The sequence below is a fragment of the Aurantiacibacter xanthus genome (assembly GCF_003584015.1).
In the GTDB taxonomy this organism is placed as follows: domain Bacteria; phylum Pseudomonadota; class Alphaproteobacteria; order Sphingomonadales; family Sphingomonadaceae; genus Alteraurantiacibacter; species Alteraurantiacibacter xanthus.
This window is the reverse complement of the sequence record NZ_QXFM01000007.1, coordinates 1-55,871: the sequence shown is the minus strand read 5'-3', so window position 1 is coordinate 55,871 and position 55,871 is coordinate 1. Positions and strand designations below refer to the sequence as shown.

General features: G+C 62.1%; 54 protein-coding genes, 1 tRNA gene and 3 pseudogenes (1 of these 58 running past the window's edge). 34 read left to right on the top strand and 24 right to left on the bottom strand.

The window, feature by feature from the left end; translation table 11 throughout:
* The 3 genes in view from D2V17_RS01340 to D2V17_RS01330 are tightly spaced (at most 59 nt apart) and all read right to left on the bottom strand, a layout consistent with a single transcriptional unit that may run on beyond the window.
* On the bottom strand, window positions 1-700 hold the 5' portion of the coding sequence (locus tag D2V17_RS01340; RefSeq protein WP_119591347.1) for a MiaB/RimO family radical SAM methylthiotransferase. 479 nt of this gene lie to the left of the window's left edge; 700 of the gene's 1,179 nt are visible here — the first part of the coding sequence; it begins with the start codon at window positions 698-700; its stop codon lies off the left edge, out of view.
* Complete coding sequence (gene dapF / locus D2V17_RS01335) at window positions 697-1,506, bottom strand: diaminopimelate epimerase (protein WP_119591346.1); 810 nt, start codon at window positions 1,504-1,506, stop codon at window positions 697-699. The genes D2V17_RS01340 and dapF overlap by 4 nt, the downstream gene beginning before the upstream one ends.
* 59 nt (window positions 1,507-1,565) lie before the next feature.
* Window positions 1,566-3,095: a putative bifunctional diguanylate cyclase/phosphodiesterase gene (locus D2V17_RS01330; protein WP_191229015.1), complete on the bottom strand. Its 1,530-nt coding sequence runs from the start codon at window positions 3,093-3,095 to the stop codon at window positions 1,566-1,568.
* A 127-nt stretch (window positions 3,096-3,222) separates the two neighbouring features.
* Between D2V17_RS01330 and D2V17_RS01325 the strand changes: the two genes are divergently transcribed.
* On the top strand, window positions 3,223-3,636 hold the full coding sequence (locus tag D2V17_RS01325) for an EVE domain-containing protein (RefSeq protein ID WP_119591344.1): 414 nt from the start codon (window positions 3,223-3,225) through the stop codon (window positions 3,634-3,636).
* Here D2V17_RS01325 and D2V17_RS01320 read toward each other — a convergent pair.
* The gene (locus tag D2V17_RS01320; RefSeq protein ID WP_119591343.1) at window positions 3,633-5,306 is read right to left on the bottom strand and encodes a thiamine pyrophosphate-dependent enzyme; all 1,674 of its coding nucleotides are present in this window, start codon (window positions 5,304-5,306) and stop codon (window positions 3,633-3,635) included. The two genes, D2V17_RS01325 and D2V17_RS01320, sit on opposite strands and share 4 nt — an antisense overlap.
* Before the next feature lie 124 nt (window positions 5,307-5,430).
* On the opposite strand from D2V17_RS01320, the gene D2V17_RS01315 reads away from it, so the two are divergent.
* A complete protein-coding gene (locus D2V17_RS01315; protein WP_119591342.1) occupies window positions 5,431-5,634 on the top strand; it encodes a hypothetical protein in 204 nt (67 codons plus the stop codon).
* 10 nt (window positions 5,635-5,644) lie between these two features.
* Here D2V17_RS01315 and D2V17_RS01310 read toward each other — a convergent pair whose 3' ends face one another.
* Entirely contained in the window at window positions 5,645-6,958 is a 1,314-nt protein-coding gene (locus D2V17_RS01310) for an MFS transporter (RefSeq protein ID WP_119591341.1), read from the bottom strand.
* Window positions 6,959-7,081: 123 nt separating this feature from the next.
* On the opposite strand from D2V17_RS01310, the gene pgsA reads away from it, so the two are divergent.
* The gene (pgsA, locus tag D2V17_RS01305) at window positions 7,082-7,675 is read left to right on the top strand and encodes a CDP-diacylglycerol--glycerol-3-phosphate 3-phosphatidyltransferase (protein WP_119591340.1); all 594 of its coding nucleotides are present in this window, start codon (window positions 7,082-7,084) and stop codon (window positions 7,673-7,675) included.
* 13 nt (window positions 7,676-7,688) lie between these two features.
* Here the strand turns inward: pgsA and D2V17_RS01300 are convergent, their stop codons facing one another.
* The 3 genes from D2V17_RS01300 to rnd all read right to left on the bottom strand — a co-directional run bounded on the left by D2V17_RS01300 (window position 7,689) and on the right by rnd (window position 10,305).
* The gene (locus D2V17_RS01300; protein WP_119591339.1) at window positions 7,689-8,585 is read right to left on the bottom strand and encodes a hydrogen peroxide-inducible genes activator; all 897 of its coding nucleotides are present in this window, start codon (window positions 8,583-8,585) and stop codon (window positions 7,689-7,691) included.
* Window positions 8,586-8,754: 169 nt separating this feature from the next.
* On the bottom strand, window positions 8,755-9,021 hold the full coding sequence (locus D2V17_RS01295; RefSeq protein WP_119591381.1) for a GIY-YIG nuclease family protein: 267 nt from the start codon (window positions 9,019-9,021) through the stop codon (window positions 8,755-8,757).
* Window positions 9,022-9,102: 81 nt separating this feature from the next.
* A complete protein-coding gene (gene rnd, locus D2V17_RS01290; RefSeq protein ID WP_119591338.1) occupies window positions 9,103-10,305 on the bottom strand; it encodes a ribonuclease D in 1,203 nt (400 codons plus the stop codon).
* 189 nt (window positions 10,306-10,494) lie between these two features.
* On the opposite strand from rnd, the gene aspS reads away from it, so the two are divergent.
* The 8 genes from aspS (at window position 10,495) to D2V17_RS01250 (ending at window position 18,111) form a co-directional block, all read left to right on the top strand.
* On the top strand, window positions 10,495-12,276 hold the full coding sequence (gene aspS / locus D2V17_RS01285) for an aspartate--tRNA ligase (RefSeq protein ID WP_119591337.1): 1,782 nt from the start codon (window positions 10,495-10,497) through the stop codon (window positions 12,274-12,276).
* 83 nt (window positions 12,277-12,359) lie between these two features.
* Window positions 12,360-13,277 carry a tetratricopeptide repeat protein gene (locus tag D2V17_RS01280; RefSeq protein WP_119591336.1) on the top strand — a complete coding sequence of 306 codons (918 nt, stop codon included), beginning with the start codon at window positions 12,360-12,362 and terminating at the stop codon, window positions 13,275-13,277.
* Window positions 13,278-13,394: 117 nt separating this feature from the next.
* The gene (locus tag D2V17_RS01275; RefSeq protein WP_119591335.1) at window positions 13,395-13,631 is read left to right on the top strand and encodes an acyl carrier protein; all 237 of its coding nucleotides are present in this window, start codon (window positions 13,395-13,397) and stop codon (window positions 13,629-13,631) included.
* 100 nt (window positions 13,632-13,731) lie between these two features.
* Entirely contained in the window at window positions 13,732-14,991 is a 1,260-nt protein-coding gene (gene fabF, locus D2V17_RS01270) for a beta-ketoacyl-ACP synthase II (protein WP_119591334.1), read from the top strand.
* Window position 14,992: 1 nt separating this feature from the next.
* The gene (gene mltG, locus D2V17_RS01265; protein ID WP_119591333.1) at window positions 14,993-15,961 is read left to right on the top strand and encodes an endolytic transglycosylase MltG; all 969 of its coding nucleotides are present in this window, start codon (window positions 14,993-14,995) and stop codon (window positions 15,959-15,961) included.
* On the top strand, window positions 15,958-16,509 hold the full coding sequence (locus D2V17_RS01260; RefSeq protein WP_245978415.1) for a 2'-5' RNA ligase family protein: 552 nt from the start codon (window positions 15,958-15,960) through the stop codon (window positions 16,507-16,509). The genes mltG and D2V17_RS01260 overlap by 4 nt, the downstream gene beginning before the upstream one ends.
* A gap of 105 nt (window positions 16,510-16,614) precedes the next feature.
* A tRNA-Met gene (locus D2V17_RS01255) sits at window positions 16,615-16,691 on the top strand.
* Window positions 16,692-16,881: 190 nt separating this feature from the next.
* Window positions 16,882-18,111, top strand: coding sequence for a tyrosine-type recombinase/integrase (locus D2V17_RS01250; RefSeq protein ID WP_147367160.1), 1,230 nt, complete (start codon window positions 16,882-16,884; stop codon window positions 18,109-18,111).
* Between the two features lie 430 nt (window positions 18,112-18,541).
* Here D2V17_RS01250 and fumC read toward each other — a convergent pair.
* The 5 genes and pseudogenes from fumC to D2V17_RS01230 form a co-directional block, all read right to left on the bottom strand.
* Window positions 18,542-19,924 (bottom strand): annotated as a pseudogene (gene fumC / locus D2V17_RS01245) (class II fumarate hydratase).
* Between the two features lie 37 nt (window positions 19,925-19,961).
* On the bottom strand, window positions 19,962-20,570 hold the full coding sequence (locus D2V17_RS01240; protein WP_119591331.1) for a flavodoxin family protein: 609 nt from the start codon (window positions 20,568-20,570) through the stop codon (window positions 19,962-19,964).
* Between the two features lie 71 nt (window positions 20,571-20,641).
* Entirely contained in the window at window positions 20,642-21,148 is a 507-nt protein-coding gene (locus D2V17_RS01235) for a DUF421 domain-containing protein (RefSeq protein ID WP_119591330.1), read from the bottom strand.
* Between the two features lie 79 nt (window positions 21,149-21,227).
* Window positions 21,228-21,374, bottom strand: a complete 147-nt coding sequence (locus tag D2V17_RS21125) for a hypothetical protein (RefSeq protein ID WP_191229014.1) — start codon at window positions 21,372-21,374, stop codon at window positions 21,228-21,230.
* A gap of 99 nt (window positions 21,375-21,473) precedes the next feature.
* Window positions 21,474-21,668, bottom strand: a complete 195-nt coding sequence (locus D2V17_RS01230) for a hypothetical protein (protein WP_119591329.1) — start codon at window positions 21,666-21,668, stop codon at window positions 21,474-21,476.
* Window positions 21,669-21,766: 98 nt separating this feature from the next.
* Between D2V17_RS01230 and ku the strand changes: the two genes are divergently transcribed.
* The 9 genes from ku to D2V17_RS01185 all read left to right on the top strand — a co-directional run bounded on the left by ku (window position 21,767) and on the right by D2V17_RS01185 (window position 29,648).
* A complete protein-coding gene (gene ku, locus D2V17_RS01225) occupies window positions 21,767-22,609 on the top strand; it encodes a non-homologous end joining protein Ku (RefSeq protein WP_119591328.1) in 843 nt (280 codons plus the stop codon).
* 3 nt (window positions 22,610-22,612) lie between these two features.
* Window positions 22,613-23,089: an MgtC/SapB family protein gene (locus D2V17_RS01220; protein ID WP_119591327.1), complete on the top strand. Its 477-nt coding sequence runs from the start codon at window positions 22,613-22,615 to the stop codon at window positions 23,087-23,089.
* Complete coding sequence (gene ligD, locus D2V17_RS01215) at window positions 23,086-25,605, top strand: DNA ligase D (RefSeq protein WP_119591326.1); 2,520 nt, start codon at window positions 23,086-23,088, stop codon at window positions 25,603-25,605. Before D2V17_RS01220 ends, ligD begins: the two co-directional genes overlap by 4 nt.
* A gap of 138 nt (window positions 25,606-25,743) precedes the next feature.
* The gene (locus D2V17_RS01210) at window positions 25,744-26,607 is read left to right on the top strand and encodes a glucose 1-dehydrogenase (RefSeq protein WP_119591325.1); all 864 of its coding nucleotides are present in this window, start codon (window positions 25,744-25,746) and stop codon (window positions 26,605-26,607) included.
* A gap of 42 nt (window positions 26,608-26,649) precedes the next feature.
* Window positions 26,650-26,835: a DUF3008 family protein gene (locus D2V17_RS01205; protein WP_119591324.1), complete on the top strand. Its 186-nt coding sequence runs from the start codon at window positions 26,650-26,652 to the stop codon at window positions 26,833-26,835.
* Between the two features lie 72 nt (window positions 26,836-26,907).
* Window positions 26,908-27,267: a hypothetical protein gene (locus D2V17_RS01200; RefSeq protein WP_147367158.1), complete on the top strand. Its 360-nt coding sequence runs from the start codon at window positions 26,908-26,910 to the stop codon at window positions 27,265-27,267.
* 303 nt (window positions 27,268-27,570) lie between these two features.
* Window positions 27,571-28,197 (top strand): guanitoxin biosynthesis heme-dependent pre-guanitoxin N-hydroxylase GntA, encoded by a 627-nt coding sequence (gntA, locus tag D2V17_RS01195; RefSeq protein ID WP_245978412.1) that lies wholly within the window; start codon window positions 27,571-27,573, stop codon window positions 28,195-28,197.
* The gene (locus D2V17_RS01190; RefSeq protein ID WP_119591321.1) at window positions 28,194-28,778 is read left to right on the top strand and encodes a DUF1989 domain-containing protein; all 585 of its coding nucleotides are present in this window, start codon (window positions 28,194-28,196) and stop codon (window positions 28,776-28,778) included. The genes gntA and D2V17_RS01190 overlap by 4 nt, the downstream gene beginning before the upstream one ends.
* A gap of 112 nt (window positions 28,779-28,890) precedes the next feature.
* A protein-coding gene (locus D2V17_RS01185) for an IS5 family transposase (RefSeq protein ID WP_119591320.1) occupies window positions 28,891-29,648 on the top strand; the annotation gives its coding sequence in 2 pieces (ribosomal slippage) (window positions 28,891-29,224 and window positions 29,224-29,648; 759 coding nt in all).
* Here the strand turns inward: D2V17_RS01185 and D2V17_RS01180 are convergent.
* The 4 genes from D2V17_RS01180 to D2V17_RS20880 all read right to left on the bottom strand — a co-directional run bounded on the left by D2V17_RS01180 (window position 29,649) and on the right by D2V17_RS20880 (window position 34,076).
* A complete protein-coding gene (locus D2V17_RS01180) occupies window positions 29,649-30,950 on the bottom strand; it encodes a PepSY-associated TM helix domain-containing protein (RefSeq protein ID WP_119591319.1) in 1,302 nt (433 codons plus the stop codon). It lies immediately after the preceding gene.
* A 4-nt stretch (window positions 30,951-30,954) separates the two neighbouring features.
* Window positions 30,955-31,524 (bottom strand): hypothetical protein, encoded by a 570-nt coding sequence (locus D2V17_RS01175; protein WP_119591318.1) that lies wholly within the window; start codon window positions 31,522-31,524, stop codon window positions 30,955-30,957.
* Complete coding sequence (locus D2V17_RS01170; RefSeq protein WP_119591317.1) at window positions 31,524-33,629, bottom strand: TonB-dependent siderophore receptor; 2,106 nt, start codon at window positions 33,627-33,629, stop codon at window positions 31,524-31,526. The genes D2V17_RS01175 and D2V17_RS01170 overlap by 1 nt, the downstream gene beginning before the upstream one ends.
* A gap of 195 nt (window positions 33,630-33,824) precedes the next feature.
* The gene (locus D2V17_RS20880; protein ID WP_147367156.1) at window positions 33,825-34,076 is read right to left on the bottom strand and encodes a hypothetical protein; all 252 of its coding nucleotides are present in this window, start codon (window positions 34,074-34,076) and stop codon (window positions 33,825-33,827) included.
* A 67-nt stretch (window positions 34,077-34,143) separates the two neighbouring features.
* Between D2V17_RS20880 and D2V17_RS01165 the strand changes: the two genes are divergently transcribed.
* The 5 genes and pseudogenes from D2V17_RS01165 to D2V17_RS21645 all read left to right on the top strand — a co-directional run.
* Window positions 34,144-34,647 (top strand): 2Fe-2S iron-sulfur cluster-binding protein, encoded by a 504-nt coding sequence (locus D2V17_RS01165; protein WP_245978410.1) that lies wholly within the window; start codon window positions 34,144-34,146, stop codon window positions 34,645-34,647.
* Window positions 34,644-35,627, top strand: coding sequence for an FAD binding domain-containing protein (locus D2V17_RS01160; protein ID WP_119591315.1), 984 nt, complete (start codon window positions 34,644-34,646; stop codon window positions 35,625-35,627). The genes D2V17_RS01165 and D2V17_RS01160 overlap by 4 nt, the downstream gene beginning before the upstream one ends.
* Window positions 35,624-37,813 (top strand): xanthine dehydrogenase family protein molybdopterin-binding subunit, encoded by a 2,190-nt coding sequence (locus tag D2V17_RS01155; protein ID WP_119591314.1) that lies wholly within the window; start codon window positions 35,624-35,626, stop codon window positions 37,811-37,813. Before D2V17_RS01160 ends, D2V17_RS01155 begins: the two co-directional genes overlap by 4 nt.
* Before the next feature lie 267 nt (window positions 37,814-38,080).
* A pseudogene (locus D2V17_RS01150) lies at window positions 38,081-39,117 on the top strand (IS3 family transposase); the annotation flags it as partial.
* A gap of 29 nt (window positions 39,118-39,146) precedes the next feature.
* Window positions 39,147-39,324: pseudogene (locus D2V17_RS21645) on the top strand (IS5/IS1182 family transposase); the annotation flags it as partial.
* On the opposite strand, the gene D2V17_RS21640 reads toward D2V17_RS21645, so the two are convergent.
* Together D2V17_RS21640 and D2V17_RS21990 are read right to left on the bottom strand one after the other, a co-directional pair.
* Entirely contained in the window at window positions 39,299-39,652 is a 354-nt protein-coding gene (locus tag D2V17_RS21640) for a DNA -binding domain-containing protein (RefSeq protein ID WP_281270526.1), read from the bottom strand. The pseudogene D2V17_RS21645 and the gene D2V17_RS21640 sit on opposite strands and share 26 nt — an antisense overlap.
* Window positions 39,653-39,893: 241 nt before the next feature.
* Window positions 39,894-40,136, bottom strand: coding sequence for a transcriptional regulator domain-containing protein (locus D2V17_RS21990; protein ID WP_425453603.1), 243 nt, complete (start codon window positions 40,134-40,136; stop codon window positions 39,894-39,896).
* Between the two features lie 343 nt (window positions 40,137-40,479).
* Between D2V17_RS21990 and D2V17_RS01140 the strand changes: the two genes are divergently transcribed.
* From D2V17_RS01140 to D2V17_RS01110, 7 genes are all read left to right on the top strand, one after another.
* Window positions 40,480-41,211 (top strand): helix-turn-helix transcriptional regulator, encoded by a 732-nt coding sequence (locus D2V17_RS01140; protein ID WP_245978409.1) that lies wholly within the window; start codon window positions 40,480-40,482, stop codon window positions 41,209-41,211.
* Between the two features lie 85 nt (window positions 41,212-41,296).
* Window positions 41,297-41,917 carry an acyl-homoserine-lactone synthase gene (locus tag D2V17_RS01135; protein WP_119591312.1) on the top strand — a complete coding sequence of 207 codons (621 nt, stop codon included), beginning with the start codon at window positions 41,297-41,299 and terminating at the stop codon, window positions 41,915-41,917.
* A 10-nt stretch (window positions 41,918-41,927) separates the two neighbouring features.
* Window positions 41,928-42,821, top strand: coding sequence for a phytanoyl-CoA dioxygenase family protein (locus D2V17_RS01130; RefSeq protein ID WP_119591311.1), 894 nt, complete (start codon window positions 41,928-41,930; stop codon window positions 42,819-42,821).
* Between the two features lie 10 nt (window positions 42,822-42,831).
* Window positions 42,832-43,419: a GntR family transcriptional regulator gene (locus D2V17_RS01125; protein ID WP_191229012.1), complete on the top strand. Its 588-nt coding sequence runs from the start codon at window positions 42,832-42,834 to the stop codon at window positions 43,417-43,419.
* A gap of 113 nt (window positions 43,420-43,532) precedes the next feature.
* On the top strand, window positions 43,533-43,661 hold the full coding sequence (locus D2V17_RS01120) for a benenodin family lasso peptide (protein ID WP_245978407.1): 129 nt from the start codon (window positions 43,533-43,535) through the stop codon (window positions 43,659-43,661).
* 57 nt (window positions 43,662-43,718) lie between these two features.
* The gene (locus tag D2V17_RS01115; protein WP_119591308.1) at window positions 43,719-44,399 is read left to right on the top strand and encodes a lasso peptide biosynthesis B2 protein; all 681 of its coding nucleotides are present in this window, start codon (window positions 43,719-43,721) and stop codon (window positions 44,397-44,399) included.
* Window positions 44,375-46,087: an asparagine synthase-related protein gene (locus D2V17_RS01110; RefSeq protein ID WP_119591307.1), complete on the top strand. Its 1,713-nt coding sequence runs from the start codon at window positions 44,375-44,377 to the stop codon at window positions 46,085-46,087. The genes D2V17_RS01115 and D2V17_RS01110 overlap by 25 nt, the downstream gene beginning before the upstream one ends.
* Here D2V17_RS01110 and D2V17_RS01105 read toward each other — a convergent pair.
* The 5 genes from D2V17_RS01105 to D2V17_RS01085 all read right to left on the bottom strand — a co-directional run bounded on the left by D2V17_RS01105 (window position 46,073) and on the right by D2V17_RS01085 (window position 54,131).
* Window positions 46,073-48,073: an Atxe2 family lasso peptide isopeptidase gene (locus D2V17_RS01105; protein ID WP_220474043.1), complete on the bottom strand. Its 2,001-nt coding sequence runs from the start codon at window positions 48,071-48,073 to the stop codon at window positions 46,073-46,075. The two genes, D2V17_RS01110 and D2V17_RS01105, sit on opposite strands and share 15 nt — an antisense overlap.
* Window positions 48,074-48,156: 83 nt before the next feature.
* Window positions 48,157-51,042, bottom strand: coding sequence for a TonB-dependent receptor (locus D2V17_RS01100; protein ID WP_191229011.1), 2,886 nt, complete (start codon window positions 51,040-51,042; stop codon window positions 48,157-48,159).
* A 170-nt stretch (window positions 51,043-51,212) separates the two neighbouring features.
* Window positions 51,213-52,226, bottom strand: a complete 1,014-nt coding sequence (locus D2V17_RS01095) for a FecR family protein (protein ID WP_119591304.1) — start codon at window positions 52,224-52,226, stop codon at window positions 51,213-51,215.
* Entirely contained in the window at window positions 52,226-52,789 is a 564-nt protein-coding gene (locus D2V17_RS01090; protein WP_245978405.1) for an RNA polymerase sigma factor, read from the bottom strand. Before D2V17_RS01090 ends, D2V17_RS01095 begins: the two co-directional genes overlap by 1 nt.
* A 424-nt stretch (window positions 52,790-53,213) precedes the next feature.
* Window positions 53,214-54,131 (bottom strand): HEPN domain-containing protein, encoded by a 918-nt coding sequence (locus tag D2V17_RS01085; protein WP_119591303.1) that lies wholly within the window; start codon window positions 54,129-54,131, stop codon window positions 53,214-53,216.
* Between the two features lie 571 nt (window positions 54,132-54,702).
* Here D2V17_RS01085 and D2V17_RS01080 point away from each other — a divergent pair.
* Entirely contained in the window at window positions 54,703-55,089 is a 387-nt protein-coding gene (locus D2V17_RS01080; RefSeq protein ID WP_119591302.1) for an MbcA/ParS/Xre antitoxin family protein, read from the top strand.
* Window positions 55,090-55,091: 2 nt separating this feature from the next.
* The gene (locus tag D2V17_RS01075) at window positions 55,092-55,772 is read left to right on the top strand and encodes an RES family NAD+ phosphorylase (protein WP_119591377.1); all 681 of its coding nucleotides are present in this window, start codon (window positions 55,092-55,094) and stop codon (window positions 55,770-55,772) included.
* Window positions 55,773-55,871 lie beyond the last annotated feature (99 nt).

Here is a 55,871-nt window from a genome sequence, read left to right as displayed (position 1 = left end):
CGTGCTGCAAGGAGAGGTGGACATGCGGCATCACCCGGTGCTCGTGGGCGATAAGATCGAACAGCTCGCCGTCGATCTCGATCCCGTCGAGCGAGGACAGGCGCAGGCGTTGGAGCTGCGGGAAGGCATCGAGCAGCGCGCGGACCAATGTGCCGAGCGATGGCGCTCCGGGCAGGTCATGACCCCAGCTGGTGAGGTCGACCCCGGTCAGTACCACCTCGGGCGCACCCTGAGTGAGGTGTTCCTCGACCTCGCGCAGAACCTCGGCCACGCTCAGCGAGCGGCTCGCGCCGCGCCCTTGTGGGATGACGCAGAAGGTGCAGGCGTGGTCGCAGCCGTTCTGCACCGCGATAAAGGCGCGGGTGTGCAGCGGCGGAGGGGTGCGCTCGGGCTCGGGCACGTTCCAGGCGCGCGCGTCGAGCTTGTCGGCATTGGCGATCAGGCCGTCGACCTCGGGCATGGCGGCGAGCTGCTGGCGCTCGATATCGGCGGCGCAGCCGGTGACGAGCAGGCGCGCATCGGGATGGGCGCGGCGCGCGCGGCGGATCGCCTGCCGGGTCTGGCGCACGGCCTCCGAGGTGACAGCGCAGGAATTGACCACCACCAGATTGCCTTCGCCCGCCACCAGCGCGCGGATACGCTCGCTTTCGGCGATGTTCAGGCGGCAACCCAGCGAGATAACTTCAGGCGCTGCGTTCAAGCGAAGTCGTCCCAGGCGAAGCTGCCGCGAAAGCTGACCGTGGCGGGGCCGGTCATGGTGATGCGGTTGTCTGCGCCCCAGCCGATCCGCAGCGGACCGCCGGGGAGGATCACCGTTACTTCACGTTCCGTCAGCCCGCGCCGCATGGCCGCAACGGCGGTGGCGCAGGCGCCAGTGCCGCAGGCGCGGGTGAGGCCGACACCGCGCTCCCACACGCGCAGGCGGATCGTCTCGCGGCCCACCACGGTGGCGACGTTGACGTTTACCCGCTCGGGGAACACGGCGTCGTGCTCGATCTGCGGGCCAAGCTGCTCGAGCGGCACCGCGTCGCAGTCGGGCACGAAGAAAATCGCATGGGGATTGCCGACATTCACCGCGACGGGCTGCTCCAGCTCGTCCCAGCCGAGCGGCATGGCCAGCGTGTCCATCGCATAGGCGAGCGGGATTTCGTCCCAGCCCAGGCGCGGCTCGCCCATATCGACGCTGATCCCGGCGCTGTCGGGGCGGGTGGCAATCGTGCCGCCGAGGGTTTGGAGCGTGGCCGGTTCTCCCAGCAACAGGCCGACCGCGCGGCTGGCATTGCCGCAGGCCTCGACCTCGCCGCCATCGGCATTGTGGATGACCATGCGGCAGGTGGCATCGGCGCTCGGCTTCAGCAGGATGAACTGGTCGCAGCCGATCCCGACATGGCGGTCGGCCAGCATCCGCACCCGTTCGGGCGTGAAGGCGGGCAGGCGATCGGCGCGGTCGTCGATGACCACGAAATCGTTGCCTAACCCATGCATCTTGGTGAATTCTACGCGCATCTCCGCGCAAGTAGGGCGCGCGCCGCCCGGTGGCAATGGCTGTGCTGCCGGTAAACCGGTCAGCTGGCGAGGCGCCCAGCGATGGGAGCCTCATTGGCCGCTGATGCCGGTTGGGCCAGCCCGGCCTCGGCCAGCCGTTCGCGCGTTGTGGCGGCGTCCTCGGGGCGACCGTAGAGAGAGCCCTGACCGTTGAGCTTGCCAAAGCACTTCAGCGCTTCGAGCGCTTCGGGGGCTTCGATGCCTTCGGCGGTAATCGGCAGGTTGCGCAATTGGGCGAGGCTCGCATAGCCGGTGCCGAAATCGTCGAGGCTGATCCTGATGCCTTGATTCTTGAGGCTGGTGGTCATCATGCGCACCGCCGCGATATTCTCGTGCAGCGAGCTTTCGGTGATCTCGATTCCGAGCCGCGAGGGCGGAAAGCCGGTTTCGACCAGCATGTGCAGCAGCTTCTGCGCAAACCACGGATCGCGCAGCTGTACAGGCGAAATGCTGACCGACAGCGTCAGGTGCGGAGCCCAGTCCTTCGCGTCGATCAGCGCCTGGTGGATCAGCGATTCGGAAAGATCGGCAATCAGTTCGCTTTCCTCGGCGACGGGAATGAACACGTCCGGGCTTACGAGGCCGTAGTCGGGCGATTTCCAGCGCGCCAGCATTTCGAAGCCGACCAGTTCGCCGGTCGCGATGTCGATCTGCTGCTCGTAGTAGGGGACGAACTCGCCAAGCGTGATCCCACGGCGGATCGCACCTTCCAGCTCGTTGCGGAGGCGGAATTCGGTTTCCATAGCCGGCGTGAACCAGCAGTGGCGGTTGCGCCCGCGCTTTTTGGCCTGATACATCGCGATGTCGGCGCGGTGGAGCAGCGCTTCGGCGTTCAGAGCGGCCGTGTCTGCCTTGCTGTCGGCGGTCGTGGCAATGCCGAGCGAAGTGCTGACGGTGGCTTCGACGCCTTCGTGCACGATCGGCTTCCTGACCTCGTCGATGAGCTTGGTGGCAATGGCTTCAACGCGCGATTCCGCCTCTGCGGCATAGTTCATCGCGCAGGCGAACTCGTCGCCGCCCATGCGGATCGCAATGCTTCCGGCAGGTATGACCGAGCTGACGCGCCAGGCCACGCCTTCGAGCACGCGGTCGCCAAACTGATGCCCGTTGAAATCGTTGACCTGCTTGAAGTTGTCGAGATCGAGCACCATCACCGCCACCGTGTCGCCGCTTTCGGCAGCTTCCGAGAGCATCCGGTCGATGGCGGGCAAACCGGCGCGACGGTTAAAGCACCCGGTGAGCGGGTCGATCTTGGCCAGTTCCTGCGCCTGCTGTTCGGCCCACCGCCGTTCGCAGACTTCCTTGTTGAGGTCGTTGTAGCGGCGCCAGCCGAAAATCAGCAGCGCGATATTGAGCAGCAAGGCATTGGATAGCAGAATGTCGGGCGAATAGGTGCCGGTCATCCACGAGCTGACGATCCTGGGCATCAGGCTGCCGCCGGTGCCCACAAACAGGATGATCGCCGCCGTAGCAATGCCAAGGGCAACGATATCGTAATCTGCCTTGCCACTCTGGCGCTCTGTCCGGCTTTTGTTCTTGTGCTGATGCATAGGCAGCTCTTGTCGACAGGCCCTCAAACGCGATGCCTCTTTCTCGCCCATCACATTCAACATCCGGTTAATTGCGAACACAGAGTCAACCGTCTAGGCCCGGTCCCTTAGAAGGAGGGCTGATTACGTGCATCGCTGGCTGATCAAATCGGAACCGTTCAAATACGCATGGGAAGACCTGCTGCGTGATGGTGAGACGGTCTGGGACGGGGTTCGCAACCACCGTGCCGCCAACAATCTGCGCACCATGGAGGTGGGCGATCTTGCCTTTTTCTACCATTCGAACAAGGGTTTGGAGGTGGTGGGCATTGCCGAGGTGAGCGAGGCAGGGCTGATCGATCCGACAGATCCTGAAGGCAAGTGGCCAACGGTGAAGTTCAAGCCGGTCGAGCCGGTGCCGAGCCCGGTTACGCTGAAGGCGATCAAGGCCAATCCCGCGCTGGAGGGAATCGAGCTGGTGCGGCTGGGACGCCTCTCGGTGGCCGAGCTGACCGTAAAGGAATGGGACGAGATTCTGCGTATGTCGCGCGAGGCCGCCTAGGCCCCGCGCAACCCGCTGATCGTTGCGCCGCCGGCGCTGAGCTGCTCGATGTCGGTCAGGCAGTGGATCAGGCGCAGGCCGTCGTGCTGCATGGCCTCTCTCAGCGCTTCGTCGAACTCGGCGTTGGTGCTGACCGTGGCGGCCCAGGCGCCGTAGCTGCGACCCATCATCGCAAAGTCCGGGTTGGCGAGACGAGTCGCGGAGACGCGGCCCGGATATTCGCGCTCCTGATGCATGCGGATCGTGCCATAGGCCGAGTTGTCGAACACGATGACCAGCATATGCGCGCCGTGCTGGGCGGCGGTGGCCAGCTCCTGCGCGTTCATCAGGAAGTCGCCGTCGCCGCAGACGGCCACCACGCAGCGCTCGGGAAAGCGCAGCGCGGCGGCGACGGCTGCGGGAATGCCATAGCCCATTGCGCCAGCGGTGGGGGCAAGCTGTGAGGGGAACCCGGCATAGGGCCAGTAACGGTGCCACCAGCCGGAGAAATTGCCCGCGCCGTTGCAGATGATCGAATCGGCCGGAAGCACATCGCGCGCCGTCGCCAGCGCGCGGGCGAGGTCGAGCGGGAACAGCGCCTCCTCGCGCGGGGTGTTCCATGCGCGCCATTCGGCGTGAGCCTCGGCTCCGGCATCGAAGGTGATGATGCTGCCGTCGTCCCACAGTTCGGCGCTTTCGGAGAACTCGGCGGGGTCGGCGCAGATGGCGAGGTCGGTGCGATAGACGCGGCCCAGTTCCTCGGGATCGGGGTGGACGTGGATCAGCACCTGGCCCGGATGATCGGGCGTGATGAGGCTGTAGCCGTCGGTGGTCGCCTCACCCAGCCGCGCGCCCACCACCAGCACCAGATCGGCCTCCTTGATCCGGCTGACCAGCTTCGGATTGGGGCCATAGCCGAGATTGCCCGCATAGACCGGCGATGACGGCCGGAGTGCGTCCTGACGGCGGAAGGCGGTGGCGACGGGCAGGCCGATCCGCTCGGCGAAGGCGGTGAAGTGGGTGCGCGCCTTTGCGTGCCAGCCCGCGCCGCCGACAATCGCCACGGGAGCCGCGGCATCCCCGATCATCGCCATCAGCGCCGATAGCGCATCGGGGCATGGCGGCTGGGCCGGGCGCATCACTGCGGGGCGCGGGGTGGCGGCGATGTCGGGTTCGTGCAGCATGTCCTCGGGCAGGGCGAGCACCACCGGGCCGGGGCGTCCGGCAATGGCGGTCGACCAGGCGCGGGCGACATATTCGGGAATGCGGGCGGGATCGTCGATCCGCGCGGCCCACTTGCAGATGGGGCCGAAGAAGGCGGCGAAGTCCATCTCCTGAAAGCCCTCGCGGTCGCGCATCGTGCGGTCCACATCGCCGATGAACAGGATCATCGGCTGCGAATCCTGCATCGCCACATGCACGCCAATGCTGGCGTTGGTCGCGCCGGGGCCGCGGGTGACGAAGGCCACGCCCGGCTGCATCCGCATCGCCCCATCGGCGCAGGCCATAAAGGCGGCGCCGCCCTCTTGCCTGCAGGTCACCACCTCGATTGCGTCACCCTCAGCCAGCGCATCGAGCACCGGCAGGAAGCTCTCGCCGGGGACGGTGAACACACGGTCGCATCCCTGTTCGGCAAGGCAGGCGACGAGCAACTGGGCGGCGGTGAGCGGGCTGGCGGCAGACGGTTTCATTCGCACCGGGCTAGCGCGGCCTGTCGGGCTCGGCAAGCAGAGGGCATTTGGCCAAGCTGTCCCTTGTCTGGACACAAGGCTAACCGGGCTCGCCAATGGTTAGCGAAACGTTAACTTCCTTCCCATGAGAAGAGCGCTTGTCCTCACCTCCGAATCGGCACGCCACCCGTTCCGGGCGTCGCTGCCGCCGCATGTCTTTGCGCGGATGGGCGAGGTTGAGCCGCAGGTGCCGTGGTATCTCCGGCTCGGCCTGACGCGGGCCGACATCGAAAGTGCGGCGGCGACCTATTGCACCGGCTTCGTCGCCGTGTTCACCTTCTTCGCCTGAACTGGCGGGCTCAACTGCGGCGGGCGACCTTTTCGGCCTGCCACAGCCGCCAGCCCAGCCAGGCCGAGATCACGCACATGCCAGCGCTGAGCAGCAGTTGCTCGGCCAGCGGAACTCCGAAATAGCTCAGCCCCAGCGCGAGGATCGAGCCCACCACCATAGCCCCGGCATTGACGATGTTGTTCGCCGCCACCGTGCGGCTGGCTTCGCTGGTTTCCACCCGCGTGGTGAGGAAGGCATAAAGCGGCACCACGAACATGCCGCCGAACACCGCGATCATCAGCAGCGAGCCGAGCACCAGCCAGGCCATGGGGTGGGCCACGAACTCGGCAATGTCGAGCAGCCTCGTGCTGGCGATGCTGGCGTTCCAGGCGCGGCAGACGAAGTAGAACAGCGCCACCATCACCCCCATCGCGATCACCGATGCGGGCGAGAAGCGCGCCGAGACATCGCCTTTGAGCAGTGCATTGATCGCCACCGAGCCGATCGCAATGCCGATCGAGAACACCACGAGGAACAGGCTGGCCACTTCCTTGCTCGCCATCAGGACGTTCTTGGCCAGAGGCGGGAACTGGATGAACAGCACCGCGCCGATGGTCCAGAAGAAGCTGATCGCGAGAATGGCGAAGAATACCTCGCGGTTGTGCATCGTGCGGGCAACGATGCGGACCGAGGCAGTGAAGGGGTTGTAGTCGATCGGCTCGACCTTGCCGATGGCCGGGGCCGAGGGGATCTTGCGGCTGGAGAAGAAGCCCAGCACGGCGATCACGATCACCAGCCCGGCGGCGATCTCCACCTCGATAAACCCGGCCAGGATCGTGCCCGCCATGATCGCAAGGTAAGTGCCCGCCTCGACGAGGCCCGTGCCCGCCAGCACTTCCTGCGGTTGCAGATGTTGCGGCAGGATCGAATACTTGATCGGCCCGATGAAGGTCGAATGGATGCCCATGGCAAACAGCGCCAGCAGCATCAGCGGCAAGGCCAGCACCTCGGTCATCACGCCCAGCCAGGCGAGCGTCAGCCCGGTCGCCCCGACCGACATGATCGCGATTTCGGCCGCCTTCACGATGCGGATGATCTTCGCCTTGTCGCGCATGTCGGCCAGCTGCCCGGCCAGCGCCGACAGCAGGAAGAACGGCAGGATGAACAGGCCCGAGGCGACGCCCGAAAAGACCGTCTCCGCCGCGGCCGAATTGTAGACCGAATAGACGACGAACAGCACCATGGCGTTCTTGTAGAGGTTGTCGTTGAAGGCGTTGAACAGCTGGGTCACGAACAGCGGGCCGAAACGGTGCTGACGGAGAAGATAGGTCGAGGTGAGCATCTATGCCTTCGCGCTGCCTGCGGACTTTCACGCCCGCGGGCGCTGTCCCATGCCTTAGGGATTTACACGACAATGCGCCAAGGCCTTTTTCCCGGCACCATATCGCACTAGGGGAGGCGAGACATGCTGACGCTGCCCAACATCCTGACGATGAGCCGGATCGCGATGATCCCCCTGCTGGCCGCCCTGCTGTGGTGGCCAGGCTGGTATGCGGGGTATCTCGCCGCTTTCGTGCTCTACTGTGTGATGGGCATCACCGACTATTTCGACGGGATGCTGGCACGCCAGAGCGGGAAGGTGTCGAAGCTCGGCATCTTCCTCGATCCGATTGCCGACAAGATCATGGTCGTCTCGGTGATTCTGGTGCTGGCGGCGATGGGGGTGCTGAACGGTCCCTATGCGGGCGACGTGCATGTGATTGCCGGCATGATCATCGTGATCCGTGAGATCGCCGTGTCGGGCCTGCGCGAGTTTCTCGGGGGCTTGCAGGTCAGCGTGCCGGTGTCGAAGCTCGCCAAGTGGAAGACGACCTTTCAGCTGATTTCGCTCGGCGCGCTGATTCTGGGGCAGGGCCTGCCCGACTGGACCATTGTGGAGGGCGGGATCGTCCACAACGTGCCGCACATCGTGGGCCTTATCACCCTGTGGGCGGCAGCGGTGCTGACCGTGATTACCGGCTGGGACTACCTGCGCGTCGGCCTGAAACACATGGATTGAGAGGCAGGCGAGGCTAGCCCGCACACAGCTCCTCGGCCAGCATGCGAAACTCCTCCTCACGCGGGGAATTGGCCCGCCAGACGAGCGCGATTTCACGGCTGGTCTTGGGGCCCTTGAGCGGGCGTGCGACCACGTTGGTTTCGTGTAGAATGCCTGCATCAATCGCCATCTTGGGCAGCATCGTCAGGCCGAGGCCGTTGTCGACCATCTGCACCAACGTGTGCAGCGATGTACCGATCATCGTCGCGCTGGCGCGCAGTTCGGGCCGGTTGCAGGCGGCGAGGGCGTGCTCTTTCAGACAGTGCCCGTCTTCGAGCAGCATCAGGCGCGCTTCGTCGATCATCGCGGGCGGAATCTCGGCGGGCGGATCGCGCGGATCGTCCTTGGGGAAGGCGACGTAGAGTTCGTCGTCGCAGATTTTTGCCTTGGCCACCTCGCCGGTAGCGAAGGGGAGGGCGAGCAGCACACAATCGGCGCGGCCATGGTGCAGCGATTCGATGGCGTGGTCGCTCGTCTCCTCGCGCAGGAACAGCTTTAGCTGCGGGCGCTCTTTGCGCAGGCGCGGGAGAATGCGCGGAAGCAGGAACGGGGCGATGGTGGGGATCACGCTCATGCGCAGCTCGCCCGACAGCGGCTGGCCGGCGGCCTGCACCAGTTCGCTCAGCTCCTCGGCCTCGCGCAGCAGGCGGTGCGCCTTGGCCACCACCTGATTGCCGAGCGGCGTGAACCGCACGACCCGGCGGCTGCGCTCGACCAGCGTCACTCCGAGCAGGCTTTCGAGTTCGCGAATGCCCGCCGAAAGCGTCGACTGCGAGACGAAGCTGGCGTCAGCGGCGCGGCCGAAGTGGCCCGCCTCGTGCAGCGCGACGAGATATTGCAGCTGCTTGATGGTGGGGAGGTAGGTGCTCATGCTCCTCGTCTCCTTAGCCTAATATTCCGTCATTGCGAGCGTAGCGAAGCAATCCATCGTCAGACCTCGCCTCACCTGGCCACACATTTTCCAGGCTGGGAACTGGATTGCTTCGCTGCGCTCGCAATGACAAGAGGCGCGGCTTGCGAGTTCGACGCCCATTTCGCTCCTAGCTTCGCATCTTGTGCCAGAGGTCGAACCAATCGGGGTTATCCTCCTCGATCAGCGCCACCTTCTTCTTCCGCGAGCCGCCTTTGATCTGCTGCTCGCGCAAGATGGCCAGTTCCATGGTGGCATGCAATTCGAACCAGACCAGCAGCTTGCAGCCGTACTTCCTCGTGAAGCCGTCAACCATGCCCTCGCGGTGTTGCCATACGCGCCGCTGCAAATCCGAGGTCACGCCGGTGTAGATCGCGCCGTGCTTGCGGTTGGCCATCAAGTAGGCTGCGGGTTGGAAGTGGGCGCGCACCGGAGCTGGATTGCTTCGCTACGCTCGCAATGACGAGTGTGGCGGCATCTACTCCGCCGCCGCCTGTGCGGCCCCATCGGCTTCGACATCGTCGATGTGCGTCATCTTCAGCCGCCCTTTCTCGACCGCGAAGGCCAGCCTGCCCTCGACCAGTTCCAGCGCATCGCGGCCGAACACCTCGTAGCGCCAGCCTTCGAGCACCGGCAGCTTGCGGATCCCGGCCGCCAGCGACTCCATCTCGTCCGAACGGGTGAGCAGGCGTGAGGCCACGTCGATCTCGCGGCAACGGATTTTCAGCAGCAGCTTGAGCAGGTCAGCCACCAAAGCGCCTTCCTTGCCAAGCGGCGCGCCGCGGCCCGAACGTTCGGGCAGTTCGTCGGAGGGCAGAGGCTCGGCACCCGCGATCACTTTCATCAGCCGCTTGCCGATGTCGTTCTCGGCCCAGGCCTGCGACAGGCCGCGCACCTTGGCGAGGTCAGCCTGCTTTTTCGGCGGGTGGCTGGCGATGTCGGCCAGCGTCTCGTCGCGGATGATGCGGCCGCGCGGGATGTCCTTGCCCTGCGCCTCTGTCTCGCGCCATGCCGCGAGCGCCTTCAGCCGCCCGAGCACCGCCGGATTGCGCCCCGGGGCACGGATGCGCCGCCAGGCCAGCTCAAGATCGTTGGCATAGTTCGCCGGATCGGCCAGCTTCTCCATCTCGGCGTCGAGCCAGTGGCCGCGGTCGGTCTTGATCAGCTTTTTCAGGATGCGCGGGAAGATGTCCGCCAGATAGGTCACGTCGCCGATGGCATATTCGATCTGCCGCTCGGTCAGCGGGCGGCGGCTCCAGTCGGTGAAGCGGGCGCCCTTGTCGATCGTCTTGCCGAGCCAGCTTTCCACGAGATTGGCATAGCCGATCTGCTCCGACTGGCTGATCGCCATCATCGCGATCTGGGTGTCGAAAATCGGGTGCGGGGTTTTCCCGGTGAAATTGTAGACGATCTCCACGTCCTGCCCGCCCGCGTGGAAGACCTTGAGCACGTCCTCGTTCTCGCACAGCAGGTTCCACAGCGGCGTGAGGTCGATGCCCTTGGCCAGCGGATCGACGGCTGCGGCCTCCTCGTTGTTGCCGATCTGGATCAGGCACAGCAGCGGATAATAGGTGTTCTCGCGCATGAACTCGGTGTCGACACAGACGAAATCGTGTTCTGCGAGCCGCTCGCACAGGTCGGCGAGTTCGGCGGACTTGGTAATCAGGGGATGGATCTTCATGTCTTTCCCATACAAGGTTTGGACGGTGCACCGTCCGTCGGCCTACCATTCGCCACAGTCCCCGGCAGAGGTGCCGACCTTGACAAAGCGACTGGCTTGCCCTGTTAGCGCGCGCGTAAAGCAATGGCTTGGAGCGACGCTGCGTTGCGCGCCCTTAGCCCTTTAGCCCGCCTTTTGGAAAGAGTCCCCATGCACGCCTATCGTACCCACACTTGTGCCGCATTGAACCAGAGTGCCGTCGGCCAGAGCGTCCGCCTGTCGGGCTGGGTGCACAACAAGCGAGATCATGGCGGCGTGCTGTTCGTCGATCTGCGCGATCACTATGGCATCACCCAGATCGTGGCCGACAGCGATTCCCCCGCGCAGCCGATGCTCGAAAAGCTGAAGCTGGAATCGGTCGTCACCATCGATGGCGATGTGAAGGCCCGTGCGCCCGAAGCGGTCAACCCGAACCTGCCGACCGGCGGGATCGAGGTCTTCGCCCGCGAGGTGACGATCCAGAGCCGCGCCGAGGAACTGCCGCTGATCGTCAACTCGGCGGAGGACTACCCCGAGGAAACGCGCCTCAAGTATCGCTTTGTCGATCTGCGCCGTGAGCGGGTGCACAACAACATCATCCTGCGTTCGAAGGTGATTTCGAGCCTGCGCCAGCGGATGATCGCGCAAGGCTTCAACGAGTTCCAGACCCCGATCCTCGGCGCCTCCAGCCCCGAGGGCGCGCGCGACTATCTGGTGCCGAGCCGCCTGCATCCGGGCCGGTTCTATGCGCTGCCGCAAGCGCCGCAGATGTTTAAGCAGCTGCTTATGGTGGCCGGCTTCGACCGCTATTTCCAGATCGCCCCCTGCTTCCGCGACGAAGACCTGCGCGCCGACCGTTCGCCCGAATTCTACCAGCTCGACTTCGAGATGAGCTTCGTCACGCAGGAAGATGTGTTCCAGGCCATCGAGCCGGTGCTGGCGGGCGTGTTCGAGGAGTTCTCGGGCGGCAAGTCGGTCACTCCGGCGGGCGAGTTTCCGCGCATTCCTTACCGCGAGGCGATGCTCAAGTACGGCAGCGACAAGCCCGACCTGCGCAACCCGATCCTGATCTCGGACGTATCGCACCACTTCACCAGCTCGGGCTTCGGCATCTTCGAGAAGATCGTCGGCACCGGCGGCGTGGTCCGCGCGATCCCCGCGCCGAACACGGCGGACAAGAGCCGCAAGTTCTTCGACGAGATGAACGACTGGTCGAAGAAAGAGGGCTTTGCCGGGCTCGGCTATGTCACCCGCAAGGGCGGCGAATTCGGCGGCCCCATCGCCAAGAACCATGGCCCGGAAGAGATGGCCAAGCTCTATGAGGAGCTGGGGCTGGGCGACGACGACGGTCTGTTCTTCGCCGCGGGCAAGGAAAAGGACGCGGCCAAGCTGGCGGGCGCTGCGCGCACCCGCACCGGCGAAATCCTCGGCCTGATCGAGGAGAACTGCTTCAAGTTCTGCTGGATCGTCGACTTCCCGATGTACGAGTACGACGAGGACGCCAAGAAGGTCGACTTCAGCCACAACCCGTTCTCGATGCCGCAGGGCGAGATGGAGGCGCTGGAAACGCAGGATCCGCTCGATATCCTCGCCTGGCAGTACGACATCGTCTGCAATGGCTACGAGCTCAGCTCGGGCGCGATCCGGAACCACCGCCCGGACATCATGTACAAGGCCTTCGAGGTCGCCGGCTACAGCAAGGCCGATGTGGACGAGAACTTCTCCGGCATGATCGAGGCGTTCAAGCTTGGCGCGCCGCCGCACGGTGGCTCGGCTCCGGGGATCGACCGCATCGTGATGCTGCTCGCCGACGAGCCGAACATCCGCGAGGTAATCGCCTTCCCGCTGAACCAGCGCGCGCAGGATCTGATGATGGGCGCGCCCTCGCAGGTCTCGCCCCGCCAGCTGCGCGATGTGCATATCCGCACGGTCGAAGCGCCCAAGGAAGGCTGATTGTTGTAGGCCAGTATCTTCGTGCTGTGTTCAGGTTTCTTGCCCTAAACATTACAAAGGTGATGAGGCGAAGGAACGGGAACATGATACGAAGAGCGGCCCTTGCGGCCCTTGCCGCGCTGGCTCTGGCAACTCCGGCAGCAGCAGAAACGCTGACCGTCGAGACCTACAGTCCGGCGCTCAGCGCGGCGGCGCTCGGGGTGCAGACCATCACGGTCGACCACTTTGCTGGCCGCGAAGGCACGCGCTTCTCGTTCATGGTGGCAGACGCGTTGCAACAGGCGTCGATCCGCGGACAGCCGTGGTTTACCGTGCTGGTGGACGATGGGCCTGGAGCGGACGCGGTGCTTGAGGGCCGCGTGACCCCGCACATTGCCGAGCACCGTTTTCGCCGCAAGCGCGAGGTCTGCTGGACCTACGACGAAGACGGCGCCTGCAGCGAGAGGCGCAAGGTCGAACTCGACTGCATCCGGTTGCAGGTCAATGTCCGCCCGGATGTGCGCCTGGTGCGGCGCGACGGGGCCCTGCTGTGGACCTTTACCTCGGCGCGGGGCGATCAGGAAGAGTTCTGCCCCGACGTGGACGACCATCCCGACGTGCGTGCCATGATCATGGACGTCCTGCCCGATCTCGCCCATGATATCCGGCGCGAACTCGCGCCGACGGGCACGATCCTGCCGGTCCGCATCATGGAGCGGCGCAACGGCCTTTCGGGCGATGACCGCGACCGGTTTCGCGATGCCGTGAGCCGGACCAAAAGCGACGAGTCTGCTGCCTGCGAATCTTTCGAGAGCCTGCATTCCGCGAACCCCGACCAGCCTTCGCTGATGTTCAATGTGGGGCTTTGTGCCGAACGGCGCGGCGATCACTCGCTGGCCCAAGAGCGATATCGCGCGGCGCTGGCCTCGGACCGCTCGGATGGCGCGGCATCCGCGGGATTGCGCCGGATCGACGACACCGCCACGGCCAGTGCACAAATTGCCTTTCATTTTGGACAATAGCCCCGCAATCCCCATATTGCTGGTCGCAAAGCCGTTTTACGGCACTTGCCAGCCTCCGCAGCACTCATTAGGGGCGATTGCGAAACGAATTCAGAACCCTTCGAAAGGCACAGTTTCATGAGCGATATCGCTGACCGCGTTAAAAAGATTGTCGTCGAGAACCTCGGCGTCGAGGAAGAGAAAGTCACCCCGGACGCGAGCTTCATCGACGATCTGGGCGCAGACAGCCTCGACATCGTCGAGCTGGTGATGGCCTTCGAGGAAGAGTTCGGTGTCGAGATCCCCGACGATGCGGCGGAGAAGATCAACACCGTTGGCGATGCCATCAAGTACATCGAAGAACATACCGACTGAGGTCGGACCGCCTCGTTCGCGAAAGGTCCGCCCGATCGCGGACGAGGATTAAAGGCTCAGCCATCTCGGCTGGGCCTTTTGTGATTGTGGAGAGCTACTTATGCGGCGTGTCGTCGTAACCGGATTGGGGCTTGTCACGCCGCTGGGCGCTGACGTCGAAACAACCTGGGCCAACCTGATTGCGGGCAAGAGCGGGATCGGCGCGATCACCCGCTTCGATACCACGGGTCAGAAGTGCCTGATCGCCGGCGAGGTCAAGCCGGCGGATCATGAGTATGGGTTCGATCCGAACAAGCGGGTCGATCACAAGGTGCAGCGTCAGGTCGATCCGTTCATCATCTACGGGATCGACGCCGCCGGACAGGCGATCGAAGATGCGGGCCTCGAAGACATGTCCGAAGAGCTGCGCCTGCGCGCGGGCTGTTCGATCGGCTCGGGCATCGGCGGCTTGCCGGGTATCGAACTCGAATCGGTCAACCTGCACGAACGCGGCCCCGGCCGGGTCAGCCCGCACTTCGTGCATGGCCGTCTGATCAACCTGATCTCGGGCCAGGTCTCGATCAAATACGGGCTGATGGGGCCGAACCATGCGGTCGTCACCGCCTGCTCCACCGGCGCGCATTCGATTGGCGACGCCGCGCGCATGATCCGCGACGACGATGCCGACATCATGCTGGCGGGCGGTGCGGAAGGCACGATCAACCCGCTCGGCGTGGCGGGCTTTGCCCAGGCGCGCGCGCTCAACTGCTCGATGAACGATCGGCCCACCGAAGCCAGCCGTCCCTACGACAAGGACCGCGACGGCTTCGTGATGGGCGAGGGCGCGGGCGTGGTGGTGCTGGAAGAGTACGAGCACGCCAAGGCGCGCGGCGCGAAGATCTATGCCGAGGTGGTCGGCTATGGCCTGTCGGGCGATGCCTATCACGTCACCGCGCCGCACCCCGAGGGCAAGGGCGCGGAGAACTCGATGCGCATGGCGCTGCGCAAGGCCGGAATGGGGCCGGGCGACATCGACTATGTCAACGCCCACGGCACCTCGACCATGGCCGACACCATCGAACTGGCGGCGGTCAAGCGCGTGCTGGGCGACGATCTCGCCGGTGCCTCGATGAGCAGCACCAAGAGCGCGATCGGCCATCTGCTGGGCGGCGCGGGCGCGGTGGAGAGCATCTTCTGCATTCTCGCCATGCGCGACGGCGTGGTTCCGCCTACGCTTAACCTGCACAACCCCGATGAGGGCACCGAAGGCGTCGATCTGGTGCCGCTGGTGGCCAGGAAGCGTGAAGTGCGCGCGGTGCTGAACAACTCGTTCGGCTTCGGCGGCACCAACGCCTCGCTGGTGATGAAGAAGGTCGACTGACATGCGCCTGCTCGGCGGTTTGCTGCTCGCCGCTGTTCTGGTTGCGGTGGCTGTCGTCGGGTGGGGCGCCTGGGGCTGGTATGGCGCCTCGACGGTCGGGAAGGAGACCTCCTTCATCGTGCCGTCGGGGGCCGCGTTATCGTCGGTGGCGGACAAGCTCGAAGACGAAGGCCTGATCGCCTCGGCCGAAACCTTTACCCTGCGCGCCAAGCTGCTCGGCAGCGATGCTCCGATCAAGGCGGGCGAGTTTCTGATTCCGGCAGGTGCAAGCGGGTCGGCAATCCTCGCTAAGCTGCAAAGCAACGACGTGGTGCGCCGCTTCGTGACCATCCCTGAGGGGATGCCTTCGATTCTCGTCCATGAAAAGCTGATGGCCGAGCCACTGCTGACCGGCGAGATCGCGGTGCCCGCAGAGGGCTCGGTGCTGCCCGAAAGCTACGATTTCGAACGCGGAGAAAGCCGGCAGGCGGTACTCGACCGGATGCAGGCCGCGATGACCAGGGCGCTGGCCGAGGAGTGGGAAAAGCGCGGCCCGAACATCGCCGTCAGCACCCCGCGCGAGGCGCTGATTCTCGCTGGCATTGTCGAGAAGGAAACCGGCGTGCCGGAAGAGCGGACCAAGGTCGCCGGGCTCTATTCCAACCGTCTGCGGCAGGGCATCATGCTGCAGGCCGATCCCACGATCATCTACCCCATCACCAAGGGCAAACCGCTGGGTCGGCGCATTCGCCAGTCGGAGATCGCCGCGATCAACGACTACAACACCTATTCGATGCTGGGCCTGCCCAAGGCGCCGATCACCAATCCGGGCCGCGCCAGCATCGCAGCGGTGCTGAACCCGGCGAAGACCAGCGCGCTTTACATGGTGGCCGACGGCAAGGGCGGCCATGCATTCGCCGACACGCTGGCCGAACACAATGCCAACGTCGAGAAGTGGTACGCGCTGCGCCGTGAGCGGGGCGAGATGTGAGCGGGGAGGGGGCCGACAAGTCGTTGCCGGCCCCGTTGATCGTTACGGCGCTGCTGCCCGAAAGCCTGCAATCGCGCGCCGATCAGCTGCGGCAGGCGCATTTCCCACCCGAGCGTAATTTTCTCAAGGCACACGTGACGCTGTTTCACGCGCTGCCGCCGAGCTGCGAGGCGGAGCTGCGCGCGGTGCTGGCGGGGCTGGCGCGCGAACATGCGCCGGTGCCTGCCTGTCTGACCGGTGTGATGAAGCTGGGGCGGGGCACGGCGCTGGGAATCGAGAGCGAGGCCATGCTGGCGCTGTGGGAGCGATTGGCCGATCATTTCCACGGTCTGCTCACGCCGCAGGACGAGCATCGCCCGCGCCTGCATGTGACGATCCAGAACAAGGTCTCATTGGAGGCGGCCAAGGCGCTTCAGGCGGAGCTTTTGCCGCGTATTCAAGCGCGTGAGTTCGCCTTTCGGGGCTTTGGGCTGCATGCCTATCGCGGCGGTCCATGGGAGCTTGTGCGCGAGTTTGCGTTCCGGGGGCGGGCGCGGGTCGACGATTGATTTGCAAAGAGCGAAAAGGCGGGGTTGACCGCCGCCTCAGGGCGACCTAAAGGGCGCGCCTTGCCAGCGTGTTCGCACCGCGAACCGGCATGGCAACCATGGTATGGCGGAGTAGCTCAGCCGGTTAGAGCAGCGGAATCATAATCCGCGTGTCGGGGGTTCGAGTCCCTCCTCCGCTACCATTTCGCGAATCATCTCAAGCCTCGCAAAATGGCGGTTTTCCGCCGCATTGAGGTGTTGGAGATGGTCGCAATCATCCTTATGCATGCGTCCTTGAGTTGGACAGACCTGGTCAGCTTTCGACCGGTTTGGACGTCTGTTGTGCTATGATTTGTGCTATTGTTTTCTCGCCTCGTGTTGATCGAGGTAGGCATGGGAAAAGCCCAGAATTTCAATCCTTCGAGCCTTGATATGCTTCGTTCGGGCAGGCGCTCTGATCCGTTGGTGGCCGGGCTTTGTGTGATTGTCAGCACCGCCGGTAAGAAGACCTGGACGTATCGGAGGCGCATCGCGAAGTCAGGGGTGATCGTGCAGCTCACGCTTGGCACCTATCCAGCTAACACTATTCCGGATGCGCGCGAGTGGGCCACCGGGTTGAATGCCGCTGTAGAGCGAGGGGAAGATCCCCGAGTTGCCATGCGAATCGAGGAGGCAAGGAAGACCCAGACGGTCGCGAAAGCTCATGCGATTTACATGGAAGCGATGAGGCGTGGTGACCGAAAGGTTCTCAAACCCCGCACGCTCTACGACAAGGACGTAATCTTCACGAGGGACATCGATCCACGTCTCGGGAAGAGGTCGCTCATAGAGCTCACCGAGAACGAGTGCTGGGATGCCGTCTACGACAAGGCAAAGGCGTCGAAGGTTCGCGCAAACAAAATGGCCGGAGAATTGAGCTGCTTCCTGCGTTGGTGTTCGGGGCGGGAGGGCCGGATGGCGGGAATCGAGTTGACGGCTCATCCCGCACCGACGTTGAACTCGAATTGGTTTTGCACGGGGCCGAAGGCGAACAAACGCTTTTTGAATGAGGACGAACTAGGTTGGCTATTCCAGGCGCTCGTCGATGAGGAGCGCAGCTATCGCCGAGGCTTCATTTTGCTCTTGCTGACTGCCGCAAGGCGCAACGAATTGTTCGGAGCCCGTGCGAGTGAAATGGCAGATGGTGTTTGGACGTTGCCGCCCGAACGATCGAAGAATGGTGAAGCTAACTATGTGGCATTAGGGCCATGGGGACGCAGTTTAGCGCAGACCAACCAGAAATGGCTTTTCGCATCTCCTCGCATAGACGGTCCGCACCTGTTCGGTTGGTTCAAGGCCCGGGACAGGGTTCACAGCCGGATGGAGCGGTTTGCCGGGATGGAAGTGCCCCGGTGGCATTTCCATGACCTGCGTCGCACGTTTCGATCACATGCCCGACGAATTGGTATCGATCGGGATATCGCAGAATTGATGCTCAACCATAAACGCAAAGGTCTCGAGGGCATCTACGACAGGAACATGGAGTTCGGGCTGAGAGCGAAAGGGTTTGCCGCCTGGGAGGAATTTTTGGTTGCCATCGCAAGTAAGGCAGGGGTGGCGTCTGAACTAGACGCACCTCTTTGAGGAAGCGGCCACCTCGCCACACGAATTGGGAGGTGGCCGTCCGTTCTTTCCGTCGAGCGCGCATTCGTAACAGCGTCTCGCTGATTAAGATTGAAGAAAAAATATTATAAAGAAATTACTTGACGGAATGTATTCACATCAATTTTTATTAGATAGACCCAGTAAATTCTGTGTTTGCACAATGGAGCACAGCACAGAAGTGATCACATGCTTTTGATGCATTCCGTAAAGGGTATCGTCGCTGAACATCGGCCAGCAACGACGATCCGGAAAGGTCCTTCTTGAGGCGCAAGATCAGATAAAGGTAGTTTTGACGGCAAACGGGCGTGTCAGTTTCCCACGCCGATTGCGAACTTTGATCCGCATTCGTTACAATTCGCAAAGTGAACGTGATTATACCGCTGTTAGCAAATCCAAATCACAGCTTTGCTCAGGTCATGCGCTCAGGCCTTACAAGCTGATCGAATGTCGCCGCGTCAACAACCTCGAGCGCGATTGCAGCCTCGCGCAAGCTGAGCCCTTCATCGTGTGCATGCTTGGCTATTTTGGCCGCTTGGTCATAGCCGATCTCGGGCGCGAGCGCGGTCACCAGCATGAGCGATTGATCAACCAGATGCGCTATTCGCTCCCGGTTAGCTTCCATTCCCTCGACGCATCGTTCGGAAAAGCTCTCCATACCCGTAGCGAGAAGATTGATGGATCTGGTTACGGCAGCCCCGATCATGGGCTTGAACACGTTGAGCTCGAACGCTCCCTGCATACCCCCGAGGCTGGCTGCGTGCTGGTTGGCGATAACCTGAGCCGCAACCATGGTCAGCATCTCGCATGTCGACGGGTTGACCTTGCCGGGCATGATCGAACTTCCGGGCTCGTTGGCAGGAAGGCGCAGCTCCCCCAATCCCGACCGGGGCCCGGAGGCGAGCCACCGAATGTCGTTGGCGATCTTTGTTAGCGAGACGGCCAGTGCACCCAGCGCGCCCCCAAGCCGCACGAGCGCATCGTTGGAGGCGAGCGCCTCGAACGGGTTGGGCGCAGGCTCAAAGTCGTAGCCGGTTATCGCTGACAATTCAGCAGCCATCGCAGCTGCAAAGCCTTCCGGCGCATTGAGGCCGGTTCCCACCGCCGTTCCACCCTGCGCCAACAGTTTCACATCCTTCGCCGCGAAGGTTATTGTGGTGCGATTGCCGTCCAGCTGCGCGACATAGGCTGAAAACTCCTGGCCGAGCGTAAGCGGGGTGGCATCCTGCAAATGGGTTCGCCCGATCTTGACGATGTCGTCCCACTCGCACGCCTTGGCTGAAAGCGCGTCCCGCAGCCCGTCCAGCGCGGGCAGCAATCGTGTGGCCAGCGCCTGCGTGGCCGCAATGTGGAGCGCGGTCGGGAAACTGTCGTTGGAAGACTGGCTCTTGTTGACATGATCGTTGGGGTGAACCGGATGCTTGCCGCCGCGCGTGCCGGTAAGGATTTCGTTGGCGCGACTGGCAATCACCTAGTTGACGTTCATGTTGCTGTGCGTCCCGCTGCCAGTCTGCCAGATCGCGAGAGGGAACTGCTCGTCATGGCGCCCTTCGATCACCTCACGGGCAGCGGTTTCGATGGCATCGGCCAGTTCAGCCCGGAGGCCGTGAGCGCGATTCACCCGCGATGCCGCCAGCTTGATCATCGCCAAGGAATGAATGATCGAAAGTGGCAGCCACTCTTGCGGGGGAAAGAAAAAATTGCTCATGCTGCGCTGGGTCTGCGCGCCCCAATAGCTCCCGGCGGGTACCTCTACCGGCCCCAGACTGTCGGATTCCGTGCGCGTGTCCGTCATACAGTTCTCCGTTGCCGCACCATCCGGCCGGAGCGCGTCAACCGGGGTAGGGCGATGCCTTCAGAACCCCTGCGAGGTGCGCGGCATTGCCCGCGACCATCGCGGCGGTCTTGGTCACCTTTTCCGGCACCTTTTCGAGGTCTTTGAAATCAGCCGAGCCCATGGCCTCGCCCACCCAGTAGCAGTTGGCCACGGCGGGGATCGTAAAGCCAACATCATTGAGCGACTGGAACAGTTGCGCCGAGCTGAAGTGCGCACCGTCCTCGTTGCCGACGATCGCCGCTACCGCGACCATCGAATAGCTGGGCATGCGCCCCTGCTCGTCGGTCTCGCCAAGAAAGGCGTCGAGGCGCTCCAGCACCCGCTTGGCAACGCTGCCAACCTGTCCCATCCAGATCGGTCCACCAAAGATCAGGATGTCATGAGCAAGCAGTTCTTCACGCAAGGCAGGCCAATCGTCGCCTTCTCCTTCGTCCGAAGTAACGCCGGGCTTAATGTCGAGAGCAGCCACGCGCACCGTGCGCGTCACTTCCACACCATGGTCCGCGAAGGCATCCTTCAGGACTGAAATCATGGAGTCGGTGGAAGAAGCCTCGTCGGGGTCAGCCTTGAGGGTGCAATTGAGAGCGAGAGCTTTTAAAGACATGCCAAGGCAACGGACGACTTTTGACGATGTTCCGAGGCGGTTGGGAGCAACCTAAGATCGAGGTGCGCGCCTCACTGTACAGGCGATGGAAAGGTGGAGCGAGAGCCCGCCGAGCTTTTGGGCACAACACTAAGGCTGCCATCGGTCTCGAGCACGACGAGCGCCGCCAGCTGGAAATCTCCAAGGCCCTCACCTCGCAGCGCGGCCTTGATCTCGTCCACTGTCACCCGTTCTCTCCGGAGCGCGTCATCGATAATCTTTCCATCGCGCAACAACACGGCCGGCTCGGACTTCGCGAGACGTTCGATCGTATCGAAGCGAACCGAAAGCCAGGCAATAACATATTGCAGCAGCACCAGCGACACGAGCGCAAGCGCACCTTGCGCTAAGGTCACATCCTTGCTGAGCAGAATTGTCGCAAGCGTCGAGCCGAGCGCGACGGTTACCACAAGGTCGAAGGCGTTCAGCTTGGCTAGGGTGCGCTTGCCGCTCAAATGAAGGGCGACGATCAATGAACCGTAAGAGCAGACGCCTAGTACGAGCGTTCGGATCAGGTTCGCTATATCGTCAAACAGCATGACGCTTGGCTCCCCTCGGATGTCCCGGTTTTTGCTTCAAACAGCAGATCTTTAATCCACCGGCGATGTCGGCTGCAGCTCACGTATCGTTCTTGCCGCCACTCTTCTTTGGATCGGTCGGTTTGCGGGTTTCCCCCTCGCGTGGGCCCGTGCGCTCGGGTTCAATTAGCGTCTTGGAAGGTTTCTTCGTCACATTGCGTGAATCGTCTGGTTCATATTCGCCCATGGTGCTTCTCCTTGTGGCTTCCTGAACACGACGTTCGGGCGGCGGTCGAGGTTCCGGAGCCCGCGCTGGAGCCGCGCCGCTGCCACGACCATTTCGATTTCAGCCCTTGTCGCTGACGAGATCGGGCGGTGTTTCATCGGGGCTGCGATCCGGGCGATCGACATCGGGGGTTACCGGTTCGATCTCATCGGGCCGCTCGGGCACCGGTTCGCGGCGCTCGGGAGGGGCGGGTGGCGTCTCCGGCGGCGCCTGCGGGGTGGGAAGTTCGGGCTCGGGCTGTGGGTTGGTGCTCATACAACGGCAACGACCCGGACGCCGATTGGTTCAACGCCTCAAGGAACCCAACGCCATGTTCGCGCGCTGACCGAGCAGAGGAACCAGGAGTTTGGCAAATGGCAGCACGCGCATACTGGCAAGGCCAGATCAGGCTGGCGCTGGTCTCAATTCCCGTCGAAATCTATCCGGCCAGCAAGTCCGGCGCCAAGATCCGCTTCAACCAGATCCACGAGCCGAGCGGCAAGCGCGTCCATTATGAGAAAGTGGTGCCCGGCGTCGGCCCGGTCGATCGCGACGAGATCATCAAGGGCTATCAGGTCGCCAAGGACGAATATGTCCTGCTTGAGGATGAAGAGATCGAGGCGGTCAAGATTGAGAGCCGCAAGACGCTGGAACTGGTCCAGTTTGTCGATGCCTGCGAGATCGATCCGCTTTATTTCGAGAAGCCATACTATGTCGCGCCGAAGGACGATCTGGCCGAGGAAGCCTTTATCGTTCTACGCGAAGCCTTGCGGCAGACGGGCAAGGTGGCGCTGGGCCAGTTGTCGGTGCGCGGCAGCGAGAAGCTGGTGGCCATCAAGCCTTGCGGCAAGGGGCTGCTGCTCGAAACGCTGCGCTATGCCGACGAGGTGCGCAAGGGCCAAGCCTTCTTCGCCGAGATCGACGATGGCAAACCAAAGAAGGAACTGCTCGACCTTGCGAAGACGCTGATCGATCAGAAAAGCGCGCCGTTCGATGCGAGCAACTACGAGGATCGCTATGTCGATGCCCTGCGGAAGCTGATTGACAAGAAGGCCAAGTCGAAGAGCGGCAAGGCGATTATCGAAGATACCGACAAGGGCGAGGGAGAAGGCGGCAATGTGATCGACCTGATGGCCGCGCTCAAGAAGTCGGTGGGAGAAAAGAAGGCCCCGGCCAAGTCGCGCAGCAAGGCCTCGGCGCGCAAGAAGACCGCCTGAGCCATGTCGCTCAACGATCCCGTAATCACCCATTGGCTCGACCTGGACCTGCTCTCGCGCCTTGGTGTCGCAGCAGTGCTCGGCCTGCTGCTGGGGCTAGACCGCGAACTGCGCGGGCATGCGGCTGGTCTGAGAACGCATGGTCTCGTGTGCTTCGCGGCTGCGGCCATGACCGTTTCGATCGTGGCGCTCTACTTGCAAATTGGCGGAGAGCGGATGGACCCCTTGCGAGTTTACGAAGGCGTGGGCGCTTTCATCGGTATCATCGGCGCGGGATTGATCGTCTTCAGCGGCGGGCAGGTCCATAATCTGACGACGGCTGCGCATCTTTGGCTGGCCGCGGTAGTGGGGATTGCCTGCGGTGCGGGCCAGTGGCCGCTGGTCGCGATTGCCACGGTGATCAGCCTGATCGTGCTCACGCTGCTGCGGCTGGTCGAGCCGCAGGACGAGGGCCGGAAACTCGATGAGCCGCAGCGATGAACAAGCGCACCGATCCGCTCGCCGACTACAACGCCAAGCGCGACTTTGAGAAGACGCGCGAACCGGCTGGCACGATGGATAGCAGCAGCAGCGGCAATCTCTTCATCGTCCAGAAGCACGATGCGACCCGGCTTCATTGGGACTTGCGGCTGGAGGTCAACGGCGTGCTCAGGAGCTGGGCGGTCACCAAAGGCCCATCGCCCGATCCCGAGGTGAAGCGGCTGGCGGTACGAACCGAAGATCATCCGATGTCCTATGCCGAGTTCGAGGGCACCATTCCGAGGGGTGAATACGGCGGCGGCACGGTGATGTTGTGGGATCGCGGCACCTGGTCGCCGGTCGAAGGCAAAAGCGCAAAGGATCTGGACAAAGGCCACCTTCACTTTCGCCTCGATGGCGAGCGCATGCGCGGCGAATGGCTGCTGATCCGAATGAAGCCGCGCGGCAAGGAAAAGCGCGAGAACTGGCTGCTGCGCAAATTGCAGGATGACTATGCCGAGGCAGGCGATGTGCTGGTCGAGCGCGAACTCTCCAGTGTGCTGACGGGCCGGTCGATGGCGGAAATAGCGGCAGACAAGGGTGGAGAGTTCGCGCTCGCGGGCAAGAAGGACGACGCCTTCCTTGCGCAGATGGCCAAGGCTTCGGATCACAATGCAGAAAAGGCAAAGAGGAAGCGCCAGCCGAAGGATGCGCCCATGCCGACATTCCGCAAGCCGCAACTGGCAACTCTGGTGGATGCCGTGCCCACCGGAAACGGCTGGATGCACGAGATCAAGTTCGACGGCTATCGCGCCTTGATCGCAGCCAAAGGGAAAGACGTGCGCGTCTATACCCGCAGCGGCAAGGACTGGACTGACAAGTTTGCCCCGCTCGTGAAGGCCATCGCCGCGCTCGACTTGCCAAGCTGCCTGATCGACGGCGAAATCGTGGCGGTGAATGCCAAGGGCGATCCCGATTTTTCAAGCCTGCAGAACGTGTTCAAGCGCGGCCATGGCAGCCAGTCGGACGGTGACGCGCTGCAATTCCATGCCTTCGACCTGATCGAGCTGGCGGGAGAGGATCTTGCCGAGCTGCCCAACATCGAGCGGAAGGAACGGCTGGAGGCGCTGCTGGGCAAGGCGGAAAGCCCGATCTTCGTGGCAGACCACGTCATCGGCGCGGGTGAAAAGCTCTATCGGAGCATGTGCGATGCCGGGCAGGAGGGCATCATCTCCAAGACCGTCGACGGGCGCTATTCGGGCAGGCGCAACAAGCGCTGGGTGAAGGTGAAGTGCACGCGACGGCAGGAATTCGTCGTCATCGGTTGGAAGCGGTCGAGTGCGAAGGCGCGGCCCTTCGCATCGCTGTTGATGGCGCAGCACGAAGGCGGCGAACTGGTCTACAAGGGCAATGTCGGCACCGGCTTTTCCAGCGACGATCTCGACGACTTGTCGGCGAAGCTGAAGCGGCTCGAACGGAAAACGCCGCCCGCCGAAGTGGACAAGGCAAGCAGCCGGGGCGTCACCTGGGTGACACCCAAGCTTGTCGCAGAAGTGGCCTTTTCCGAATTCACGGCCGAAGGCAATATCCGCCACGGCAGCTTCCTGGGCCTGCGAAGTGACAAAACGGCGGATGAGGTGGCGCCGGAAAAGCCTGCCAAACAGTGCGAGCAGTCGGGTGAGGTGACAATCAGCAGCCGCGAGCGGGTGATCTTTCCCGAAGGCGGGAAGACCAAGGGCGACCTCGCCGACTACTACGCCGCGATTGCCCCACTGATGCTGCCCTTTGCCGCGCGCCGTCCGGTGAGCCTTGTGCGCTGCCCGCAAGGGCGCGCAAAGAAGTGCTTCTTCCAGAAACACGACAGCGGCGCTCTTGGCGATGCGGTCCATCACGTGCCGATCACCGAAAAGGATGGTGGCTCGGAGGATTACCTGTTCATCGAGGACGAGCGCGGCATCCTGCAATGCGTGCAGATGGGCACGATCGAGTTCCACGCCTGGTGCGCGCGCAGCGATGATGTGGAAGCGCCCGATCGGATGATCTTCGATCTCGATCCCGATGAAGGGCTCGATTTCGGCGATGTGAAACAGGCCGCGCGCGATATTCGCGACCGGCTGAGCGACCTCGGCCTCACCAGTTTTGCCATGCTCTCGGGCGGAAAGGGGGTGCATGTTGTCGTCCCGCTCACGCCGGGGCATTCGTGGGAAGCGCACAAGGACTTTGCCCACCGCTTTGCCGAAGCGCTGAGCATGGCCGAACCCGAGCGGTTCACCGCCACGATGAGCAAGGCCAAGCGCAAGGGCAAAATCTTCATCGACTGGCTGCGCAACCAGCGCGGGAGCACTGCGGTCGTCCCATATTCCGCCCGCGCCCGCAGTGGTGCGCCGGTGGCCGTCCCGATCGGCTGGAACGAGCTTGCGGACATGCCCGATGCCCACCCGTTCAGCATCGACGATGCCAAGCGCCTCCATGCCCGCGCCAGAAGCAAGACACTGGCCGGCTGGGGCTTTGCCGAGCAGTCGCTGCCCGACTTCTGAGGCTTCCCCCGGCCCACGCTGTTCGTCGCGTCAGGGGCACGCCTTGCACCATTCGGGAAACCGCATTCCTCGCCGGGCCGTTGGCATGCTGAACCCTCTTTGATGAGGCCTCCCATTCCAATCGGAAAGCATGTCCCTATGAGCGAAACATTCCAGCCCGAAATCGCCGAACAGCCGCGTATGCCCGGTACTGAAGCCGAGATGGACAACAAGCCCGATTGGCATCCGCGTTTTCCAGGTTCGGGTCGGCTCGATGGCAAGGTCGCTATCGTCACTGGTGCCGATAGCGGCATCGGCAGGGCGGTTGCGGCGCTCTTCGCCCGCGAGGGGGCGAATATCACTATCGTCTATTTCGCCGACGAAGAAACCGAAGACGCCGAGAAAACGAAGGCCATCGTAGAAAATGAGGGCCAGCAGGCGATCTGCCTGCAAGGCGATCTTGGCCGACAGGACTTCGCGAACGAGGTTGTCGCCGCCACAATCGATCGGTTCGGACGGCTCGACATCCTCATCAACAATGCGGGCGAGCAACACCCCGATGAGGACATCGAAGACATCACCGAGGAACAGCTGAAGCGGACGTTCCAGACCAACATGTTTTCCATGTTCTTTATGGTACAGGCCGCCCGACCGCATCTCGCCAAGGGCAGCGCCATTGTGAACTGCACCAGTGTGACGATGTACAAGGGCTCGGCCAAGCTGCTCGACTATTCGGCGACCAAGGGTGCGATTACCGCTTTTACCCGCTCGCTGTCCGAAAACCTTGTTGGCGAGGGGATCAGGGTGAACGCCGTCGCTCCCGGCCCGATCTGGACGCCGCTCAACCCGTTCGGCGGCCAACCGCCCGAGGACATGGACGATTTCGGCAAGGGCACACCGATGGGCCGCCCCGGCCAGCCCAACGAGGTCGCACCCGCCTTCCTGTTCTTGGCTTGCGACGATGCCAGCTACATGTCCGGCCAGGTGCTGCACCCGAACGGCGGGATCATCGTCACCAGCTAAGTCGCCCGCCTGCAAACCAGTGAAAGACAAAGGAGAGGCCCCATGCCCGCACAATCGAAAGCTCAACAAAAGGCTGCAGGAGCAGCGCTCAGTGCCAAACGCGGCGACACCAAGGTGAGCGAGTTGCAGGGTGCATCGAAGGAGATGTACGACTCGATGAGCGAAGACGAACTGGAAGACATGGCCAGCACCGAACGCAAGGGCAAACCGGAGCACAAGAGCGACTGAACCTCCGGGGGGGGGTGAGGCCGGGGTTCGGTCGACATCGGCAACGGTCTATGGTAGACCCCTTCACGACGATTGCGGTTTTTCACCACATCGGCTCTTCGTGGTCCCGGCTATCGCCCGCAATCCATCCGTTTCATGCGTCTGGCCGATTTGTTCCCTCGCGAGCAGTGCTTGCCGAGGCGACTATTGGAGGATGCCATGCGCGACTATTTGCTCCGCTTCCTCAAAGGAAGTTCTACCCCTGACAAGACAATCACGTTCGAGAGCGAAGACGCTCATGAAGCGTTTTCGATCATGGAACGCGAAAAGATGCGAAAGCCGGCTCAGATTTACGTTGAAAATAAGCTTCTTGGGCGCATTACCTATACGCAAGACGACCTTTGGATAATAGAAGGTAGTGAACCCGCCGCCAACCGTTCCAGCGAAGATTAGCGATCGACTTTCCAATCCTGCGTCCCAGCAGCGGAAGAGGCGCGACCAAGGTTCGATTGCGGATTCGGTGGCGCACCCGCGGACTGAAGCGATGGTCCTCGTGCACGGTTGCTTCGTGCGACGGCGCGACCGCGAGAGGCACCAGGCTCTCCTCATCTTTTGGCCCGGTCGGCCCGGCAAGTTCGCGACCGAGAGCACTGTCGAAGAGGTCCGGGAGCTAATTGTTGAGCGAACCGTTACAGCCTCATGCAAAATATAAATCGACCACAAAGGCTTAGCCTCTTCGAAACCGATCTACGCGCTATGATTGACGAACGGTCGTTCCCTTGCCTTGGCGCGAAGTCTGTGCTGGCGCGCCATACTCTCGACGTTATCGGTGCGCGGGATATCACCAGCGGATGGAATGATTTGCAGATTATCGACGCGCTAGTTAGATGGTCCCGTTGCTATCGGGACGACCCAAGCGGGTTGTGCAGCCTTGCGGTCATTTTCGATTTGCCCGTGGATCTTGAAGAGGCGGGGTTTGAAAAGGCGATGTGGGAGCGCCTGCAGTCGATCGCAGACAAAGACGCGTGGCTGGGCCAGAGCTTCGACGACAGAGTCAGCTCCAATCCTGAAGATCCGCATTTTTCGCTGAGCTTCGGGGGCGAGGCCTACTTTGTGGTGGGTCTTCACCCCAAGGCCTCGCGTCCTGCTCGTCGCTTCGAACGACCGGCGCTGGTGTTCAACTTGCACGATCAGTTCGAACGGCTGAGGGCGGAAGGGCGGTACGAACGGATGCGCGAGCGGATTATGCAGCGCGATGAGGCCCTGGCAGGGACAATGAACCCAATGCTTGCGCGCCACGGTGATGCCAGCGCGGCCCGCCAATTCAGTGGGCGCGCGGTGGGGGAGGACTGGAACTGTCCCTTCAAGGATCCGCGAGCATGAGTACCACCGTAGAGATCCCGCCGCGGTCGGGCACGGCATTTGCGTTATCCAAGGGCAGGACGCTCACCGTCATCGACCCTGAGGGCTGTCAGGTCGCCGACCTGCTGGCATATTCGGCAGCCGACGTGCGGGAGGTCATCTCGAACGGCCGAACCTTCGATTACGAAGAAACGATCATGCTCACGACCGGTAATCGGCTGTGGTCAAACCGCTCAAACACAATGCTGACCATTGTCGCCGACGATGTCGGTCGACACGATTTTCTGCTGACACCTTGTAGCGAAGCGACCTTTCGCCATTTCTATCCGACAAAGCCTGTGCATCGGGGGTGCTTTGGTAACTTGGCCGTCGCTTTAGAACCGTTCGGGATTGGGCCGGATGCTATTCCGACCGCATTTAACCTTTTCATGAACGTTCCACTCGATGGGAAGGGGCGCCTGCAGGTCGATCCTCCGGTCAGCGAGGCGGGAGACAGCATCACTCTGAAGGCGGAGATGGACCTTGTTATAGGACTCACTGCGTGTTCCGCCTATGCTTCGAACGGCGGCAGTTTCAAGCCAATCAATTATCGGATCGACTGACAGATCGCAGGAGCGCTTGCGAACTAGGCGTAGAAATGCTTTCCTACGCTCGGCTCAGGACTCATTGATTGGCAGGCTGCGATGTGATTCAGGCTTCGTGAGGAGACTGAGTATGAGCGACCTGTATTGGCTGACGGAGGAGCAGATGGCGCGGCTATCGCCGTATTTCCCCAAGAGCCATGGGAAGCCGCGTGTCGATGATCGCCGGGTTTTGCGCGGGATCATCTTCGTCAATCGGAACGGGCTACGTTGGCGTGATGCGCCCAGGGAATACGGGCCTCACAAGACCTTGTACAATCGCTGGAAGCGGTGGGGGGAGATGGGAGTGTTCACCCGGATGATGGAAGGCCTGTCCGCGCAGAGAACCGAACCCCAGACCGTCATGATTGACGCAACCTATCTCAAGGCTCACCGCACGGCTTCCAGCCTTGGGGTAAAAAAGGGGACCTTGGACGCCTGATCGGACGGACCAAGGGCGGTATGAACACCAAGTTGCACGCCATCACCGATGCCAACGGGCGTCCCTTGAGCTTTTTCATTACTGCAGGCCAGGTCAGCGATTACACGGGCGCTGCGGCCCTGCTCGACGACTTGCCCAAAGCCAAGTGGATGCTGGGCGACCGCGGTTACGACGCCGAATGGTTCAGGGATGCACTCGAGCAAAAGGGCATCAAGCCCTGCATTCCGGGCCGAAAATCCCGTTCCATGCCCGTCAAATACCACAAGCGTCGATACAAACGCCGCAACCGCATCGAGATCATGTTCGGCCGCCTCAAGGATTGGCGCCGCGTCGCAACCCGCTACGATCGCTGCCCTACCGTCTTCTTCTCCGCCCTCGCTCTCGCTGCGACCGTACTCTTCTGGCTCTAATCAACGAGTCCTGAGCCTAGGGACTTCCGGCGCTCGCATAGGTTTGGCTCGTAGTGCTGCAATGATGATTGTCAGCGCCAGCGCAATCCAGAAGACTGCCACGAATGGGGCGCTGTTGCCGATCGTGAAACGCGCGACAATGGTAAGAAGCAGCGCGAACGGCGTGCCCCATACGACTGCGCCCCAAATGGCCGTCAAACGGGGCTCAACAATTCCGCGACGGCGGCGCTTGCCAAGCCAGATGTAAGTGCCGGTGGCGCAAATGGCGGTGAGGGCGAGCCCGAAAAGAATATAGGCTAGCTTCACCAAGAGACCGCCGTAGTTGCCGAAATGGAGATTGTAGGTCGACGCCGCAGCCTGCTGGCCGAGCGAACCGTCGGCGAGGCCCGCAGTGCCGGTGAATTTTCCATCGGCGGTGAAATCGTAGTACTCGCCAAAGATGAGCCGCCGGTCATGCGCTCCGACCGCCTGGATGTGCTGGCCAGCAGTGCCGGGGTCGTGAAGGATGACATAGGTTAGCGCAACGGCGGGATACTCAGCCTGCATGTAACGCATGGCGGCGGCGGCATTCGGGATCGTCGCCGCATTTGCTTCGGCTTCGGTTTCCTCGCCGAACAGCGGCGCAAAGACCGCCTCGACATCGCCACCGTAGCTAGCTGCGGCGATGGCATAGGCAGCAACGGTGGCGAGGCCGATAATCGCCCCGGTCAGCGCAACCGCGAGCGAAAACGGCAGCGTCCAGACGCTGAGCCGGTTGTGCCAGTCGGCCAGCCCCACGCCTCCCTTGTTGCGCGAGCGCAGGCGGAAAGCATCTCGGAAGATCTTCGGATGCGCGATGACGCCGGATACTGCCAGCGCGACGATCATTGCGCCCAGTGCCCCGACGATGGTGATGCCGATCAGGGTCGGCAGGTTGACCGTGTAGTGCAGCCCATAAAGGAATTCGGACCAGGCGTTCTCTTCCGGCATGGCGACCGTGCCATCGCTATCCAGATGCAACGCGCGGCTGTCGGTGGTGATGGTGGCGCGCGGCAGGTCTTCGGAAGGCAAATGCACGTAAAGATGAGTTGTGGGTTCCTTCTCGGTCGCCAGCACCTCTTCCACCGCGCGCTGCACTGCGGCCGGACTGATTTCGCTCATCTCCGGCGCTGCGGGCTGTTCGAGACGTTGCCACTCCTCATAAAGCACGAGAATCGTGCCGCTGAGGCAGACCATATAGAGCAGCGCGCCGCCGATCAATCCGATGGCGGCGTGTGCGGTCAGGCCGCGTTTGACAGTGGAGGTATCGAGGGCGAGAGTCATCCGTTCAACTCCCGGCTAGCAGGGCTGGCAGGAGCGGCAGGCTCGTGATGGCGAGGGCGAGTACCTGGCTGCGGCGCCCTTCGATCATCAGCAGGATTGTCAAAAGGATGCTCCAGGCGAGCGGTATGGCGATCAATGCAGTAGCGTTGGCGTTGGCCTCGTTCCAGCCGATGCCCAGTCCCGCGCTGCGCAGCGCGATGCCGAATGCGATCGATGCAGCCAGCCCCCCGAACACGACCAGCGCAAAAGTCAGCAGGCGGCTGCCAAGACGCAATGGCTCGCCCGATTCTGGCAACATGCGAACCCGGCGGGCGGAGCCCTTCTCGCGACCTGCTGGTGAGATCGCTGCCGCCCAGCCGAGCACGACCGCGGCAGCCGCCATCGCCAACAGCGCAACCACCGAAACGCCCCAGGCACCCGCGGATGCTCCTCCGGCAATACAGCCACCGAGCAGAAGCCCCCAGCCGATCGCATTTGCCGCAGCGGAGCGACGCGCCAGCGACCAGGACCAGCGGAGCATTGCCACCCCGCATAGCGCCGCTATGGCGCCGGACCAGAGCACCTCGTTCGCCATCAGAAGCGCCGCGTCAGGGTAGCGTAGACATTGCGATCCGCTCCTTGGAAGCAATCACCGCGCGCCAGGCAAGCCGAGTAATACTCGACATCGAACAGGTTGGTGGCGTTCAGCGCCAGGCTCCAGTCGCTCCAAGACAGTTCGGCCATCGCGTCGACGAGTGTGTATGCCGGCGTAACCAATCCGTCCGGGAATGACGCACTATACGACTTGCTATCGCCCGAATGCCGGACGCCGCCGCCAAGCAGCAAGACAACGTCGCGGCCCAGGTCGAACGGCCGGGTGAGCCAAACCGACGAATTGATCTTCGGGACGTTGTCCAACTGCTGCCCGGTGCCTTCGATTTCCGCTTCGTTGTAGCTTAGATTCACGATGGCGCTCAGGTTGCCGGGAAGCGTGGCGCTGCCTGAAACCTCAAAGCCGCGCGAAAAGGACTCACCAGCCTGCACCTGATCGGTTGGATCCGGGGTGGTGTCGTCGCTGATCGGACGACCGTTCTCGCGGATATCGTAAGCCGTGAGCGTGACGAGAATGCTGTTCGAGGGGTGAATCTTCAACCCCGCTTCCCATTGCTTGCCTTGCTTGGGCGTAAAGGGGCTCCCATCACTTGTGGCACCGGCGATTGGCTCGAAGCTCTCGGTATAGCTGACGAAAGGCGAAACACCGTTGACCACTTCCGCAATCAGACCGGCGCGGAAAGACGTTGCGCCCGCGTCGATCGTCTCGGTGCCGAAGCTGCTGGTGGAAACCTCGTCGCGGCGAGCACCCAGCACCAGCGATACCCGGTCGAAGAAGCGGATCTGGTCTTGCACGTAGAAGCCCAGCTGTGTGGTTTCGGTGTCTTCGGTGCTGCCGTATATGAACCCTGCATCCCCCGCGCGGGGGATGTCAAAGCCGTAGTCGGACAGCGCAGCGTAGTCGATGTCGTAGATGTCGATTGTCTCGATCGCCAGACCGTCTTCCTTGCGCACCCGGCTCCACGAGTAGTCGACGCCCGCGAGCAGGACATGCTTGATGTTCTCCCCGGTATTGAAGTCGAGCTGCACATTGTTGTCGGTCGAGACGATTTCGAGATTGGCGTAGCTTCCGCTGGCGTAGTTGCCGATGATCCTCTGGTCGGCGTCGAGGTAGGGACTGGCCGGGCTCGAATAGCTGTTCGGATAGTGCGTGAAATAGGTGAGATCGCTATCGATGTAGCGGGCGCGCATATTGAGGCGAACATTGGCGGACAAGTTCTGCCGGAACATCGCGGTGCCCTGCGCAAGGCGTCCATCGTAGCGGTCCCAGCCGGGCTTGCCGATGAACAGGTTCTGCGGCAGCTGGCCGTTGGGGTTGGGAAGGATCGTACCCACTAGTGGCAGGAATTGCGAGGTCGAACCGCCATCGTCCTCCTGATAGAGGCCGATCAGCGTGAGTTCGGTGTCCATGCTCGGCGCCCAGGTGAGCGAGGGCGAGATCATCACGCGATCGTCGGGCACGTTGTCGGTTTGCGTTCCGCTGTCACGCACCCGGGCGACGATGCGCCCGGCCATGGTGTCACCGAGCGGGCCGGTGAGGTCGGCCAGCGCTTCGACCCGGTCGAACGAGCCATAGCGGACCGATACCTCGCCCTGCGGAGCGAATTCGGGGATCTTCGAGACGAGGTTGATGATCCCTCCAAGCGACCCCGACCCGAACAGGACCGAAGACGGGCCGCGTATCAGTTCGACCTGACTGAAATTGTAGGGATCGGCGCGAATGCTGGCATAGTAGCTGAATATATCGCGCATGCCGTCGCGGAACTGCAGCGCGTTGACACCGCGCACGAACCCGCCATCCACACGACTATCTGGGCCATAAGGGTTCGCTTGGACGCCGGCGACATAGTTGAGGGTATCGGAGATCGAGACAGCGCCTTGTGCCTCGTAAAGCTCTGCCGGGATGACTGTAACGGGCTGTGGCACCTGGATTGACGGAACGTCGGTTTTGGTTGCCCCCTCGCTTTGCAGGCGATCGCCTGTAACGACAATGCGCTCGCGGTCCGGCTGATCGGACGTGTCTTCTTGAGCTCGTGCACCGGTGCAGATTATGGCGCTACCCACGAGTAGCAACACGGCAAGCTTCATACTCATTCCTCACTGACGATTGTCGCATTCCTGCGAATCACTATTAAGTAAGCCAGTAGTGAGATGCATTCGCAATATCAACGATTGACCTGCACCGCTTTTCGAGTGCTTGAGTTGATCACGATGGTAGATCGCTGCCAATCTCCGAGAAGCTTTCCGATTGATGGAGCTATCGCCCGCCACCCGAGCGTTCGATCAATAAGGCCTGCTGGCGGTTTGCCAGATCGCAAGAGGGAACTGGTCGTCGTGATGGCCTTCGATAACCTTACGGGCAGCGGCCTCAATGACATCTGCCAGATCAGGTTCAGGCCGTGAACGCGATTTGCCCGTGATGCCGCCAACTTGATCATTGCCAAGGCGTGAATGATCGATAGCGGCACGCGCTCTTGGCGGGGAAAGGGAAAATTGGTCAGGCTGCGCTGAGCCGATCTCGACGAGGGCGAGCATCGCCCGAACTGCAAACTTTCCGGATAGAATGAGGGGCAAGGGCGTTAAGGCTGCAAAGGAGGCTGCATTGCCAATTATCATCAACGACACCTCGCTCGACGTTCCTGCCGATCCGCGGGTTACGCTCCTCGATTTCTTGCGCCATCATGCCGGCCTCACCGGAACCAAGAAGGGGTGCGATCACGGTCAGTGCGGGGCGTGTACGGTCCTGGTAAATGGTATGCGCATTAATTCCTGCCTTGCGCTGGCCATCGCCCACGATGGCGACACGGTGACCACGATCGAGGGTCTGGGCACCCCCGATGCCCCGTCGGTCATGCAGCAGGCCTTCGTCGATCATGATGCCATGCAGTGCGGATATTGTACGCCCGGCCAGATATGCTCGGCAACCGCCATGCTGCAAGAAATCGCGGCCGGTTGGCCAAGCGATGTAAGCACGAACCTTGATGGCGACATTTCCGCTTCTGCCGAAGAGATCCGCGAACGCATGAGCGGCAATCTGTGCCGCTGCGGTGCCTATGCCAATATCGTCTCCGCGATTGGTGAGGTTGCCGGGAGAGACAGGGTATGAGACCGTTCCATTATACTCGCCCCGAGAGCCTCAACCATGCCTCGCAGCTAACGGCAAGTTCGAACGCCGTTCCTTTGGCAGGTGGCACCAATCTGGTCGATTTGATGAAATTGCAGGTGGAGGTGCCGCGCAAGCTAGTCGATTTGAACCGCATCGGCATGGAAACGATTGCCGAAGCCCCCGACGGTGGGCTTACCATCGGCGCATTAGCCAGCAACACGGCAACTGCCGTTCATGCGCGCGTGCGGAGCGATTATCCTCTGCTTTCGCGCGCGATACTGTCTGGCGCGACGCAGCAGTTGCGCAACAAGGCAACAACGGGCGGAAACCTGTGCCAGCGCACCCGCTGCTCTTACTTCACCAACATCGACCAGCCCTGCAACAAGCGCCAACCTGGCTCAGGCTGCGGAGCCTTGGGCGGAGTGGCGCGTCTGCACGCAATCCTCGGCACCAGCGCACAGTGTATCGCGACCTATCCGGGCGACATGGCAGTGGCTCTTGCAGCGCTTGATGCAAGGGTTGAGATCACCGGTCACGGTTCTCATCGCAGCGTGCCCGTGCGTGCGTTTCATCTTCTCCCGGGCGATAGGCCTGAAAGGGATAACGTGCTGGAAGCCGGAGAGATCATTACGGCCGTCACCCTGCCGCCGCCCGTTAAAGGGCGGCAGATCTACCGCAAGGTTCGCGAGCGTTCCTCCTATGCCTTTGCGCTGGTTTCGGTAGCCGCAATCGTGGCCATGGATAGCGGGCGCATTGCCCGTGCTGACCTCGCTTTCGGCGGATTGGCGCACAAGCCGTGGCACGATCCGCGGCTCGCAGATCTGCTGATCGGTGAGCAGCCCTCTGCCGCCCTGTTCGACAAGGCTGCCTGCCTGCTCCTGGAGAATGCGCGTAGCCATGGCGAAAACGAATTCAAGATCCCGCTGACGCGCCGCACGCTTGCAGCCGTGCTCGCCGAAGCGACGGAGATCGACCTATGACCGGACAATTCACTCAGGACGCACCGGAAACCGAGTGCCTCCTCGATTCCATGCGACAGGATGTGATTGGCAAGCCTCTGGTGCGGATCGATGCGCTGGCCAAGGCGACTGGCACGGCCACCTATGCGGCAGAGTATCCTGTAAAGGATTGTCTGGAAGGGGTGCTCGTAACTGCGCCTTTCGCGCGTGGACGGATCACCGGCATCGACATTGACACTTGTCTTGCATGCGACGGCGTTGTTGCGGTCATCGACAACGAGAAGCTGATCGCCCGCTGCGCGCAGGGCACCGCAGGCGAGGCACCGGTACAGGAAGTGCGCAAAGTGGCCTACTGGGGTCAACCTTTTGCGCTGGTCGTGGCGGAGACGTTCGAGCAGGCCCGCGATGCCTCAAAGCATCTCAAGATCACAATCCAAGACGACGACCTGTCGGACATTCCCTGCGATCCGCAAGCGGTAGAGCCTGAGAATCAGCAATACAGCAGCCAGGGGGACCTGCCTCATGCCATGACCGAGGCACCGCACAGCGTGGACGCGAAGTTTACCACGGCCGGTCACGCAAGCGCTGCTATGGAGCCTCACGCGGCGATCGCGCAATGGGATGGGCAGACACTCACTGTTCATGCGTCGCTGCAGATGCTCAATTACAATATCTCTGAGCTGGCCGATGCCGTCGGACTGGAAGAGAACCAGGTGCGGATCGTGTCACGCTTCGTGGGCGGCGGGTTTGGCTCCAAGCTCGGCATCTCGGCGGAGACTGTCGCTGCATCGCTGGCCGCGATGCAATTGAAGCGTCCGGTGCGTGTGGCGATGAGCCGTCAACAAGTGTTCCAGTGCGTGATGCGACGTTCCGAAACCTCGCAGCGTATGCGACTGGCGGCCGGGAAAGATGGGACACTCCAAGGTTTTGGGCATGAGGCTTTGGTATCTAACCTTCCCGATGAGCAGTTCGCAGAACCTGTCCTCCAAAGCTCCGAATTTCTCTACGCTGGAGACAACCGCCTGCTCACGCTCGATTTGGCACGCGTTCACCGCATGACAGCCGGATCAGTGCGGGCACCGGGCGAGGCTGTAGGGATGCCAACGCTCGAAGTGGCGATGGATATGCTGGCCGAAGCGTGCAGCATCGATCCGGTCGAATTACGTCTCAAGAACATCCCGGATCGCCACCCTATGAAGGGTACACCGTTCTCTTCGCACAAGCTGGCCGAATGTCTACAACAGGGTGCGGAAGCGTTTGGCTGGGACAGCGGCTTGCGCAAGCCACGCCAGCGTCGCGAGGGCGAGTGGTGGATCGGCACCGGTATGGCAAGCGCTGCGCGCGTGCATAATATTGCCAAGGCGAAGGCGCGCGTGACCTTGAACCCCGACGGCACTGCGCTTGTCGAAAGTGACATGACCGATCTCGGCACCGGCACCTACACCATCCTCGGACAGATTGCGGGCGAAATGCTCGGTCTTGATCCGTCAAATGTGCTGGTAGATCTTGGTGATACCCGTCTCCCGCGCGGTCCGGGATCGGGTGGAAGCTGGGGCGCGGCCTCGATTGCCTCGGCGGTCTATGTTGCGTGCAAGGCCATACGCGAAAAGCTGACCAAATATGCGAACGTTACCGAAGGCGAGCTAAACCTCAAGGATGGTGGCGTTGAAGGCGGCGCCTCGTTTGCCCAGTTGCTTGGTGACAAAGAGCTTCGCGAGGAAGGTCACTACGAGCCGGGCGATATCGAGGACGATTACGTTGCAGCTGGTTTTGGCGCCTATTTTGCCGAAGTCAGGGTCAATGCCTTTACGGGCGAGACGCGCGTCAACCGTATGACCGGTGCCTTTGGTTTCGGTCGCGTGCTCAATGAGCGCACGGCGCGATCTCAATGCCAAGGCGGTATGGTTTGGAGCATCGGCGCAGCTTTGACCGAAGCGCTTCATTTCGACCCACGCGATGGCCATCTCGTGAACTGCGACCTTGCTGAATATCATGTGCCGGTAAACCGGGACGTGCCCGAACTGGAAGTCATTATGGTTGAGGAACGCGATCCGGCTGCGAGTCCGATACAGGCCAAGGGGATAGGCGAACTTGGCATGTGCGGCGGCGCAGCCGCCATTGCCAATGCGATTTACAACGCTTGCGGGGCAAGGGTGCGCGATTTTCCCATCACGCCTGATCGGGTGGTCGCCTGCATGCCAGATTGATCCGCCACATCACGCGGCAGCATTAGGTTTGTGGTGCTGACTCGCGCACCATCACCTGAATTGCCGAGCGTTATTGGTCTCGAATAGAGGAAACTATTTGTCGCGTTTACCGGATCATCCCGAGCGATTTTCCCCGATCGGATTATTCGAGGCGGTCGCTGGTTCGGCCGGCCTGGAGGCGGTGTTCCGGATCGAGGCGATGTGACGTGCCCCCCTAATTTTCCTCCAAGCTTGATTAGAGTTCGGCCCTACGAGAAGGTCGGAGCGATGAAGCGAACGAGGTTCACGGAAGAGCAGATCATCGGGGTGCTGAAGGGAGCGGAGGCCGGCGCGAAGACCGCCGACATGGCGCGGCAGCATGGTGTACCTGAGGCAACGATCTACAACTTGAAGGCCAAGTATGGCGGTCCTGAAGTATCCGAGTCGAGCCGCTTGTGGACACTCAAGGCCGAGAACGCGAAGCTTAAACGGCTTCTGGCCGATGCGATGCTGGACCAGGCTGCGCTGAAAGATCTTCTGGCAAAAAAGTTCTGACGCCCGCCGCCAAGCGGGAAGCTGTCGCTCATCTCTAGGTATGTCACGGCATTAGCGAACGGCGGGCGTGCCGTGTCATCGATGTCGATCGCAAGAGTCTGCGCTACCATACCGCACGGGATCATAATGCTGGTATGCGCAAGAGGCTGCGCGATCTGGCCAACCAGCGTCGCCGGTTCGGCTATCGTCGTCTGCATATCGTGCTGTGCCGGGAGGGGACCATGATCAACCGCGAGAAGACCCAGAGGCTCTGCCGTGAGGAAGAGCTGGCGGTCAGGCGAAGACGCAGCCGCAGGCGTGCTAAGGCACGAGATCACCTGCTCCGGTTCTCGCACCTCCGAACCAGCGCTGGAGCCTGGACTTCGTTCACGACCAGATAGCTTCGGGAAGATGGTTCCGCGTGCTCATCGTAGTCGATGAGGTGACCAGGGAGTGCCTGGCAGCCGTGCCGGACACTTCGATTTCGGGTCGCCGGGTAGTGCGCGAGCTGACCGAGCTGATCGAACGGCGTGGCAAGCCCGGCATTATCGTCAGCGACAATCCAGTCCTCAGCCTGTCGAAGGGGGCGCCAAACTCACCAGCAACGCCGTGCTGGCATGGTGCGGCGAGATCGTCGTGGAGTGGCATTACAGCGCGCCGGGAGGGCCCATGCAGAATGGTTATGTTGAGAGCTTCAACGGAAGTATGCGCGACGAGCTTCTCCATGAGACCCTGTTCATCAGCATGGACATGCACGAGTCGAGATCGCCGCCTGGGTGGATGATTACAACCCGTTCATCCGCTGAAGCCGGACCAGCAGATGATCGACGCCACTCACCTCAAAGCGCACCGGAAGGCGGCAAGCCGCTAAAAAAGGGCATCTTCCCAGACGTATCGGGCGCTCCAAAGGCAGGCTGAACCCCAAGCTTCACGCTGTCTGCGACGGCAAGGGCCGACCGTTGATCCTGCTTCTCAGCCAAGGACAGATGAGCGACTACCTGTCTTGTCCTCTCCATCTTTCGCTTGTGAGACTCCGGTCGAAGCAGGAGCGAGCAAGGTCCGCCACCCGCCCGCAGTCATTCCAATACCCAAGCGTAGCAGCCTCCGGATCCTGGAGCGCAGATGATCTGACGCTGCGTCCCAATCGCGCCGGACGGATCCGGCTCCGAACAACACTTCGGCCACTTCACGCTGGCTCGCGCCGTGCGCTTTCGCATCGCGCGCGCGCAGCGCCAGCGTCCAGCGGTCCGCACACCGTTCGGCGGGGAACAAATGGCGTGGCATGCGCCCTAACCTCTCGAAGGCGGCAAGCCGGCGAAGCGTCATCAGCGGCGCGCCGAACCTGTCCAATCCGGTGAAGCAAAACCGCAGCACCGCCGGGCCATCGCGCAAACTCCCGCCCTGCACATCAAGGCGCACACGGCGAATGCCGTCAGAGAGGAGTACATGTTCGCATAGGGCATCGCCGCGCAGCAGCGCCGAAAAGCAACCAGTACGCAGGAGGTCGACAGGCTCCGCGTCGCTGTCGACAATTTCGCAGGGTAGCACCCATGCGTCGGTTGCAGCGTCAAAGAGAATTACTGCGTCCCGGGCCGAGCGGTTGGGGTCCTCGGCGAAAGAGCAACCCCCGCTGCGGATCAGAGCAGCCAGCAGGAAGGACAAGCGGCTCCACAGAGGCTTGGGTCTCCGGTCGTCGGACACCGTAATAGTCAGGATCGCGCCGCAACCATTCCCAGGCCCAACCGTGGCGGTCGAGCGATGTAAGCCAGCGATAGGCTTGGGGGTCGATTCCGTCGGGCGCCCGCTTCACAACCCGGTCAGCCGTTATTCAAAGTATTGATAGCGAATCTGCAATCACTTCCTCCGTAAATAGGCTGAGAAAAGCTCACAAATATTTGCAATTTGGAAAGAGATGGTGCCAAATAGAGCATGATCGGCGTCTCCATAAATATACCTCAAACACAACATGCTTTGGAGCGCTGCGCTTTCCCCTGAAATGGGGAGTGCGCCAACGGGATCGGGAAGTCGGTAGTGTAGCGGGTTCGGGCACGCGACATGAGAGCGAAACCTCCGAGCCTACAAAAGGCGATTGGCGGGCACCGGCGGGTTGGGAAACGCCTCCGCGATCGATGCTGATGATGAGTGGACTAGGCATGGCCAGAGAGTTTTTCGGTCTGGCACGACAGGCGTCGACGAACGCCGATCTGGTACAGGCGCTCGCTTGTGTCTCAAGTAACATGGGGTTCGACTATTTCGCACTGACCCATCATGTCGATTTCGCGTCGGCTGGCCATGCAGCGGTGCGCCTGCACAACTATCCCGACGACTGGGTCGCCTGGTTCGATGCGCGCCGCCTCGGGGTAAGCGATCCCGTCCACCGCGCCAGTCAGGCGACAAGCATCGGTTTCACCTGGCAGCAGGTGCCCGAGCTCATCCGGCTCACGACGAACGATCGGCATGTGCTCCAATGCGCGCGCGAGCGCGGGATCGGAGATGGCTTCACCGTTCCCGCGCATGTCCCGGGCGAAGCGACGGGCTCCTGTTCTTTCGCTGTGGCGCCTGGCCGCTGCGTGCTGGTCGACATTCTGCCACTCGCGCAATTGGCAGGCGCATTCGCCTTCGAGGCAGCGCGCCGAATCAACGGTATGCGGAGCCTCAATACACATGCGCCCACGCTCACCGAACGCCAGCGCGACTGCGTGTTATGGATGGCGCGCGGCAAGACCGATTGGGAGATCGCGCGGATTCTTGGGTTGAGCCAGGAAACGGTCACCCAGCATCTCAAACAGGCCCGTGAACGCTACGACGTGCCCAAGCGCTCAGTGCTTGCGGTGCGCGCCCTGTTCGACGGATTGATTTCGTTCAGCGATATTTTCCGGCGCTAGAGCGAGCCAATCCCCAGAACTGGGGATAGGCCGCATGGTCGTCTGAAGAGAGGATCACTCCGTCCATCAGACGGGAGCGAAAACCATGTATTTGACGACCCTAAGTGGCGCAGAGGGCGTGTCCGACGGTCTCCTTGCCACCATGTTCGAAGCGCGCAAGCGGATCTTCGTCGACCTGCTAGGCTGGGATGTCCCGGTGGTAGCCGGGCGCTTTGAGGTGGATCAGTTCGACGATCCTCACGCTGTCTATCTCATTCTTTCCGATGAGAGCGGCCAACATCTCGGCTCGGCCAGGCTGCTTGAAACCGATCGACCACATATCCTCGACACGCTGTTTCCGGAACTTTGCGAGAATGCAGTGCCGACCGGCCCGACAATACGAGAAATCACGCGGTTTTCACTGGATCCGCGCCAGAATGCCCGTCAACGTCGCCACGTGCGCGACACCCTGGTCTTTGCGCTTGCCGATCATGCGCTGGCAAACGGCGTCGAGGTCTATACCGGTGTCGCCGGGATCTCCTGGCTGCAGCAGATCCTTGCCTTCGGCTGGCAATGCGAGCCGCTGGGATTGCTCCGCGAGAATGGGAGGACACTGCTCGGCGCGTTGCGGATTGCGATCACCCCCGAGACGCCGACCCTGCTCGCGCGCGCCGGTCTTGTTTGTGAACCGTGCGTCCCGTCGCAACCCATCCGCTGCGCCGCGTGAGGAGAAGATAATGGCATTGCAAATTGAGCGCGCGTCTTGCACCGCCCATCACTGGCAGACGCAGCTTCGCATACACGGCTATTGCGTCGTGCAAGACCTGGTATCGCCCGTGCAGGTCGCGGCGCTCAATGCCGATCTCGCCCCGCAATTCGCGGCGACCGAATTTTGCCGCGGCGATTTCTATGGCGAGCGAACCAAACGCTTCGGTCGCCTGCTGACGCGCTCGCAGCATGCGTCTGCGTTTGTCCAGCATCCGCTGATCATTGATCTTGTCGAGCGTGCGCTGGGGGCTTGGTGCGACACGATCCAGCTTAACCTCACCCAGGCAATCGAAATCCATCCTGGCGCCCTGCGGCAAGTGCCGCACCGCGACCAGGACATGTGGGAAGGGGTGAAGGGCGAGGTCGAATATCTGGTCAATGTAATGTGGCCGCTCACACCCTACACGCAGGAAAACGGTGCGACGCTCGTCTATCCTGGCAGCCAAGGTTCGCATGCGCTTGATGCCGACCAGCCAACGAATAATCTCGCTGTCGAGATGGTGCCGGGATCGGCGCTGATCTTTCTCGGATCGACGCTCCACGGTGCGGGTGGAAATCGAACCGACAAAATCCGGCGCGGATTGATTGTCTCCTATTCGCTTGGCTGGCTGAAGCCCTATGAAAATCAGTGGCTAGCCTATCCGCCCGAGGTAGCGCGTCATTTCTCGCCCGAGCTCGCCGCACTGGTCGGCTATCGCCAGCATCGTCCAAATCTTGGCAATTGGGAAGGGCTGTGTCCTTCGGTGCTGCTCGGCGAGCGCCTTCCCGACCGGATCGGTGCGGTCGATGCGTTGCGACCTGACCAAGAGGAGATGGTCGGCGCGTTCCGCCGCAGCCTCGACGATACTGACGGCAGTCGCTGAGTGCTTCGCGATGAATGCGGCACCGGTGTTCGATCGGGTCTATAGCGGCCTCAAGCAGATGCTGCGCGAGGGGCGCAGATCGCCCGGAGCGCGGCTCGATCCGGCGGCGCTTGCCGACGAGCTCGCCGCGAGCATCACCCCGGTGCGCGATGCACTCTATCGGCTGACCGGCGAGCGCATGGTCGATGCGGCGGGCGAGGGCTTCCAGGTGCCCTTGCTTACGGAACCCGACCTGCGCGACCTTTATGCCTGGAATCTGCAACTGCTTCTCGCCGCGCCGCGTCCTGTCGATCCACCGGTGGGAAACACTGCGGCGGGCCTGCCCGCATCAATTGCCGAACGCGCCGCCGGGATCTTCGCGGGGATTGCGCGGCTGTCGGGCAATTGCGAGCAGCTCGCGGCGATCCACGCTCTTAATGACCGGCTGCATGCGGTGCGCATCGGCGAGGAACACTGGTTCAACGATTGCGGCGACGAGCTCGCCGCCTTGGCCCAAGCCGAAAGCCGCGAGATCCGTGTCCTGCTCGGGCGCTACCATCGACGGCGGATCGCTGCGGTGCCTGAGCTACTGCGGCTGCGCTACCGCGCGCATGGTTAAGATATTGCCGACGAACTTCCTGCAAATATGCTCCATATAAATTTGGGATTTGTCAGCGCGGTCCGGACTCTTGGACTGCCGCGAATCATGGCGGTGGAACCAAGGAGATGATCATGCAGATGCAAGACCTTTGCCACGAACTGATCGATCTCGGCGTCGCCAGCGTCGAGACCCAGGGCGACGGCCTCGAGCCGTTCGATATTGGCGGACTGCAGCGTGTCGCCGGCATCGCCGACGATTGACGAACCCGCCTGCGCTGGCGCGCCGCCTGGCGCGCCAGCCTATCAACGGATTTCCCCATGTGGCGTCTCGCCGAACATGTCAGCTTTTGTTGGGTGGATGGACAGGCCGTGTTTCTCGACCTGTCGCGCGACCGCTACTTTGCGCTCCCTCGCAGCGTAAATTGCGCGTTTCGTCAGTGGAGCGAACAAAGTGACGCCAGCACCGCCATGCCCGAGACTCTGATTAAAAACGAACTCGTCGTCCCCGCCGGACAAGACGATCCTGGTAATGTGCAGCCTTGCGCATTGCCGGCTCCCACCGAAGCCCTCGCGCTCCTTGATTCAAGAGATCGCTTCCGCGTCACGCGCGCTGTTGAAGCGGCGTTGATTCTGGCATGGATGCGACGACAAGTGCGACGGACGCCCTTACGGACACTCGTTGCCGAGGCCTCGCGCCGCAATGCTGGGGGTAAGCAGTTCGCATCGCGCGTTTCGGTCACTGACCTGGCTGAAGAATTCGCGCGAATTCGTGCCTGGTTCCCCAAACATCAGACATCGTGCCTCCCGGATTCATTGGCTTTGTCGATGTTCCTCGGCCGGTACGGCCATGCGATAACGCTTGCCTTTGGCGTGACCGTGCATCCCTTCGGTGCGCATTGCTGGGTCCAAACCGGCACGACATTGCTCAACGATACGCTCGACCATGTCGTTCGATACACACCAATCCGCGTAATATGTCTCGCCGCTACGCCGCACTGATCGATGCGCCAGCGTCGGTGATCGAAGAGGCGATCGCCAAAGGCGCGGAACAAGGCATGTCCTGCGTTTGCCAACTGCCTTGGTTGACCCTGATTGCGGACAGGGATCTGCAGATGACAAGGCTAAAGGCGACGCCCGGTGTCATCGTAGGAGAGCTCTTCAGGAGATCCGGCGAGGATGGCAGGAGCACCGCCCAAAGGATCGCAGTGCTCAACGACCTGCCTGACGCATGCTGGGGAGCCTATATCGTTTTTGCGCATTCGCCAGAGGGCATTTCGGTCCTCCGCGGTGCGTCGGGTCCTAATCCCTGCTATTTTACACAGCTCGAAGAAGGTTGGGGCTTTGCCTCGGACGCCGCACTGCTTTCGCAAATGACAGAACGGAATTTTGCGGTGGATTGGCAGGCGCTTGGCGCGTTGTTGCTCTATCGAGAATCGCGACCCGAACAGACTTGTCTGGCGGAAGTTCGCGAGCTGTTGCCAGGGACAATGGCGGTGATCAGCACGGACAGGGTAGGCATCCAGACGATATGGTCACCTGAGCCGTACATTACTGCGCCAATCGGAGCCTTCAAGACTGCATCCGATAGACTGCACGATGCGATACTTCGCGGCGTTACAGCATGGGCAAAACGTTTCGAGCGGCCGCTGCTCGAGCTGTCGGGAGGTCTGGATTCGAGCATCGTCGCCGCTGCACTCGCTGAAGCGGGCAGCAGGTTTCACTGTCTTAGTTACAGAGCTTCTGGCGCAGACCTCGATGAAACCGACTATGCGCGCCGCGTTGCGGAACATCTCGGCATGTCCTTTGAGGTGGTTTTCCCGGATTCCAGTGCAGTCCGGCTCGAAGTCTCCGCTGCGGCGCATCTGCCGCGACCGCACGCACGCAGCTTTATCCAGGAGACGGATCGTCTGAGTTGGGATGCTGCGCGGCGCATCGGAGCGGATGCTTTTTTTACCGGCAATGGCGGCGACAATGTCTTCTGCTTCCTGTCATCGGTCGCACCGGTTCGCGATCGCCTGCGTTCGCGCAATCCGTTCGCAAGTTGGAAAACAGCTGCCGATATTGCGCAGGTATGCGAAGTCGGGAGGTGGGAGGTGCTCATCAAGTCCATACGCGGAAGCTTCCAGCGCTCGGCGCATTCGGAATGGCATTGGACACCGGATTTTCTCTCTGCCGATGTTGTGACAGACACAGCTCGACCGCTTCCACACCCCTGGCTTGCGGCTTGCGACCGATCTGCGCCGGGGAGCTGCGCGCATGTCGCTGCCATCCTGCGTATTCAGAATTATCTGGAGGGCCATGCTCGCCTGGCGCATGCGCCACTGATTGCCCCTTTGCTTTCGCAACCGATTATCGAGACCTGTCTTGCGATCCCGAGCTGGCATTGGTGTGCGGGCGGCCGCAATCGTGCGGTTGCTCGCGCTGCCTTCGCCGATGACCTGCCGAAGGACATTCTCGGGCGACAGGGCAAAGGAAGTTTCGCCGGTATGATTTCGCGCATCCTGGAATCTCGCAAGGATCAGGTCCGCGCAATGCTGCTCGATGGCCTCCTCTCCGAAAATGGGCTGCTGGACCGAGCATTGATTGATCAGCAGCTTCGCCCGGAATCGCCGGTATCCAGCCGAAGCGCCGGGCGCATCCTCGGCCTCGTGGATGCAGAGGTATGGGCACGATCATGGGTCGGGTAAGGCGGACGCTCGCGCGGGAACGGACTCCGCCAACGCGTGCCACCGGCGATACTGAGTCTCCTTTGCCGGGACGGCATCCTCTTTGCCGCGCAGCCAAAAATCAAGCCAGTCGATCACTCTTGCATAGATCGCCGCACGATGCTCCGGCTGCCATTTTATATGCATCTCGTTGGGGAAGACGTACATGTCTATCGGGCGCTGCGCTGCACGTAGTGCTGCGACTGTCTCCAGCGCCATCCGATACTCTTCGTCTGAGGCCTGGATGAGGATTGGCGGTGTCGCCACCTTCTCGGCGTTCTGGGCCAGCGAGAAGTCGGGCCAGAAGCCTTCTTCGCCATATCCTGGGTATCCCCATTTTTCGGTGCTAGCCGCATAGGCTGGGCCTGAAAGAAACTGCGTGAAGCTAGGTTCATCGCAGCAGGTGCTGAGGATAGCCGTCGCGAACCGGCGGCTGTGCAGCATGGCATAGGCAACCGTACTTGCACCGTCGCTGAGTCCGGTGATCGCGACACGTTCGGGGTCGACCACACCGCGTGCGATCGCCGCGTCGATCGCTGCAGTCAACGCTGTAAAGTTTCGCCGCCGTTCAGCGAGCCCGGCCAGATTGCGGCGCACGAAGGTATCGAGATCTGGCGACGGCGGATCAGCACCCGGCTGAGGTGGTTTGTGAAAGCTGAGCACGGCATAGCCGCGGTCGGCAAGCAGGTGAATTGGATACTCATCGCCGGTTCCGCCGCGCAGAAACCCGCGGCTGGTATATTGAACCACGACCAGCGGATGGTGTTCACCCGGTCGATAATCCGGCGGAAGGACGAGACGCGCAAAACCCGGTGCGCTATCGGCCGAAACCGCCGCAAGCGTTTCGACCGAACCGGTGCGAAGGGCTGTCCATTCGGGGTTCGGATCGAAGAGCGGCGTGATCGCGCCATTGCGGACCGCAACGCGAACGAGCCTTCTTGGCTGGTCTGCCGCTTCCTGCGCGCAAAAAAACGAAGGTTCGAGTAGGACGCAGCCGATCAGCAGGGCGTCAGTCTGCCATAACCGCACTGGCAGCGTTGGACCGGGTCTCCAGCGGTAGAGGGTCAGCCGTCCGCCACCCGAATTACTCTCGTCATGAAGGAACAGAATGCTCCCGTCGCGATCCCACCAAAAGCCGGTGACATTGGTGCAAGCAGGCGCAGAGCAGACCTGCTCACGCCCCTGCGAGCTCGTCTTCAGGCGGATGGGAGAGAGGAAAGCCGTCGGCTGGTCGGTGCCCAGCCACGCCAGCGTCGCCGGGTCGTCAGGCCGGGTTATGGCATCAGCCTTGCCCGACGCGCGCACGGACGAAGCCTGGACTGAACTTACCGCATGCGTAGTGAGATCGATCGTCTGCTCGACAAACGACACATCCCCTTGTGGGAGCGGTCGGTTTGCACTGAGCGGCCAGAAGCGCTCATCGAAATGGAAGCCACTCCGGCCTTCCTCTGCGAAAGTAGCGATCGCGTCCGGTATTCCCGGACGTGTCGTGAAGTGGATAGCGGTCCCGTCGGACGACCACGAAAAGCGACGTACGTCGACCGGCGCATGTGTGACCTGTTCCGCGGTGTTTCCCTCCAGCGCTACCCGCCAGACCTGGGTACGACCGTGATCGCGTCGCATATAGGCGACCCATTGCCCGTCGGGCGACCAGGCAAGAGGCGAACTGGTCACAGTCCCGTTCGGCTTGTCGGCCCGTCCGAAATAGTCGCTGCTCATGATCAAGGGCTCGCCGCCTTCGTCGAGCAAGCGCCTGGTCCCATCGTCGAGCGACAACAGCATGATGCCATAGCAATAGCTGTTGCTGGAAATGTCGGCACGACGCAGTGCGATGGCAATATGGCGCCTGTCCGGAGACAAGGCGAACGGCGGATCCATCGACGGGTCCTGCCAGGGATCGCCAAAATCGCGCAACTCAATGATATCGCGTGCCGTTACCGCGCGTCGCGGTTCAAGCTGCTCCGCCACCGGCGGTAGCAATCGTTCGCGGCACGAGTCTGGCGAGGATGCGGACGGACTTGCTGCCGCCCACAGGAATGTCGCAGCCAGCATTACCATGTTTTGGTTACCTGGAGCGCGACAACACGTCCCACCGGGCTCGCATTCTCCGGATCATAACCGATCGTTGTGAGTCCGAGATTATTGACGGTGAAGGGAGGATCATTGTCGAGCAGATTGCTCGCGCTCAGGGCAAGCGTTGTGCCTGCCAGCGGCCCGTGATCAGCAGCGAGGCGATAGCTGAGCTGTGCGTCAACAGTGACCCAGGCGTCGACCTGTTGCGGCACGGCGTCGCTGCGGTTCTCATAGCCGTCGACATAATTGACGACCAACGCCGCACCGAAGCGCTTTCCCGAGTAGCTGGCACGGCTGCGGAACCGCAGATCGACGGGGTTGCCGAGCGTATCAAGAATGTCGATCTCCGGCGCATCCCCGGTCAGCGCCTGGCGAAAGCCTGAAAGCCAGCTGCCACCGACTCCCACTTCCAGCGAACCGTCGGCGAACTCGCTGCGATAAGCGAGATCGAAATCGAATCCGTTAAGATTTTGCCTGGCAAGATTCTGGGTCCGGGCGTCGATGATTGTCGTCACCTGAGACGCTGTTATCGGAAACAATGCTACATAGCCTGGCCCCGAGAAATAGGCCGCGACAGTTGCCGGGTCAGGAGAGGCATCGATGATCGAGGCGTAGGTCGCCCGGTTTATAAGAAAATTCAGCGTTTCGGAGGCCGGACTGGCGATCCTGTCGCGATAGTCGATATCGAAATAGGTCAATCGGGCGGTCAGCCCAGCGAGAAAACTAGGTTCGAAATCGAATCCCGCGGTCCAGCTGGTCGCACGTTCGGGCCCGAGGTCCGGAACCGTGCCGCGCAGAATCAGCGCATAGGTAATGCCGGTTGGCGATGTCGGGTCAGTAAGGCCGATCGCAAACTGAAGCGGAGATGCCAGGTCCGGGCGCAGGTCGTTGAAAGTCGGCGCGCGGAAAGAGGTACCCCAGGTTCCGCGCAAGGTCAGACCCTCAAAGGGCTGCCAGGATAGTCCTAGTTTAGGATTGGTTGTGTCTCCGAAGTCGCTGTAATGCTCGAAGCGCACCGCCGCCGACAGATCGAGCCGTCGCACTCCGACAAGACCGAGGTCCGGAGCCGCCAACGGCAGGAGAAGCTCGGCATAGCCGGCGGTGACCCGCCGCGGGTCGGGCATCGGCGTCGGCGCAAGCTCGACGGGGGTCAACGTTGTTGTATCGCTGATCGCGGGACTGTCGCGAAACCGCTCATGTCGGTATTCGCCTCCTAGAGCGAGCTGAGCATCACCAGCGGGAAGCCGGAACAGCGGGCCATCAGCACGCACTAGTCCAGACACCATCGTGTAACGCCCGCTGTCACTGGTGCTTCCCCGGATGGAATCAATCGTTATCGGATTGGTGTTCGCTCCGTCGCCGAGGAGGTTGTAGGCCGTCGCGGGGTTCGTGTCGGCGAGTGCTGCGGCAAGGCGAGCGGTATTGACCCGATTGTAGAAGACCGAGTCTTCGCGCTGCGTGCCATAGGTCGCATGCGCGTCGAATGACCATTTCCCGACGTCCAACCGGAGTCCAGAACTGGCGCCGAGTGCTTCTGATCGACCGCGCAGCGTCTCCGGTCCCAGATCCTCAACGAAGCTGTACCTGACCTGGATTGGTTGGTTGGTGCCGATCGGATCAATATAGAAGGGGTTGGTGACCGGGACGGTGCGCAGCGCGTTGTTGCTTGAGGCGCGGAGACGCCGATCGAACTGGCGACTGCCGAACAGCGCCTGGGCGTAGAATTCAAGGTTTGGCGCGAGTTCCTGCTGCATGGCCGCAAACAGCGCGTGGCGTTCCTGAAACGGTAGCGCGTCCGCGCCCAACCATTGGTCCTGCAGGTTCTGTGTTCCTGCTGCGAGGTCCGACGCGGCGAGATTGCCACCGTCCTGTCCAGCGGGGATCGCAAAAGTCTGGCCGCCGGAAACGATGGTACCGGGATTGGCGTAGTTCGCCCGATAGTCTCCGCCGCCGTCGAACCTACGCAAGTCTTCACTTATATAGGATCGATCGGCGACCGCCAGGCGGTCGCGTCGGTAAAAATCATAGGCGATGACGAAATTGCCACTTTGCCAGCGCTTGCCACCGATGGCGCCTGCCTGAAGCTCATCGAAGCCATCGGCGAGCCCGTAGCGGGCGGTAGCCTCCAACCCTTCGAACTGAGTTCGGGGAATGATGTTGACCACGCCCGCGACCGCATCGGATCCGTAGAGCGCGGAGGCACCGTCAGGCAGGATCTCGATGCGCTGGATGGAGATCGTCGGGATCATCGAAAGATCAGTGAAAGCACCGGCAAAACCGGCCATCGGAGGGCGTTCTCCGTTGAGCAGAGCGAGCGTCGATCCGGTACCGAGCCCACGGAGATTAACCCCGGACCCATAATTTTGATTGAGTGAGGCATTGCCGCGATTGGTCTCGATGGTGGTCTCGTTAGGTCCGCCCCCGAAATTCTGCGGCAGCGCCTGGAGGATCTGCTGCGTCGTCCCATAGCCGCTTTGTTCGATGTCACGGCGGTCGATCGTCGTGACCGCCGCGCCCGCAGGCGCCCGACCGCGAATGCGGGTGCCGGTGACGAGGATTTCGTCGTCACCGGCACCCGCTGCCGCCGAGGACTGCACCCGGTCGGCAGGGACATGCTGAAGGACAAGGGCGTCACCGACGCGTGCGACCATCAAGGGCGTGTTGGCGATTAGCCGGGCGAGTGCTTGCTCGGGGGTGAAATCACCGCGCAATGCAGGCGCGCGCAGTCCCCCGAGCATGTCGGCGGACGCAACGATCGTCGCGCCCGACTGATCGACCACGTCGCGGACCGAGCGCGCGAGGTCCTGCGCCGGCAGGTCATATTGCTGCCGCTCGCCACTCTGTGCGCATGCGGGCATCGCCATGCACATGGCGACCGCCGAAACTCCCAACTGAACCAAGTGATATCCGCAAAGCCCCATGCCACTAATTCCCCCGCGCCCGCACCGTGCGGATCGCTTGGGGGACATGACGACAGCGGCGCGGGTTCCCCCCCCCGGGGCGCGCACAATATTTTTTCGCGATCCCTGTCGGGTCAGGGGCGCATGAGTACCGCATTGCCTTGCGGATCATGGTCGACGCGTAATCCGAAAGCAGTGGCCAGCGCCTGTGCCAGCTGGTCGGGATCGCCGGCGCGGAAGCCTCCGGTAAAGCGCAGCTTGCCGAGCCCGGGGTCGCCAAGCCGGACCTGGCGGGCGGCGTAGCGATTGGCTTCGGCAAGCACGTTCTCAAGCGGCGCGTTTTCGAAGCTCAGCGTTCCCGAGACCCAGCTTTCCCCTGCAGCTGGTGCGGTCTCAGGCGACGCGGGCCTATCGACCAAAGCCATTTGTCCCGGCTTCAATCGCACCGCAGGGGCCGCAGCATCACCCGCCGCGCCGGACTTCGATCGGCGAACCTCGACCGAGCCTTCGATCAGCCGCACGCGCGGCCGGCCGCCGATCAGCGAGACGTCGAACCGGGTGCCGGTCGCAACGACTTCGCCGCCGCCTGCCGCGACGATGAAGGGGCGGCCGGCATCATGCGCGACTTCGAAGCGGGCGCGTCCGGCAACGAGGCGCAATCGTCGCTCGCCAGACGAGAAGGCTACGGAAATGCGGCTGTCGCTGTCGAGCGTAACCACAGAGCCATCGGCGAGCGACACGCGTCTGATATCCCCGCGCGGGGTTTCAAGGGTATCGCTGGCAGCGATCTGCACGCCCGGACCTGCATCCGGCAACGTACTCCAAGCCGAAATGAGCACCGCGCCGAGCACCAGCATTGCGGCGAGCGTCGCCGCGAGCGCGAGAGCGCGGAGCCGAAAGCGGCGGCGGGGTGGGGCGGGCAGCCCCTTTCGCCCCTGTCCCGAAGGCGTATGGCCGACGAGTCTGCCTTGGTCCCACCGAAGTCGCATCCGGTTATAGGCGGCTGCATGGGCGGGATCCGCGCGATACCAGGTGTCGAATTCAGCGCGATGCCGCTCGGCGTCGGGGCTACGCATCCGTGCGAACCATTCGGCGGCCGCAAGACGTACGTCGTCGTCCGGCGAAGTTTCCGGCGGTGGCGGCGCCATCAGCGCGGACCAAGCCCGCGGTCGAGTGCGACCATGGCGCGGGCGATCGCCTTTTCGACCTGCTTGACCGTGAGGCCGGTGCGCCCTGCAATCTCGGTATAAGTTAGCCCTTCGAGGCGGTGTGCCATGAAAACCTCCCGTGTGGTTTCGGGAAGCTCCAGCATGACAACCTCCAGCCGGTCAAGCATGTTGCGCACCTCCAGCAGGTGCACCGGGTCAGTTCCGGCAGGAAGATCAGGATCGGCCGACACGTGCAGATCAGCCGATCGCCTCCGGGCGATCTTAGCGCGGTCGCGCAGCAGGTTCTGGGCGATGCGCGTCAGATAGCCACCGGGATTGCGAACCCTTGTTCGTGGACCTTGTCCCAGCGCCCGGGTGAAGGTTTCGTGGACGAGGTCCTCCGCCTCGTCGGGAGACGCGGTGCGCCGCCGGAAAAACCGCCACAAGCGCGGGGCCTCGGCCTCGTAAAGCGCCGCCACATCCGCCACCTGCCGAACTTCCTCGTCAGCGGCGTCCGCTGCGGCCGCGTTAAGGCGCTCGGTCTCGGTCGGGTTCACTCGCACGCCAGGCTGGGGCGGCAACGCCACCCCTCCAGACAATCGAAACCTGCAGTTTTCTCCATCGACCGGCCTCCGCTAGCGAGGCTCGGCCTTTAGAAAGCCGGGTGATGAGAACGCGCTTGGGAAAACACGCGCCGACGCCTTTAGCCGCGCACAGCCTGGACATGCACGCCGGCCACCCGGCCGCAGCAAGCAACCGGTGACTTGTCCCAAGCGAGGTTCTCACGCCTCGGCGCCGCCCTGATTGCGGCGCGCGAACAGACTATACCGCCTTTGCCAAACTGCAAGCCATGCCCATCAAAGCCAGAAATGTCACCGAAAGGCCTTGGATAACAGAGACGAACTGAGGAGCCGCGCATTACCGCATGGGCTTGCCGCTTCCCGGGGGCGCCCGCCGTTCTCGGAATGGGGTGGTGCTGCCGCGCCGTCAGATGCCTGCATCAGTTCGCAGCAGCGCCAGACGTTCATGGCACAGCGCTTCAACGATATCGCGAAGTTGCTTCACTGATGACGCAACGGCGTCCAGGTCGTCGGCGTCTATCACAAAGCTCGCGGAATAGCGCGCCTCGACATAGGCACGCTTGAGCAATTCGAAGCGTCGGCGGTCCAGTCGTGTCTCACGCGGCCATGCGTCAATCAGACGGGGCTCTTTGTCCTCGGCCAGAGAGCGCAGAAACTTGATGTTGTGAGAGCGTGGAAAGTAGAGCGTACGGGTCAGCAAGAAACAGGCATAAGCCGTTTCAGTGGCTTGATGCAGATTGAATATGGCCTTGTTGCGCCAATCGCGCTCGTCGCCCTGTTCCCGGGCAAGCTTCGCCATCTGAAGCCAGTTGTCTGCCGACAGTATCTGATCATCAAAATACCGTTTCGCCATCTCATACGCGTCGATCGGGGCGAGCGGCTTGGGCGCGGTCAGAGCGTGGTGGGGCAGTTCATAAAGGACGATGCCGTCGCGGACGATATCAACCCAGAAATACTCGCCGCGTTCGAGCGCCTGGTTCACCTCCTGTAGCGTGTGGACGATGATGTTGACCGGGCGGCCAATCGCCGGGTCATGCAGGATCTTGTCCTCGGCGATATACCAATAATCGGCAATGTCGGTCAGGCTGTCGTGATTGACGATGATCAGCAGGTCGAAATCCGACTGATAACCGTTCTCCGGCTCATCGACCCAATCGTCGCGCGCATAACTGCCGAACAGGATGATCTTGAGAATGCGCCCGTTGCGCTTCCACGGCTGGGTAGCGCCGGAAATCGCCTGCGAAAACTCGGTCATCAACGTCTCACGGACGCGTGCAAGCTCGGCCTGCTGTACTTCGGGAAGATGATCGAGGTCGACGCGCATATTTGTCCTATCGGCGAATGCCCCAAGCATATCGCTGAAGACTCCGCGGCTCAATGGATAGCCCCGCCCGGGCGTTGAGAAGTCGCTTGGAAACAACCGCCGACGCCCTTAGCGCGAACCGCCTGGACACAGCGCCGACCACCCGGGCAGAGCCACGGTCAGTGTGGCGCGTTGTTGCGGAGAAGGGAAGCGCCAGCGATCCCGGTCAGAGCCAGCTGGGAGCAGATTGCGCAGGCGTCATGGTTGCCACGCCACTGTCTCAGAGAACTTGTGGTGAGAGGGCGGCGGCTTGTCCCATGTACATGGCGTCTCGCCCACATGAGTGGGTGACCGCGCTCTATGCCGCCTTGCTGGTGCTGCGGCGCCACCGGGCCAGCTATGCCGTCACGGCCGAAGGTGACGATCACGGACGCGTGCCAGGGCAGCGTGCGGCCCCGGTCTGTGGGTGGAACTTCCTCATTCAGTCCTGCCATGTGATGGGTTGGTCATTACGAATTGATCGTATTATACACTCAATCTTGACATATGTTCACAATATAAACATATCTGCCTTGAAAGGAGACAAGGCATCATGGCTGTCGCGTCGGTCGTCAAAGCAAAGGATCGTAAGGACCTTACCGGTCCGGCGCTGCGGACCTTCTTCCGCATCGCCGAGGCATGGGGGCTGAAGGAGCAGGAGCAGATGCGACTGCTTGGTCTCGACAGCCGGTCTACGCTGCAGGCCTGGAAACGGGGTGCCATTGCTGCCCTTTCCAAGGATGCGCTTGAGCGCATTTCCTACGTCATGGGCATCTACAAGGGGCTGCATATCCTGTTGCCCAAAACGGCGGACGAGTGGGTGCGCAAGCCCAACACGGCCCCGATCTTCGCCGGGCGTTCAGCGCTCGACCGGATGTCCTCGGGCAATGTCGCAGACCTCTATGTGGTACGCCAGTATATCGACGCGCAGCGCGGTTGATCGTGTCCATTCCCGTCTCCGCTGTCCGGTGGCAACCCTGCTACCGGATCATCCCGAGCCGTTTCCCCCCGATCGAGCTATTCGAGGCGGTCGCCGATCCGGCCGACCTGGAGGCGGTGTTCCGGATTGAGGCGATGACCAATGATCGTCTGCGCGAGGAGGTGGGAGAACTGACTTTGGTGCCGGCCGAGGACCGTGTGGCGGGGCCGGGCACCTCGCCGATCATGGCCGCCTTCACCCATCTCAACCCGGCAGGCGATCGCTTCACCGATGGCAGCTACGGCGTATTCTATGCCAGTTTGACCATCGAGACCGCGATCGCGGAAACCAGGCATCATCGCACGCGTTTTTTGGCAGCGACTGAAGAACCCGCGCAGGAGATCGACGTGCGGGTCTATGCCGTCGACCTTGACGCCGATCTTCACGATATCCGCGCGATGCGCGACAGCCATCCCGCCTATTATCACCCCACAAGCTATGCTGTGTCTCAGGACCTGGGGCGGGCCTTGCGCGATGCCGGATCAGATGGTGTGGTTTATGCGAGCGTGCGGGACGAGGGCGGCGAGTGCGCGGCTGTCTTCCGGCCTCGGCTCCTGTCGAATTGCAGACAGGAACGTCATCTCTGCTATGTCTGGGACGGTCGCGCCATCTCCACCATCTATGAGAAGAAAAGCCTCGATTGAACAGGATATGGCGTCTCGCCCGCCAAGCGGGCGACCGCGCTCTATGCCGCCTTGCTGACGCTGGGGCGCCACCGGGCCGGCGATGCCGTCACGGCCGCA

What these genes read in the sequence shown, in the direction of transcription:
- gntA (WP_245978412.1), top strand. Translation starts at nt 27,571, where the DNA reads ATGATTGACGAACGGTCGTTCCCTTGCCTTGGCGCGAAGTCTGTGCTG.
- D2V17_RS01320 (WP_119591343.1), bottom strand. Translation starts at nt 5,306, where the DNA reads ATGAAACCGTCTGCCGCCAGCCCGCTCACCGCCGCCCAGTTGCTCGTC.
- D2V17_RS01160 (WP_119591315.1), top strand. Translation starts at nt 34,644, where the DNA reads ATGAGACCGTTCCATTATACTCGCCCCGAGAGCCTCAACCATGCCTCG.
- D2V17_RS01170 (WP_119591317.1), bottom strand. Translation starts at nt 33,629, where the DNA reads ATGAAGCTTGCCGTGTTGCTACTCGTGGGTAGCGCCATAATCTGCACC.
- D2V17_RS01310 (WP_119591341.1), bottom strand. Translation starts at nt 6,958, where the DNA reads ATGCTCACCTCGACCTATCTTCTCCGTCAGCACCGTTTCGGCCCGCTG.
- D2V17_RS01175 (WP_119591318.1), bottom strand. Translation starts at nt 31,524, where the DNA reads ATGGCGAACGAGGTGCTCTGGTCCGGCGCCATAGCGGCGCTATGCGGG.
- D2V17_RS01250 (WP_147367160.1), top strand. Translation starts at nt 16,882, where the DNA reads ATGGGAAAAGCCCAGAATTTCAATCCTTCGAGCCTTGATATGCTTCGT.
- D2V17_RS01155 (WP_119591314.1), top strand. Translation starts at nt 35,624, where the DNA reads ATGACCGGACAATTCACTCAGGACGCACCGGAAACCGAGTGCCTCCTC.
- D2V17_RS01180 (WP_119591319.1), bottom strand. Translation starts at nt 30,950, where the DNA reads ATGACTCTCGCCCTCGATACCTCCACTGTCAAACGCGGCCTGACCGCA.
- D2V17_RS01190 (WP_119591321.1), top strand. Translation starts at nt 28,194, where the DNA reads ATGAGTACCACCGTAGAGATCCCGCCGCGGTCGGGCACGGCATTTGCG.
- D2V17_RS01275 (WP_119591335.1), top strand. Translation starts at nt 13,395, where the DNA reads ATGAGCGATATCGCTGACCGCGTTAAAAAGATTGTCGTCGAGAACCTC.
- D2V17_RS01085 (WP_119591303.1), bottom strand. Translation starts at nt 54,131, where the DNA reads ATGCGCGTCGACCTCGATCATCTTCCCGAAGTACAGCAGGCCGAGCTT.
- D2V17_RS01100 (WP_191229011.1), bottom strand. Translation starts at nt 51,042, where the DNA reads ATGGCGATGCCCGCATGCGCACAGAGTGGCGAGCGGCAGCAATATGAC.
- D2V17_RS01295 (WP_119591381.1), bottom strand. Translation starts at nt 9,021, where the DNA reads ATGGCCAACCGCAAGCACGGCGCGATCTACACCGGCGTGACCTCGGAT.
- D2V17_RS21125 (WP_191229014.1), bottom strand. Translation starts at nt 21,374, where the DNA reads ATGGGCGAATATGAACCAGACGATTCACGCAATGTGACGAAGAAACCT.
- D2V17_RS01300 (WP_119591339.1), bottom strand. Translation starts at nt 8,585, where the DNA reads ATGAGCACCTACCTCCCCACCATCAAGCAGCTGCAATATCTCGTCGCG.
- D2V17_RS01235 (WP_119591330.1), bottom strand. Translation starts at nt 21,148, where the DNA reads ATGCTGTTTGACGATATAGCGAACCTGATCCGAACGCTCGTACTAGGC.
- ligD (WP_119591326.1), top strand. Translation starts at nt 23,086, where the DNA reads ATGAACAAGCGCACCGATCCGCTCGCCGACTACAACGCCAAGCGCGAC.
- ku (WP_119591328.1), top strand. Translation starts at nt 21,767, where the DNA reads ATGGCAGCACGCGCATACTGGCAAGGCCAGATCAGGCTGGCGCTGGTC.
- D2V17_RS01330 (WP_191229015.1), bottom strand. Translation starts at nt 3,095, where the DNA reads ATGCATCAGCACAAGAACAAAAGCCGGACAGAGCGCCAGAGTGGCAAG.
- mltG (WP_119591333.1), top strand. Translation starts at nt 14,993, where the DNA reads ATGCGCCTGCTCGGCGGTTTGCTGCTCGCCGCTGTTCTGGTTGCGGTG.
- D2V17_RS01125 (WP_191229012.1), top strand. Translation starts at nt 42,832, where the DNA reads ATGAATGCGGCACCGGTGTTCGATCGGGTCTATAGCGGCCTCAAGCAG.
- D2V17_RS20880 (WP_147367156.1), bottom strand. Translation starts at nt 34,076, where the DNA reads ATGCTCGCCCTCGTCGAGATCGGCTCAGCGCAGCCTGACCAATTTTCC.
- D2V17_RS01205 (WP_119591324.1), top strand. Translation starts at nt 26,650, where the DNA reads ATGCCCGCACAATCGAAAGCTCAACAAAAGGCTGCAGGAGCAGCGCTC.
- D2V17_RS01315 (WP_119591342.1), top strand. Translation starts at nt 5,431, where the DNA reads ATGAGAAGAGCGCTTGTCCTCACCTCCGAATCGGCACGCCACCCGTTC.
- D2V17_RS01230 (WP_119591329.1), bottom strand. Translation starts at nt 21,668, where the DNA reads ATGAGCACCAACCCACAGCCCGAGCCCGAACTTCCCACCCCGCAGGCG.
- pgsA (WP_119591340.1), top strand. Translation starts at nt 7,082, where the DNA reads ATGCTGACGCTGCCCAACATCCTGACGATGAGCCGGATCGCGATGATC.
- D2V17_RS01120 (WP_245978407.1), top strand. Translation starts at nt 43,533, where the DNA reads ATGCAGATGCAAGACCTTTGCCACGAACTGATCGATCTCGGCGTCGCC.
- D2V17_RS01280 (WP_119591336.1), top strand. Translation starts at nt 12,360, where the DNA reads ATGATACGAAGAGCGGCCCTTGCGGCCCTTGCCGCGCTGGCTCTGGCA.
- D2V17_RS01095 (WP_119591304.1), bottom strand. Translation starts at nt 52,226, where the DNA reads ATGGCGCCGCCACCGCCGGAAACTTCGCCGGACGACGACGTACGTCTT.
- D2V17_RS01110 (WP_119591307.1), top strand. Translation starts at nt 44,375, where the DNA reads ATGTCTCGCCGCTACGCCGCACTGATCGATGCGCCAGCGTCGGTGATC.
- fabF (WP_119591334.1), top strand. Translation starts at nt 13,732, where the DNA reads ATGCGGCGTGTCGTCGTAACCGGATTGGGGCTTGTCACGCCGCTGGGC.
- D2V17_RS01130 (WP_119591311.1), top strand. Translation starts at nt 41,928, where the DNA reads ATGGCATTGCAAATTGAGCGCGCGTCTTGCACCGCCCATCACTGGCAG.
- D2V17_RS01080 (WP_119591302.1), top strand. Translation starts at nt 54,703, where the DNA reads ATGGCTGTCGCGTCGGTCGTCAAAGCAAAGGATCGTAAGGACCTTACC.
- aspS (WP_119591337.1), top strand. Translation starts at nt 10,495, where the DNA reads ATGCACGCCTATCGTACCCACACTTGTGCCGCATTGAACCAGAGTGCC.
- D2V17_RS01220 (WP_119591327.1), top strand. Translation starts at nt 22,613, where the DNA reads ATGTCGCTCAACGATCCCGTAATCACCCATTGGCTCGACCTGGACCTG.
- dapF (WP_119591346.1), bottom strand. Translation starts at nt 1,506, where the DNA reads ATGCGCGTAGAATTCACCAAGATGCATGGGTTAGGCAACGATTTCGTG.
- D2V17_RS21640 (WP_281270526.1), bottom strand. Translation starts at nt 39,652, where the DNA reads ATGACGCTTCGCCGGCTTGCCGCCTTCGAGAGGTTAGGGCGCATGCCA.
- D2V17_RS01210 (WP_119591325.1), top strand. Translation starts at nt 25,744, where the DNA reads ATGAGCGAAACATTCCAGCCCGAAATCGCCGAACAGCCGCGTATGCCC.
- rnd (WP_119591338.1), bottom strand. Translation starts at nt 10,305, where the DNA reads ATGAAGATCCATCCCCTGATTACCAAGTCCGCCGAACTCGCCGACCTG.
- D2V17_RS01115 (WP_119591308.1), top strand. Translation starts at nt 43,719, where the DNA reads ATGTGGCGTCTCGCCGAACATGTCAGCTTTTGTTGGGTGGATGGACAG.
- D2V17_RS01135 (WP_119591312.1), top strand. Translation starts at nt 41,297, where the DNA reads ATGTATTTGACGACCCTAAGTGGCGCAGAGGGCGTGTCCGACGGTCTC.
- D2V17_RS01240 (WP_119591331.1), bottom strand. Translation starts at nt 20,570, where the DNA reads ATGTCTTTAAAAGCTCTCGCTCTCAATTGCACCCTCAAGGCTGACCCC.
- D2V17_RS01140 (WP_245978409.1), top strand. Translation starts at nt 40,480, where the DNA reads ATGGCCAGAGAGTTTTTCGGTCTGGCACGACAGGCGTCGACGAACGCC.